At 62.3% G+C, this 55758-nt stretch carries 55 protein-coding genes, 1 pseudogene and 1 riboswitch (1 of these 57 only partly in view); of the genes and pseudogenes, 21 read left to right on the forward strand and 35 right to left on the reverse strand.

Features of this window, described 5'->3' with window-relative positions; genetic code table 11:
- Positions 1–17: 17 nt before the first annotated feature.
- On the reverse strand, positions 18–2855 hold the full coding sequence (locus ACHIRB_RS29345; RefSeq protein ID WP_395125387.1) for a reverse transcriptase domain-containing protein: 2838 nt from the start codon (positions 2853–2855) through the stop codon (positions 18–20).
- 856 nt (positions 2856–3711) lie between these two features.
- Between ACHIRB_RS29345 and ACHIRB_RS29350 the strand changes: the two genes are divergently transcribed.
- Genes ACHIRB_RS29350 through ACHIRB_RS29360 form a run of 3 tightly spaced genes read left to right on the forward strand, consistent with a single transcriptional unit; the run spans position 3712 to position 7212 of the window.
- Positions 3712–6144, forward strand: a complete 2433-nt coding sequence (locus tag ACHIRB_RS29350) for an SEC-C metal-binding domain-containing protein (RefSeq protein ID WP_395125386.1) — start codon at positions 3712–3714, stop codon at positions 6142–6144.
- Between the two features lie 22 nt (positions 6145–6166).
- The gene (locus tag ACHIRB_RS29355) at positions 6167–6385 is read left to right on the forward strand and encodes an FmdB family zinc ribbon protein (RefSeq protein WP_395125385.1); all 219 of its coding nucleotides are present in this window, start codon (positions 6167–6169) and stop codon (positions 6383–6385) included.
- Between the two features lie 35 nt (positions 6386–6420).
- Entirely contained in the window at positions 6421–7212 is a 792-nt protein-coding gene (locus tag ACHIRB_RS29360) for a DUF1206 domain-containing protein (protein ID WP_395125384.1), read from the forward strand.
- Position 7213: 1 nt separating this feature from the next.
- Here ACHIRB_RS29360 and ACHIRB_RS29365 read toward each other — a convergent pair whose 3' ends face one another.
- The 3 genes from ACHIRB_RS29365 to ACHIRB_RS29375 all read right to left on the reverse strand — a co-directional run bounded on the left by ACHIRB_RS29365 (position 7214) and on the right by ACHIRB_RS29375 (position 9793).
- Positions 7214–8590, reverse strand: coding sequence for a family 43 glycosylhydrolase (locus ACHIRB_RS29365; protein ID WP_395125383.1), 1377 nt, complete (start codon positions 8588–8590; stop codon positions 7214–7216).
- A gap of 80 nt (positions 8591–8670) precedes the next feature.
- Positions 8671–8907 (reverse strand): hypothetical protein, encoded by a 237-nt coding sequence (locus ACHIRB_RS29370; RefSeq protein WP_395125382.1) that lies wholly within the window; start codon positions 8905–8907, stop codon positions 8671–8673.
- Positions 8908–8950: 43 nt separating this feature from the next.
- Entirely contained in the window at positions 8951–9793 is an 843-nt protein-coding gene (locus ACHIRB_RS29375) for a helix-turn-helix transcriptional regulator (RefSeq protein WP_395125381.1), read from the reverse strand.
- A 103-nt stretch (positions 9794–9896) separates the two neighbouring features.
- Here ACHIRB_RS29375 and ACHIRB_RS29380 point away from each other — a divergent pair, with 103 nt between their 5' ends.
- On the forward strand, positions 9897–10430 hold the full coding sequence (locus ACHIRB_RS29380) for a YceI family protein (RefSeq protein WP_395125380.1): 534 nt from the start codon (positions 9897–9899) through the stop codon (positions 10428–10430).
- A 58-nt stretch (positions 10431–10488) separates the two neighbouring features.
- Here the strand turns inward: ACHIRB_RS29380 and ACHIRB_RS29385 are convergent, their stop codons facing one another.
- The 5 genes from ACHIRB_RS29385 to ACHIRB_RS29405 form a co-directional block, all read right to left on the reverse strand.
- Positions 10489–11388 carry an ABC transporter substrate-binding protein gene (locus ACHIRB_RS29385; RefSeq protein ID WP_395125379.1) on the reverse strand — a complete coding sequence of 300 codons (900 nt, stop codon included), beginning with the start codon at positions 11386–11388 and terminating at the stop codon, positions 10489–10491.
- Between the two features lie 44 nt (positions 11389–11432).
- Positions 11433–11993, reverse strand: a complete 561-nt coding sequence (locus ACHIRB_RS29390; RefSeq protein WP_395125378.1) for a hypothetical protein — start codon at positions 11991–11993, stop codon at positions 11433–11435.
- Between the two features lie 234 nt (positions 11994–12227).
- Positions 12228–12923, reverse strand: coding sequence for a GTP pyrophosphokinase (locus tag ACHIRB_RS29395; RefSeq protein ID WP_395116371.1), 696 nt, complete (start codon positions 12921–12923; stop codon positions 12228–12230).
- Between the two features lie 117 nt (positions 12924–13040).
- Positions 13041–13424 (reverse strand): hypothetical protein, encoded by a 384-nt coding sequence (locus ACHIRB_RS29400; RefSeq protein WP_395125377.1) that lies wholly within the window; start codon positions 13422–13424, stop codon positions 13041–13043.
- A 27-nt stretch (positions 13425–13451) separates the two neighbouring features.
- A complete protein-coding gene (locus ACHIRB_RS29405) occupies positions 13452–13961 on the reverse strand; it encodes a DUF3558 domain-containing protein (RefSeq protein ID WP_395125376.1) in 510 nt (169 codons plus the stop codon).
- A gap of 90 nt (positions 13962–14051) precedes the next feature.
- Here ACHIRB_RS29405 and ACHIRB_RS29410 point away from each other — a divergent pair, with 90 nt between their 5' ends.
- A complete protein-coding gene (locus ACHIRB_RS29410; RefSeq protein WP_395125375.1) occupies positions 14052–16418 on the forward strand; it encodes a helicase-associated domain-containing protein in 2367 nt (788 codons plus the stop codon).
- A 4-nt stretch (positions 16419–16422) separates the two neighbouring features.
- On the opposite strand, the gene ACHIRB_RS29415 is transcribed toward ACHIRB_RS29410, so the two are convergent.
- Entirely contained in the window at positions 16423–16857 is a 435-nt protein-coding gene (locus ACHIRB_RS29415) for a cold-shock protein (RefSeq protein ID WP_395125374.1), read from the reverse strand.
- A gap of 77 nt (positions 16858–16934) precedes the next feature.
- Positions 16935–18239 (reverse strand): T3SS (YopN, CesT) and YbjN peptide-binding chaperone 1, encoded by a 1305-nt coding sequence (locus tag ACHIRB_RS29420; RefSeq protein WP_395125373.1) that lies wholly within the window; start codon positions 18237–18239, stop codon positions 16935–16937.
- Positions 18240–18395: 156 nt separating this feature from the next.
- Between ACHIRB_RS29420 and ACHIRB_RS29425 the strand changes: the two genes are divergently transcribed.
- From ACHIRB_RS29425 to ACHIRB_RS29435, 3 genes are all read left to right on the forward strand, one after another.
- The gene (locus ACHIRB_RS29425; protein ID WP_395125372.1) at positions 18396–18839 is read left to right on the forward strand and encodes a nitroreductase family deazaflavin-dependent oxidoreductase; all 444 of its coding nucleotides are present in this window, start codon (positions 18396–18398) and stop codon (positions 18837–18839) included.
- A gap of 28 nt (positions 18840–18867) precedes the next feature.
- Positions 18868–20004 carry a protein kinase domain-containing protein gene (locus tag ACHIRB_RS29430; RefSeq protein WP_395125371.1) on the forward strand — a complete coding sequence of 379 codons (1137 nt, stop codon included), beginning with the start codon at positions 18868–18870 and terminating at the stop codon, positions 20002–20004.
- Between the two features lie 82 nt (positions 20005–20086).
- Positions 20087–21301, forward strand: a complete 1215-nt coding sequence (locus ACHIRB_RS29435; RefSeq protein WP_395125370.1) for a Fic family protein — start codon at positions 20087–20089, stop codon at positions 21299–21301.
- A 13-nt stretch (positions 21302–21314) separates the two neighbouring features.
- On the opposite strand, the gene ACHIRB_RS29440 is transcribed toward ACHIRB_RS29435, so the two are convergent.
- Complete coding sequence (locus ACHIRB_RS29440) at positions 21315–21674, reverse strand: hypothetical protein (protein WP_395125369.1); 360 nt, start codon at positions 21672–21674, stop codon at positions 21315–21317.
- Positions 21675–21896: 222 nt separating this feature from the next.
- On the opposite strand from ACHIRB_RS29440, the gene ACHIRB_RS29445 reads away from it, so the two are divergent.
- From ACHIRB_RS29445 to ACHIRB_RS29455, 3 genes are read left to right on the forward strand one after another with little or no spacing between them, the layout of a single operon-like run.
- On the forward strand, positions 21897–23297 hold the full coding sequence (locus ACHIRB_RS29445) for a hypothetical protein (RefSeq protein WP_395125368.1): 1401 nt from the start codon (positions 21897–21899) through the stop codon (positions 23295–23297).
- Positions 23298–23302: 5 nt separating this feature from the next.
- Positions 23303–24682 (forward strand): outer membrane protein assembly factor BamB family protein, encoded by a 1380-nt coding sequence (locus ACHIRB_RS29450; RefSeq protein WP_395125367.1) that lies wholly within the window; start codon positions 23303–23305, stop codon positions 24680–24682.
- 39 nt (positions 24683–24721) lie between these two features.
- Positions 24722–25006 (forward strand): putative quinol monooxygenase, encoded by a 285-nt coding sequence (locus tag ACHIRB_RS29455; RefSeq protein WP_395125366.1) that lies wholly within the window; start codon positions 24722–24724, stop codon positions 25004–25006.
- Between the two features lie 12 nt (positions 25007–25018).
- On the opposite strand, the gene biuH is transcribed toward ACHIRB_RS29455, so the two are convergent.
- From biuH to ACHIRB_RS29500, 9 genes and pseudogenes are all read right to left on the reverse strand, one after another.
- On the reverse strand, positions 25019–25705 hold the full coding sequence (gene biuH / locus ACHIRB_RS29460; RefSeq protein WP_199705937.1) for a biuret amidohydrolase: 687 nt from the start codon (positions 25703–25705) through the stop codon (positions 25019–25021).
- Complete coding sequence (locus ACHIRB_RS29465) at positions 25702–27024, reverse strand: cytosine permease (RefSeq protein WP_395125365.1); 1323 nt, start codon at positions 27022–27024, stop codon at positions 25702–25704. The genes biuH and ACHIRB_RS29465 overlap by 4 nt, the downstream gene beginning before the upstream one ends.
- A 24-nt stretch (positions 27025–27048) precedes the next feature.
- A complete protein-coding gene (locus ACHIRB_RS29470) occupies positions 27049–27753 on the reverse strand; it encodes a GntR family transcriptional regulator (RefSeq protein ID WP_395125364.1) in 705 nt (234 codons plus the stop codon).
- Positions 27754–27842: 89 nt separating this feature from the next.
- A pseudogene (locus ACHIRB_RS29475) lies at positions 27843–29015 on the reverse strand (sulfite reductase subunit alpha); the annotation flags it as partial.
- A gap of 132 nt (positions 29016–29147) precedes the next feature.
- Positions 29148–30149, reverse strand: coding sequence for an ABC transporter substrate-binding protein (locus ACHIRB_RS29480; RefSeq protein ID WP_395125363.1), 1002 nt, complete (start codon positions 30147–30149; stop codon positions 29148–29150).
- Between the two features lie 29 nt (positions 30150–30178).
- A complete protein-coding gene (locus ACHIRB_RS29485) occupies positions 30179–30520 on the reverse strand; it encodes a 4Fe-4S dicluster domain-containing protein (protein WP_395125362.1) in 342 nt (113 codons plus the stop codon).
- Positions 30517–32127, reverse strand: coding sequence for an FAD-binding protein (locus ACHIRB_RS29490; protein WP_395125361.1), 1611 nt, complete (start codon positions 32125–32127; stop codon positions 30517–30519). The genes ACHIRB_RS29485 and ACHIRB_RS29490 overlap by 4 nt, the downstream gene beginning before the upstream one ends.
- Positions 32124–32855 (reverse strand): ABC transporter ATP-binding protein, encoded by a 732-nt coding sequence (locus tag ACHIRB_RS29495; protein WP_395125360.1) that lies wholly within the window; start codon positions 32853–32855, stop codon positions 32124–32126. The genes ACHIRB_RS29490 and ACHIRB_RS29495 overlap by 4 nt, the downstream gene beginning before the upstream one ends.
- The gene (locus ACHIRB_RS29500) at positions 32855–33706 is read right to left on the reverse strand and encodes an ABC transporter permease (RefSeq protein WP_395125359.1); all 852 of its coding nucleotides are present in this window, start codon (positions 33704–33706) and stop codon (positions 32855–32857) included. Before ACHIRB_RS29500 ends, ACHIRB_RS29495 begins: the two co-directional genes overlap by 1 nt.
- 173 nt (positions 33707–33879) lie before the next feature.
- Between ACHIRB_RS29500 and ACHIRB_RS29505 the strand changes: the two genes are divergently transcribed.
- From ACHIRB_RS29505 to ACHIRB_RS29520, 4 genes are all read left to right on the forward strand, one after another.
- Positions 33880–34677, forward strand: coding sequence for an SDR family NAD(P)-dependent oxidoreductase (locus tag ACHIRB_RS29505; protein ID WP_395125390.1), 798 nt, complete (start codon positions 33880–33882; stop codon positions 34675–34677).
- Positions 34678–34699: 22 nt separating this feature from the next.
- Entirely contained in the window at positions 34700–35083 is a 384-nt protein-coding gene (locus ACHIRB_RS29510) for a YchJ family protein (protein WP_395125358.1), read from the forward strand.
- A gap of 99 nt (positions 35084–35182) precedes the next feature.
- On the forward strand, positions 35183–38653 hold the full coding sequence (locus ACHIRB_RS29515; protein ID WP_395125357.1) for a protein kinase domain-containing protein: 3471 nt from the start codon (positions 35183–35185) through the stop codon (positions 38651–38653).
- A gap of 102 nt (positions 38654–38755) precedes the next feature.
- Positions 38756–39388 carry a cysteine hydrolase family protein gene (locus ACHIRB_RS29520; RefSeq protein ID WP_395125356.1) on the forward strand — a complete coding sequence of 211 codons (633 nt, stop codon included), beginning with the start codon at positions 38756–38758 and terminating at the stop codon, positions 39386–39388.
- A gap of 7 nt (positions 39389–39395) precedes the next feature.
- On the opposite strand, the gene ACHIRB_RS29525 is transcribed toward ACHIRB_RS29520, so the two are convergent.
- The 4 genes from ACHIRB_RS29525 to ACHIRB_RS29540 all read right to left on the reverse strand — a co-directional run bounded on the left by ACHIRB_RS29525 (position 39396) and on the right by ACHIRB_RS29540 (position 43233).
- Positions 39396–40787: a hypothetical protein gene (locus ACHIRB_RS29525; protein WP_395125355.1), complete on the reverse strand. Its 1392-nt coding sequence runs from the start codon at positions 40785–40787 to the stop codon at positions 39396–39398.
- A gap of 69 nt (positions 40788–40856) precedes the next feature.
- Complete coding sequence (locus ACHIRB_RS29530) at positions 40857–41516, reverse strand: class I SAM-dependent methyltransferase (RefSeq protein WP_395125354.1); 660 nt, start codon at positions 41514–41516, stop codon at positions 40857–40859.
- Between the two features lie 171 nt (positions 41517–41687).
- Complete coding sequence (locus ACHIRB_RS29535; RefSeq protein WP_199705946.1) at positions 41688–41891, reverse strand: cold-shock protein; 204 nt, start codon at positions 41889–41891, stop codon at positions 41688–41690.
- A gap of 199 nt (positions 41892–42090) precedes the next feature.
- Positions 42091–43233 (reverse strand): alkaline phosphatase family protein, encoded by a 1143-nt coding sequence (locus ACHIRB_RS29540; protein WP_395125353.1) that lies wholly within the window; start codon positions 43231–43233, stop codon positions 42091–42093.
- Positions 43234–43377: 144 nt separating this feature from the next.
- On the opposite strand from ACHIRB_RS29540, the gene ACHIRB_RS29545 reads away from it, so the two are divergent.
- A complete protein-coding gene (locus tag ACHIRB_RS29545) occupies positions 43378–44103 on the forward strand; it encodes a hypothetical protein (protein ID WP_395125352.1) in 726 nt (241 codons plus the stop codon).
- 70 nt (positions 44104–44173) lie between these two features.
- On the opposite strand, the gene ACHIRB_RS29550 is transcribed toward ACHIRB_RS29545, so the two are convergent.
- On the reverse strand, positions 44174–44536 hold the full coding sequence (locus ACHIRB_RS29550; RefSeq protein WP_199705949.1) for a YciI family protein: 363 nt from the start codon (positions 44534–44536) through the stop codon (positions 44174–44176).
- Positions 44537–44698: 162 nt separating this feature from the next.
- Between ACHIRB_RS29550 and ACHIRB_RS29555 the strand changes: the two genes are divergently transcribed.
- The 3 genes from ACHIRB_RS29555 to ACHIRB_RS29565 are packed head-to-tail and all read left to right on the forward strand — an operon-like array spanning position 44699 to position 46697.
- Positions 44699–45085: a VOC family protein gene (locus tag ACHIRB_RS29555; protein WP_395125351.1), complete on the forward strand. Its 387-nt coding sequence runs from the start codon at positions 44699–44701 to the stop codon at positions 45083–45085.
- Positions 45086–45111: 26 nt separating this feature from the next.
- Positions 45112–46371 (forward strand): RNA polymerase sigma factor, encoded by a 1260-nt coding sequence (locus tag ACHIRB_RS29560; protein WP_395125350.1) that lies wholly within the window; start codon positions 45112–45114, stop codon positions 46369–46371.
- A gap of 20 nt (positions 46372–46391) precedes the next feature.
- On the forward strand, positions 46392–46697 hold the full coding sequence (locus ACHIRB_RS29565) for an Rdx family protein (protein ID WP_395125349.1): 306 nt from the start codon (positions 46392–46394) through the stop codon (positions 46695–46697).
- 7 nt (positions 46698–46704) lie between these two features.
- Here the strand turns inward: ACHIRB_RS29565 and ACHIRB_RS29570 are convergent, their stop codons facing one another.
- The 4 genes from ACHIRB_RS29570 to ACHIRB_RS29585 all read right to left on the reverse strand — a co-directional run bounded on the left by ACHIRB_RS29570 (position 46705) and on the right by ACHIRB_RS29585 (position 49975).
- The gene (locus tag ACHIRB_RS29570; protein WP_395125348.1) at positions 46705–47502 is read right to left on the reverse strand and encodes an ABC transporter ATP-binding protein; all 798 of its coding nucleotides are present in this window, start codon (positions 47500–47502) and stop codon (positions 46705–46707) included.
- Positions 47499–48269: an ABC transporter permease gene (locus tag ACHIRB_RS29575; protein WP_395125346.1), complete on the reverse strand. Its 771-nt coding sequence runs from the start codon at positions 48267–48269 to the stop codon at positions 47499–47501. The genes ACHIRB_RS29570 and ACHIRB_RS29575 overlap by 4 nt, the downstream gene beginning before the upstream one ends.
- Positions 48247–49278, reverse strand: a complete 1032-nt coding sequence (locus ACHIRB_RS29580) for an ABC transporter substrate-binding protein (protein ID WP_395125345.1) — start codon at positions 49276–49278, stop codon at positions 48247–48249. The genes ACHIRB_RS29575 and ACHIRB_RS29580 overlap by 23 nt, the downstream gene beginning before the upstream one ends.
- 16 nt (positions 49279–49294) lie before the next feature.
- On the reverse strand, positions 49295–49975 hold the full coding sequence (locus tag ACHIRB_RS29585) for a TenA family protein (protein WP_395125344.1): 681 nt from the start codon (positions 49973–49975) through the stop codon (positions 49295–49297).
- A riboswitch (TPP riboswitch) is annotated at positions 49963–50056 on the reverse strand. Its footprint overlaps the gene before it by 13 nt.
- Positions 50057–50091: 35 nt before the next feature.
- Here ACHIRB_RS29585 and ACHIRB_RS29590 point away from each other — a divergent pair.
- The gene (locus ACHIRB_RS29590; protein WP_395113488.1) at positions 50092–51693 is read left to right on the forward strand and encodes a carboxylesterase/lipase family protein; all 1602 of its coding nucleotides are present in this window, start codon (positions 50092–50094) and stop codon (positions 51691–51693) included.
- Between the two features lies 1 nt (position 51694).
- Here the strand turns inward: ACHIRB_RS29590 and ACHIRB_RS29595 are convergent, their stop codons facing one another.
- Positions 51695–53281, reverse strand: a complete 1587-nt coding sequence (locus ACHIRB_RS29595) for an alkaline phosphatase D family protein (RefSeq protein ID WP_395125343.1) — start codon at positions 53279–53281, stop codon at positions 51695–51697.
- 123 nt (positions 53282–53404) lie between these two features.
- Here ACHIRB_RS29595 and ACHIRB_RS29600 point away from each other — a divergent pair, with 123 nt between their 5' ends.
- Complete coding sequence (locus tag ACHIRB_RS29600; RefSeq protein ID WP_395125342.1) at positions 53405–53929, forward strand: serine hydrolase domain-containing protein; 525 nt, start codon at positions 53405–53407, stop codon at positions 53927–53929.
- On the opposite strand, the gene ACHIRB_RS29605 is transcribed toward ACHIRB_RS29600, so the two are convergent.
- The 4 genes from ACHIRB_RS29605 to ACHIRB_RS29620 all read right to left on the reverse strand — a co-directional run.
- Positions 53868–54614 (reverse strand): nucleotidyl transferase AbiEii/AbiGii toxin family protein, encoded by a 747-nt coding sequence (locus tag ACHIRB_RS29605; protein WP_395113485.1) that lies wholly within the window; start codon positions 54612–54614, stop codon positions 53868–53870. The genes ACHIRB_RS29600 and ACHIRB_RS29605 overlap by 62 nt on opposite strands.
- Before the next feature lie 2 nt (positions 54615–54616).
- Positions 54617–55246 (reverse strand): type IV toxin-antitoxin system AbiEi family antitoxin domain-containing protein, encoded by a 630-nt coding sequence (locus ACHIRB_RS29610; protein WP_395113484.1) that lies wholly within the window; start codon positions 55244–55246, stop codon positions 54617–54619.
- A 103-nt stretch (positions 55247–55349) separates the two neighbouring features.
- A complete protein-coding gene (locus ACHIRB_RS29615) occupies positions 55350–55628 on the reverse strand; it encodes a GNAT family N-acetyltransferase (RefSeq protein ID WP_395113483.1) in 279 nt (92 codons plus the stop codon).
- 5 nt (positions 55629–55633) lie between these two features.
- A protein-coding gene (locus tag ACHIRB_RS29620; RefSeq protein WP_395125389.1) for an FAD-binding oxidoreductase crosses the window boundary here: on the reverse strand, positions 55634–55758 show its final stretch. Its footprint extends 1228 nt past the window's final position; the window shows 125 of its 1353 coding nt (coding positions 1229–1353); the start codon falls outside the window, past its right edge; it ends in the stop codon at positions 55634–55636.

Consider the following 55758-nt stretch of genomic DNA (forward strand, 5'->3'; position numbering starts at 1 on the left):
ACCCAATCCGAAACAGATCAAGCCGGCACGTCAGCCCGGAGAAAGATCTGGGCTAGTGCCGCAGATTCGACGAGCGCTTGGAATGTGTGCAGGTCCTTGTTCCACTCCGGAACAACAAGCGCATCGACACGGCCACGGAGCGCAGCTCGGTACTCGATGTTTGTTAATTCGCTACAAATAAGCATCGCAAACCGAAAGTCGCCGTGGGCGATGACCGGAGGTACGGGGTGCCGCCACCTTACTTTGGGTACGAGCCGCAAACGCCCAAGGTTATAGAGCCATTGCTCTTCGGCAGGAGCGGGCCTTTGCTTATCCTGGGGATAGACTACATATCCGACCCCATGACGACCAGCTGACCGGAGCGCGGCCCAAACTTCGTTGTGGACAGTCCGTCGGCCCGCGGTGAGATACTCGATCCCAGCAATCAAACTTACACCGTCGCGCTGCAGCTTGATCGCGAACGGAACGAACCATTTCGACGGCAAAGCCAGCTCCGGAAGGACGAGATAATCAGCGCGACGTGGACGCGCCACTGCTTCGTTGAAGATCCGCTTGAATGACTCATATCTCGATCGGTTCAAGTCCGGGGTTCCAAGTGCGGCACCAGTCAAAGAGGACATCGACGTTTCAACCATTGCAAGTGCAAATCGAACTTTTCCGCCGTGCGCCGCACCAACGACGGAGATCGTCGGATGTCCATTTTCAGAGAGGGTTACATGTGGCAACTCCTGTCTCGAAGAATAGCCGCGTACAGCAGCGAGTATTCTATGAACAATTTGAGCTGATGCGAAGCCGAACTCCTGGCCACCCGGGCTTCTGAGCGCTAGGAAGAGCTCCCAAACATTTGGTGGGCGCGTCGCGAAAACAAGACCTGCAACCTCACTGCCAGCCAGGTCGGTGCCTAGCCCCACAACCGTATCCACTTGGGCGACGCGCAGCGAATCCGCCAACTGGTTCAGGCCATCGCGAACCTCGTTGTCGAGCGGCAGATCCCAGGGGACCCGAGCCTCACGTACGCGCGAGTTGGGAAGGCCTCGTTGGGGCGCGATCTCACGATTCAACAATGCGAACCGGTACGGTACGTATGCCATGTCCCGTGCAAACAGACGAGCGTGCAGCCTGTGAATCTCGCGTACTCCTGGCAGGGAAACGCTTGCTGCCTTCGCGACTGACATTAGCGGGTCCATTGCGCCGGCTAATTCTCTGGCATTCACGCGCGTGAGTGCGCTTGCAATGCTTTCGACCGATTGTCGAACAAGCTGCGCGGCCCACCGTGCGGCCACGTCGTCCTCGGCTGCACCATCTTCCGCGTATGCCTTGACCGTCAACTCGCAGTCTAAGAGCACGTCGTCGTAAACGCGAGCTAAAGAACTTAGGAGTTTAGTCAGTGCAACAAAGTCGCCGCATGCCGCGGCAAGCCCGAGGACGCGGGGTAGATAGGATGCTAGTTCGAAGAACTTCGGTAGAACGAGCACGTTGGCGCAGATAGCGTTGAAGAATGCTGTGCGCTGATCTATCCACGATTCTAGGTCGAGGTCACGTTCGTAAGCTTCGAAATCGCGCAATCTGATCGCGAATGCAGACCTGCGTGTCGAAACTTGGTCGGCGTCACGCAAGGTGGCTGCATCCTCGCCATCGGAACGGGTGGCTACGGCGAGATCAGTGCCAACATCCGCAGGATCGGCACGAACGGGTGTGAACGAACGCCATTCACTTGCGCGTTCGTCGATCGTTTTCTGGATTGACCCGACTAGTGCTAGACCTGACGCCCCCGACAAGTGAAATGTCTTATTTTTGTTGTTTGCAAATATTACCTCAGACGAATCTAAGTAGCTCGGTGCAAAGCGAATCGATACATCGCTGGAATTAATACCATTAGGGACGATCTCGGATATAAGCCCGCGAGAGCGCTGAATTAGCCACTTCCATACTTCTCGTTGGCTTGAAAACGATGATCCCGCTCGAAGGACGATTATCACGTCATCGACATAGCGGCCGTAGTAGATTGGTTTGAACTCCTCCATAGCCAATCGGTCCAACTCGACGAGTGCCAGATTAGCCACGACTGCCGATGCGGGCAGGCCGACGGGAAGGCCGCGCGCGGGCCAGCCGCCTTCGTTTGCGGCGAACGTCATCCACGCGTCGAGAGCGTTTACAAAGAGGCGATTTATTTTGCGCTCTTGCCGAGTGAGATTTACTCCCAGCACATCTCGCAAGAAGGCAACATTTAGAAGAAATTCCGGGTTCAGTTTATGGTAGAAGGATGATATATCCGCAGTCAGCGCGACGACGGAGATCCCACTGTTCAACGTCTCCGTCATTGCCTTCAGTCCACGGTCTCGCCAACGAGCGTACGGGCTGTAATACTGCTGAAAGCTGCCGGGAGAGTGAGTGTTAAGGCGTCCCGAGGGCGTGCGTCGCAGCCTGCTTCCCATAGCTTCGTGTCCGAGTGCCGCTTCCATTTTTCCACCACTAGTCTGCATCCAAAGCGTGGAAAGAACATGCATGTCGATGCCGCACAAGGACATGACCCTGAACTCAGCCTGCGGTCGCTGCTCCGCCATCGCCGCTGCCTGCCAGGCACTGCCGGAGTCTGACCAGAAAAAGGCATCACTTGAAGCGGATGGCTGCAAAGTTACAGTTTTTGGCGCGAAGGTATAGGTGCCGACGAAGTCAGCATCGAAGACCCACGCCTCGTCTTTGCCGTTGATCCGTTCCAAGAGGTTTTCAAGGCGACTGACGAGGTCCTCTTCGTACTCTACAATGTCCACCAGCCGAGACTCAGACGCGTAGTAGAGGTCCACCTTTGCGCTTCGATAAGCAGCTACCATGTCGGCCAGACTGATTTCTGGCATTGTAAGCCCCCGCCTTGAATTTCGAAGTCCGAGGCGAAGCTGTTTGAACCTGTGCGTCGCCTTTAAGTACGCATACTACGGGCACGCAATTTGCTCGTGAAGCCGAAACTAACCCACTTGATTGTCAGTGGGCGTTAGGTCTGTGGCAGAAGCGTCTGTGGCCGTCTTGCTTGCCAATTGGCGGTGTTTATAGGTCAAATCGACAGGGTCCGGTCGGAGGTCTCAAGGCTCGGGAACTAAGGCGATGCAGATGTCGAGCCAGGCTTCACCGCGCATCGACAGTGCGGAGTAGGGTGCCAGACAAATTATCAAGGATTGCGACTCCGTCCGCATGGCAATCGATTGGTCAAGGTGCCGCCCGATCCCGTAGATGCTTCAACGTCGCCGCCAACTAGTCAGAGAGAGGTGCTTTGACGAACAAGGTCGAGGAACGTCGCCAAACCGCTTCTTTGTCTGCGTCTTCTTCAGCGCCTCCAGTACCCTGACGTCGGTTCCGTTCCCCTCTGACCAGATTCGAACCGGTCGCAGATGAAGTGACTCGCCACCTGCTGCTGCTCGTGGGTTGGCCAGAAGTGCGAGAATCGGCGCTTGTCGAGAGCAGTGGGCAAACGACCGGCTCGGCGTCATTGGGTTGCCTACCCAACGTCACGGCGCTGGCAGGTATCTCGCTAATAAGACGATCTGAGCCAAGCCAAGCGAATCGGCGCCGGTCAACAGCTCATCGAATGCGTAAGCCTCATTCAATGGGAAGCCAGAGTTGCGTTGCAAGCGTAGGCAATCGTGCGCGGGTATCGCATGGACTGATACTCAAAAGCGGCAGGGGACCCATCGGCCTCCGCCACTACAATCAACACCCGTGACCGATGCAGGAGATCCCACAGCCGAAGCCGCGATGCTGATCCTGCGTGAGCATGGTCCGCTGACGTCAGAAGAGTGGGCGAAGCTTATGGTCGCTCAGCGTCTGGGCTCGGCTGAAGACATGCTCGAACTTGCCGAAAACATCGACCATCCGATACTTGGGCTGCTTGCCGACGGTCGCAACATCGCCGTCGATTCCTTCCTCGAGGGCAAGGTCTTCACACACCGTCTGAGCGGCGCGGAGATCGCTGCCGGAATCATCTTCGTCGATGGCGATTTGAATCCGCTCATCTACCTTGCGGATGGCGAGGAGCTACCGTCGCTAGTGATTCCGGCCTACGACGATGAGATTCTCGACGAGCGAGGCCTTGCCGAATCCGATCGACAGTTTGACCTCGGTCTCCTGATCAATCCGACCGATATCGGCCGTTTCGTCGACGGTGATGTTGTCGCCGTCATCGCCCGCGGCGGCGACTTGTATTTCGAGCGTGTCGGCACGAAGAAGCTGCCGATCCCTGATTTGCGTCCCGCACTCGTCGCATTGCTGGGAGACGATCGATCGAAGCAGATCGAACATGTCATCTGGCAGTTGATGTCGGACGACGTGACGCTGTTCGACGAGCCAACGGCACCGCTCAGCGAGTTGATCGCCGCCGCCGGCTACACGATCGAAAACGAAAAGATCGCCGTAGCCGGGTTCGACTTCAAGGCCGCGAGAGTCCAACATTTCAACGAGTTCATCGAATCGACCTACGAGCTGGAACCGTCCGAAGCGAGCGCAGTGGCAGCGTTCAGCAGCCTCGTGAACGCCTTTGGCGCTGACGAAATGCCGTCGGACGACGACCTCGCGATTGATCCAGTTGTGTTTGCGCCCCTTCATGATCCGTATGTCGCCGAGGTTGCACGACGGCTGAGTGAAGCCAAAATGGGTCACCTTCGCGGGGACTTCTCGGCGGGGGCGGAGGCGCTGATCCGTCGCGGTGGGAAGAAGTTAGCCGCATCGGCCAGATGGCTGGCGGGAAGAGCCGCTGACCTCGATGGCCGAATCGCCGATGCAGAGCGATACTACGAAGATGCATTGTCGTGGAATAGGCGATACGAGCCCGCGTTGCAGGATCTGGCAAATCTCGCATCCGTTCGCGGCGACGCGCCTCGTGCGATCTCTTTCCTGAACCGTCTAGGCGACGGATCCGCCTCGTCCCAATACTCGATGCTGCAGAACTTCCTGCCGGTTGCGCGTTCCGGATTGAGTCGAAATGCGCCGTGCTGGTGCGGATCTGGCCGCAAATACAAACAGTGCCACCTCAACAAAGTCGAGACCTCGCTCGACGATCGCGCGAAATGGCTCTACAACAAAGCTGGATCGTTCGTGGATGACTCGGACACGTGGGGAGCGGTCATCCAAGATCTGGCCGACGAACGTGCCGAGTATTGGCCGGACCATCCAGATCCGATCGGGCGGGCGTTGGCAGACGGGTTGGTCGTCGACGTAGTCCTCTTCGAGGAAGGCGGATTCGCCGACTTCATCGAACGGCGCGGTGAACTCCTACCGGCAGACGAACTACTCCTGGCCCAGCAGTGGCAACTCGTCGAACGGTCGCTGCACGAGGTCGAGTCGGTCCGGCCGGGGGAGGGCTTCACCCTCCGCGACGTCAGAACCGGCGACCGAAACGATGTCACTGAGCGCGTAGCAAGCAAGCAACTGAAAGTCGGCGAATTCATCTGCGCCCGAGTGGTTCCCGCCGGATCGGTGAACCAAATATTCGGCGGAATCGAGCCCATCGCGCTCAGTCAACGCGAGGCGCTGCTGGAACTGCTCGATTCCGACTTCCTCGACGCCGAAGACCTCGTCCATTTCCTCACCGCACGCTATGCGCCGCCAAGCCTCGTGACGTCGGACGGCGAGACGATGATCGCATGCGAAGCGTCCTTCGCCATCGACGACGCTGCGACCTTGCGACGTTCACTCGACAACCGCTACGGACCCTCGACCGACGACCACTGGCGTTGGCTCGTCGGCGAATCCGTGCATGGAACCATTCGAATCGTCGAGGGCGAACTCGTTCTGGACGCGATGAACGAGCGTCGATTCGACGAATTGCTGAAGACCGTCGGCACATTCAAAGGGTGCGGCGACCTGATCGAGCAGCAACGAATATCGGCTGCCGACAGGCTTGCCGAACTATTGGAGTCGCCCGTGCCGTCCGAGCCCATGGATCCCGAGCTGACTCCGATCCTGGACGACTTCGTCCGTGACTACGAAGTGAAATGGCTCGACACCTCGATTCCGGCCCTCGACGGGGCAACCCCACGCGAAGCGGCCGCCGACCCCACGCGTCGCGGCGACCTGATCCGACTGGTGAATTCGTTCCCGAAGGGCGGGCAGGGCACCATGAGCGTCGAGCGCCTGCGGGCAATGCTGGATATCTAGCCGTCGGGACTATCCTGACCCAATGCCTCGCTATGACTATCGGTGCCGGACCTGCGGAGACACGTTCGAAGTGAGTCGATCGATGGCGGACTCCTCGGCAGACACACCCTGTCCCGTCGGCCACAACGACACCGTCAAGCTGCTGACGACCTTCGGCGTCGGTGGTTCGGCATCGGCCCAACGGGGTACACAATCGGCTCCGCCGTCAGGTGGTTGCTGCGGCGGAGGCTGCTGCAGTTGAGCGCATAACGCGCCGCGATTTTCGGAGGACCCGCCATGCCGACCATGAACGCCCAAGCATCCGACATCGTTCAGAACCCATGGTTCGAACGCCTCGCCAGATGTGGCCACATCGTCAGCGGCGTCCTCCATCTGCTCATCGGCTACATCGCCATCCGCATCGCGTTGGGCAAGGGCGGTAGCGCGGATCAGTCGGGCGCATTCCGAGAACTCACATCGAAGACCGGCGGCACCCTCGTCATGTGGGTTGTGATGGTCGCGTTCCTCGCTTTGGCAGTCTGGCGACTCGTCGAAGGCGCGGTGGGGAAGCGCTCCGAATCCAAAGAAGTCAGCGTGATGGACCGCGTCAAGGCGTTCTCGCTCGCAGTCCTCTACTTCGCGTTCGCGTGGTCGGCATTCACCTTCGCGAAGGGTGCCGGAAAATCCAGTTCGGAGCAGAACGCCGGACTGACGGCTCGCGCGATGGAATCGGGCATCGGCAAGTTGGCGATCGTCGTTGTTGCGGGTGTGTTCATCGGCGTCGGCGGATACCACTGCTACAAAGGCATTTCGAAGAAGTTCATGAAGGACCTGAAATCGCCAGGCACAGTCGAAGAGACGCTCGGAACGATCGGCTACACCGCAAAAGGGTTGGCACTGATCGGAATTGGTGTCCTGTTCATCGCGGCGCTGTTCACCGAAGATCCGGGCAAGGCGACCGGAATGGACGGTGCTTTGAAGACGTTGCGCGAGCAAGCATTCGGCACGATCCTGCTTGTTGTCGCAGGCTTCGGCATCGCGGTCTACGGGTTGTACTCGTTCGTGATGGCCAAGTCCGCGAAGATGTGAACTAGTCCGTCTCCTCGCCGCCCGGCTTAACCCGGACGTGCGCAGCATATTCGACGATCTCGTCGGTCGTCGGACCTGCGCAGGCGAACAGGCGGTAGATGCCTTGCGACGAGTTGCCGGGCACCTTGTAGGTGAAGGTCTCCTCGATAACTTCGCCGGGCTCCAAGTCGACGGCGATGGGGTCGGTGAGGGGATCGGTCATCGAGTAGTCGGGCATCGACGCCTGCAGCCACACATTGCCGCTGTACGCCTTGTCGGCGGGTGCTTCGATACGGACGACGACGTCGAATTCGTCACCGCCGGAAGCAATGTCACCCTTGACGCCTTTCTCGGCGTAGGAGACGTGGACCGGCAGGTCGAAGAGTGGAACTTCGGGGGCGGTGGAAGTCGGTGATCCGTCGCCGACCTCGGGCCAGCCGTCGACCCAGGTGATCTTGTCGATCATGCCCTTGCGGTTGGGTGCGCCGCTGGGCAGTGTGATCGAGCTGCGCGGGATGGCGTGGTAGACCATCCAGTCGTCGCCGGCGTCGTCGGGCACGACTGTGTTGTGGCCCGGCCCGCCCCACTGTTCGCTGCCTGCGAGGACGAGTGTGCCGCCACCTTCGTTGAGGTCCTGGCCTTTTCGATCGAGGAACGGACCCGTCAACGAGTCGGACCTGCCAGCCAAGATGCGATATGCGCTGCGTTGACCGTTGCAGCAATTGCCCGCGGAGACGAAGAGGTAGTAGTAGCCGTCGCGTTCGTAGATGTAGGGCGCTTCGAAGCGGTCGTCTGCGACCTGCACGGGGTTGCCCTCGGGAGCTGTTCCGTCGGAGTTCAATTCGATCGCGTAGATGCCGCGGAAGTTGCCGACGTACATCGTCTTGGTGGTGCCGTCGTCCCACACGGCCGGGTCGATGGTCCCGCCGATGCCAACGTCTTTGGCGCAGAACACAGCTCGGCCGAGGTCGGTCCACGGTCCGATCAATTCGGGTGCACTTGCTTTGCCGATGCACGGATTGACGTCGTCGCCGAGGGAGTAGTACATCGCGTAGCCGTTGTCTTCTGCGACGACGTCCGGTGCCCAGGTGCCTTTGTCGCCGTGCCAACCGGGTCGGCTGTCGAAAGCGTCGCCGGCGAACATCCAGTCGACGAGGTCGAAGGAGGTGAACATCGCGACGTTGTGCATGCCCTTCCCATCGCCCCAATCGTCGGAGGTCACGAATGCGTAGAACAGTCCGTCGTCGCCGCGGATCACGGACGGGTCGGCGCCGGCGGGGATGACGACGGGGATCGCCTGAGCCGCTGGCAGCGCGAACAGGGGGAACAGCGAGGCGGACAAGGCAGCAAGCAACCCGTTGCGAAGCAACCGTCGCGACGTGCTTCTACTGGGGTGCATGTGGTCAAGATAAAGTAATGGGACTGGTGTGACAATGGAAAGCTGGGGGTTGAGGTCTATTCGAGACCGGGGGCGGTCCGTCAGTTGGTGCGGCGCATGTATTCGAAGTGTTCGAGCAGTCCGGAATACGTCAGAGCTTTGACCACGTCGATTGTCGGTCGACCCATGTCGTAAGTCGGAGTCGAGGGGTTGACCTTGCCGAGCGCCAATCTGACCGTCCCGTTCACAACTTCGTCGAACGTCAGGTGGCTGTGGCGCATCGAGGATTCGATCAACTCGACGACATCCGGGTCGAAAAAGATGGTCTTTTTACGCATACACAAATTTATTGCGACGGCCCGGCCCGAGTCACCTGATTAATCAGTCGCTACTCGCCCGACCTTCGATCAGTCGCAACCTCGGCGCCCGAACTGCCCCGCGTTCGGTCAGCCACACGACCAAGCTCTGACCCGTCATCTCCAGCGTCTCGTAGGCGATGTCGATGCTTCCTCGATGTGGGTGTGTGACGCGCAACGTTCCCGCCGGCTTCGCGTCGACGACGTGCGCGTCCCAGCGCTTCATGAATTCGGGGAACTGTTTGAGCCTGCCGATGGTGTGCGCTACGTCGTCGTCATCGGGCCAACGTGTCATCGCCGAACGCAGGCGCGACGTATAGACGTCGGCCTCGTTGTCCCAGTCTCGCCAGGCTTTTCGAGCGGCAGGCACGGCGAACGTGAACACGGCGATATTGTTGTGGGCCTCGGGGTCGAAGAGTCCCAACGGTTCTGCGAATTCTTCCCACGCTGGATTCCAGCCGAGCAGGTTCAGTTGCCGACCGAGGACGAAGGCCGGGACCGGATTCATCGAGTCGAGCACTGCTGCGATCGGTGCCGACAGTTGTTCTTGCGCAGGGGGACTGGCCGAGCACTCGCTTTTCGGATCGGCTTTGAGTGCGAGCCAACCGAAGTGGTTGCGGTCGGCCTCGTCGAGTTGCAAAGCCTTGCCCAACGCCATGAGGATGGCGGCCGACGGATTGGTGTCGCGACCCTGTTCCAGTCGCGCGAGATAGTCGACGCTCACACCGGCGATCGCCGCGACTTCCTCGCGGCGGAGGCCGGGAGTGCGGCGTCGACCCGAATCTGGCAACCCGACATCGGCCGGCGACAGACGCGCGCGCCGCGATATAAGGAACTGCCCGAACTCCGACTTTGCCACGTCATCCATGGTGCCTCGAGCAGGCGCAACCCGGGCACCCTTATCCTCGCCCTATCAGTGCCAGGATCACCACGGTCTGGTTGACCTGGCCAAACGCTTGCAGGCTTGGAGCATGACAACCTCCACAAGCACCGTACTGGCCACCGGATCCTGGGCGCTCGATGCAGCCCACTCCTCGATCGGCTTCACCGTCCGTCACCTCGGCATCGCAAAGGTGCGCGGCAGCTTCACCAACTTCGAGACGACGTTCGTCGTCGGCGAGGACGGAAGAGCTGACATCGAAGCCGTCGTCCACCTCGACTCGTTCAACACCGGCAACGCCGACCGCGACGCTCACGTCCGTCAAGCGGACTTCCTCGACGTTGCCAACCGTCCGACCATGACGTTCCGCGCGACCGAACCTGTACTCGTCGGTGAGACGTTCAGCGTCGTCGGTGACGTCACCATTGGTTCGGTCACCAAGCCACTCACTCTCGACGTCGAATGGGGTGGGGTTCAGGAATTTATGGAGGGCTCCCGACACGCGGGCTTCTCCGCGGCGGGCAAGTTCAAGCGCAGTGACTTCGGCGTCGGACCGCAGATCCCCGGAATGCTCAGCGACATAGTGCAAGTCGAGCTCGAGATCCAGCTCGTGGAACCCAAGTAGCACACAGTGAACCACCCCCGGAGGGCAGTCCGGGGGTGGCTCGGGCAGGTAAAGCAGATCAACTTGCGAGTGCATGCTCCTTTCTGTCGATTCGGATCGCGGTATGTGGCCGCGAGTACGGCGGCAGTAGCTTGATGCCAGGGAATCCTGTGAGTGGCTGCACATCCGGTCGGACGGGCAGATAGTGCTGTTCGGCCGCGATCTGCTGGCCTTCTTGGCTGAGCAAGAAGTTCACGAACAATTTGGCGGCATCAGCGACCTGGGTGGTCCCGACGATGGCGACCGGTTGCGTGACGAAGGGCGAACCTTCCGACGGGTAGCTGATGCCGATCGAAGCACCCCGTGCGACGAGTTCCCGAGCGACGTGATCGGTCACGATGCCGACCTCGCACAATCCTGCTGCAACCAATTCGCCGACCCACGAGTTGCTGTAGGCCACACGTGGCTGGTTGGCCGAAAGTGCCTCCAGCCATTGCCGTCCGAGTCTTGGCGTCTCGTACCAGACCGTCGTGTTGTGTGCCGACGCTGCCGAGATGCGCGGACTGGCGATGGCGATCCGGTTGAAGAATCTGGCCTCTGCCAATGCTTTCCACGACCGCGGCGCCAGGACTCCTGCATTTGTGTTGTAGCAGATGACCGTTGGGATGATCCGCGTCGCCACGTAGAAGCCATCCGGATCGACGAGGTCGCGGTGCAGCAACCGGGCGTCCGCGGGACGGTACTTCAGTAGCCGGCCCTGTTGCTTGTAACGCTCGAAGGTGGGGGCGTCCGCGGCGAGGAGTACGTCGGCTTTGATCTTGCCGGCGAGTGCCTCCGCTTCGATCTTGGATTTGAGTTCGCCTGTCGGAGCGCGGAATACCTCGACCTCGATCTCCGGGTTGAGCTTGGTGAAGGCGGCGGTGATGCGGTCCATCTTGTGCGGCGGTTCGGACGTGTAGAGGGTGATCGTGGTGGTCATGGCCAGGTCCTAGTTGGTTGAGTTGAGTTACGTTGGGGGAGTGGTCAGTTCATGACGATGCTGTAGCCGGCATTCATGGTCGGGAATCCGGTGTCGACGGTGGAGTGGACGCTGTAGAAGTGACCGTCGCGGCCGGTCATCCGGGTTCCGCTGGTGTTCGTGTCGTTGCTGTAGTTGTTGGCGGCGAAGACGGCCTGTGCGTCGCCGGGGAGTGAGTAGGTGACGTCGACGCCGATGCCGCGGGGATCGTTGTTGGTAGCGGTGACGATTTCGGAGGCGCCGGGTGCGAGGACTGCGTTGGGTCCGTGGATCCACTCGCCGTACGGGTTGTCGGAGCCCTGCAGGATCATGTCCTGGCCGGTGGTGTTGTGGATCGTCATGGCGATGGTCGGGCCAGTGCTCGGCATCGTGCCAGCGCTGGCGATTCCGGTTGCGCCGAAGGCGATTCCGAGGGCTGCGAGACCGGCGAGCGGGACCGCGGCGAAGCGGGTGAAGCGGCGGCGAGTCGTGGTGGTGGTCTGCGTGTCGGTCGTGGTGGTGGTCTGCGTGTCGGTCGTGGTGGTGGTCTCGGTGCCGGTGGTCTGGGTTTCCGTGGTGTTCGTCATGGCGTAAGTTCCTGTCTCGGTTGCATTTTGGGCTTTCGCCTCCGGTGTTTTCCGGTGTGCAATAACTATCTCTCGCAACGAGATGGATGTATGTCCGCCTACTAGGCCTACCGAGGGTTGAACTTCGTGTCCCCCGATCGGGGGACAAACGTCAGCGTGCGCCGATTCGGGTCGGTGTGCGGCTTGCTAGATGCACTCTGACCCAAATGGGCGCACGCTGATCTACGGGTTTGGCTAGGACGTCTCGCGGTAGCGCTGAGCAAGGGATTCGAGCAGCTCGATGGGCAGCGGCAGCAGCGGTTGCTCGTCGAACTGCGACTCGACCTTTGCCTGCGTGATCTCCTCGTGCAGGCGCTCCATTTTGACGTCGAGACGGTTGGCGACCTCGGCCGCTTCGGTGAGCTCGTCCGTCAGACCGGCCGGGACTTCGCCGCCGTACTTGTAATAGATCTTGTGCTCGAGGCTGGCCCAGAAGTCCATCGCGATCGTGCGGATCTGCAGCTCGATCGGCACCTGCTCGACGCGGTCACTCATGAAGACCGGCAGCTCGAGCAGAATGTGCAGGCTCTTGTAGCCGTTCGGCTTCGGGTTCGCGATGTAGTCGCGGATCTCGGTGACCGTCACATCGGACTGGTTGGTCAGCATGTCAGCGATCCGATAGGTGTCCTTGATGAAGCTGCAGGTGATGCGGACGCCGGCGATGTCGACGATGTTCTTGCGAATGTCGTCGAGCGTGATCGGGCTGTCCTTGCGCTGCGCCTTCTGGAGCAAACTCTGCGGTGACTTCAGCCTCGACGTGACGTGCTCGATCGGGCTGTAGTGGTGAATGTGGGTGAACTCGTCTTTGAGGATATTGATCTTGGTCATCAGCTCGGCGATCCCGAACTGGTACGACATCATGAAGCGAGTGAACTCGGCCCGAAACCGCATCACATCCTCGGCAGTCACGCCTTCGAATGGTTCGCTCACATCGTTGTTCCCCCTCAGTTGTCCGCTTTGACGGCTTCCATTCTGCCAGCGGGACCTGAGACGGAACTGAGGGAAGCCTTAGCGGGTGGGGTCCACCGACGACAGGTGGCTGGTGAGGAGGTCTTCCTCGACCTGGATCTTCGCCGCCGCCGTCGTGACGGTTTGTTGGATCATGGTGACGATGGTGATGTGTTCTTCAAGTCGGTCGATGAGGGCATCATGTCCACCGACTGCCTTCCTGCTTAGCTTGGCAGCGAGCTGCAGGCCTGACTCGATATCGCCAAGTCCACGAATCAACTGAAGGTTGCCGGCGTCGTAAATGAGTCGGCGGTATCCGGCAATGAGGTCCTGGCACGCGCTCGAGACTTCATTCGCAACCCCCTCCTCGAGCCGCAGGCGTCCGTCGGCAGCCTCCCTCGCCAAACGTTGCCAGAGGTGCATGGTGTCGTCTGTTTCCGGCACGGACTCTCCTATTCGATCGGATTCGAATTAACGGGGAAGCTGCGTATCGAGATCTTCTACGCGTTTCACCACGGTTTCGCACGGCTCTTCTGGCTTGGAGATCAAATACTTCGTCGCCATGTTCACGACGACAGTTCCGCCCTCGACCGCGAAGCCGAAATTGCATGTCGAGTCATCTCGCCCGACGTTGACGGCAGTGAAGCCTTCGCGGGAACCGGCAGCGACGTCGCGGAAGTTCGCAAGTTCGCTGTTCCGTCGGAGGTCATCGAAAGTGTTGTGCGAGGTCAGGACCCCGAGGAAATACCACTCCGCCTCCCAACTGCAAATCTCCCACCCCTCGAACCCCGTGCCGGCGATGCCGACCTTCTCCGTCCCCGGATCCACCCCGGCTGCCCGCAATGCGTCGTCAGGAATATCGCACGGATTGAACAACGCCGACGGCTCGGTCGAACTGACCGTTGGCGACCCCTCCATCGTGGTGGAACACCCCACAACCAGGAGTGCAGCGCCGCACAAAGTCAACGCGCGCAATCGCATGAGGCTCCAATCAGCAGATGGGTGTCTTTATCTTGGACGCTAGTCGGCTGCGATCGGTTCCATCCAATCTGTTCTGCGTAGGGTCGACCCATGCCCGCGGCCACGGTCGAGTCGATGCTCGCCTATTTGACGACGCTCGATGCGGACCAGCTGCAGACAATCCTCGAGAACCGCCGCGACGCCTTGCGTATGCCGTGGCCCTCGCACATGTCCGCGCTCGCCGACCGACTTTTCAACCATGGGTCCGTCATCGACGCCTACAACCGCATCGCGCTGCCGCACGTCGAGGTACTTGGCGCAATCACTCTGGCCGATCGGCTCCAACGCAAGGTGACCGTCGAAAACGTCGCCGCTCTGCTGGACGGCGAACCAGAGGCAGTCCAACGCTCGATAGACCATCTCCACGAGCACCTGCTCGTCTGGCCGACGTCCGACGGCGAACTTGTAACGCCACGCACCTTCCCCGTAGTTGGAACTCGACTCGGCGTACCTGTCCGCACGATGTTGGGGCAGGCAACGCTGGCAACCTTGCGCAGCGTCGCCACGAAACTGCATCTCCGCGGCGACGGACCGCTCCCCGAGGTGATGGCTCGCATCGGCGGATTCCTACGCGACCCGGAAGCTGTTCGCCGACTTGTCGATACGGCACCCGAGGACGACCGACTGCTGATCCTCGACTGCGCCACCAACGGCACTCCCGTCGTCTACTCGCGGACCCTCACCGGCTCGTATGGAACCACCGACAACCCGAAGCCCGGCGAATGGGCCGTCGCACGCGGACTGCTATGGGCCGACTACGACGGCTTCGCCACCATGCCCGTCGAGGTCGCATTGGCTTTGCGCGGTGAGCAGCGACTGCCGTTCCATCCAGATCCGCCGACCTTCGCGCCCTACCCGGTCGAAACTTCGCATCTCGACGCAGAAGCCGCGAGCAACCTGCTTCGTCTCCTCGAACTGATCCAGATCGTGCTGAATTCGGCTACGGCGGAGAAGATTCCGCTGATCAAGTCGGGTGCGATCGGAGTTCGGACGATCCGCGCGCTCGCCAAAGATAGCGACGCGCACATCGATCAGGTGACGCTCGCCTTGGAACTCGCTGTTGCACTGGGCGTTCTGGTCGCCACCGAGCCTCCGCCGCCGCCGAAGCGGAGGACCAAGAAGTCGCAGCTGCTGCAGGACGATCAGGGTTTGGTACCCGGCCCCGGCGCTGCCGTGTGGTTGGAGTCGACGGCCCAGGAACGAGCCGCAGCGGTCTTGGATAAGTGGTTTGATTCGCAGTTCGCAATGCTGTCGGACCCCAAGATCGGCGACGACATCGGTCAGGGTGCCATCTATATTCAGTTGCGCGACAATCTTTTCAGCGCGCTAGAGGACGTCGAGCCCGGCCATGGCGCAGGATCGATCAACGATGTCTTTCCGCTGCTGTTCTGGCTATCTCCGACCCTGCCCAATGATGGCGTCGAGTACGTACTCACTGCGATTGCCCGCGAAGCCGAGCTACTCGGTGTCATCGCGCTCGGTGCGCTGACATCGCTTGGTCGAGCGTTGCTGAAGGGCGACGTCGGCCCGACGGTCGAGGCGCTGTTCTCGGGCGCGCACTCCTCTGCTGTGATCGGCGCCGACCTCACGGCTGTCGTATTCGGGCCACCGGCAAGTGACCTCTCACGTTTCCTGGACAGTGTCGCGAACCGCGAATCCCAAGGCGGAGCGACGATGTGGCGGTTCACGCCCGACAGCATCCGGTCCGCGTTCGACGCAGGTGCGACGAGCCTTGAACTGCTGGACGGCCTGCGCGCCATAGCTGAGTCAACCCTGCCGCAGGCGCTCGAATACATGATCACCGACGTCGCGCGGACTCACGGAAGTATGCGCGTCGTCGAACTTGGATCCGCTGTGATCGCCGACGACCCCACGCTGTTGCTGGAACTTGTTGGCAACCGCAAGCTTTCGAAGCTGGAGCTCTCCCAGCTAGCGCCGACCGTCGTAGCGTCACGCGCTGATGCAGCGACGACGTTGGCGCAACTACGCGCCGCCGGCTATTCCCCGATCATGGACGAAAACGCCCGAACCGTGCAGCTATCGAGCACCACCGAAGTTGACGCGACGATCGACCCACCGCCGACCGACCTTCTGGTCATCCCGAACGCCGACCCCGCCCGCCACGCCGCTCACCTCGTCGCGACAACCGCGGAATCTCTTGGTACGGAGGGACATCGGTTCGAGTACTACAACTCTCTCCGCGGGCGCGGAACCAACAATGCGATCACGAGCCTCGCCACCGGACACGTCGCGTGTATCGAGGTCGGTGATCGAGTGCATGTCGTTCACAGTGCTCGCTTGCACGATGGCGTCGTCACCGCGTGGAGCGTGACAACGGACCGCTACGAGGACTTTCCGATCTCGAAGATCACGGTGTCCGAAGTAGATCCGGACGAGGACGAGTTCGACTTCGAATAACGAACTAGGAGTCGATCCAACCGTGCGCCTTGGCCTTTCGCGCCAACGCCTGCCGAATCTGCACGATGTCAGCGCCGGTGACGGATGGCGCTGATTCCAGGATTGCTTCGGTGCATTCGGTGAGGAACTCGCCGATCGTCAGGACCTCGGATGTGTCGAGGTAATCCTGGTCGTCGAAGGTGCGATTGGATTGTGCCGGCGGTTCCTTCACGACCTCGGCGGACCCGGACGCCAGGCGGACTCCGGCCGCCTTCAGTCCGCGGTCGCCCTCTTCGATCGTAAATATGACTCTCGCGCCGGCACCGACAAGGCGTTTGTCCACTTGCAGGTCGTTCACGTGCAGAAAGACGTCGTCACCGCCTGCGTCCGGGGCGATGAATCCATACCCCCGAACCTCGTCGAACTTCACGACACGACCTGATACTGCGCTGTCCACCATTGTTCCCACCTCTGCCTGTTGCCACCGTCGCTCCCACGTGGAGCGTCAAACCATCGTCAACGGATAGTAGAGGACGCCTACTTGGGTTCGTCGAACAATGTCTGTTCGGCCGGGTTGGGGAAGAGCTCCAACTGGCGCGGCGTGCGAATCCGTCCGATCCGTTCGTGCGTGATCGGCTGCGTGAGCAATCGCATTGCCGCGGCGAGAGATTCCGACGTTCGACTCCACGCGTTGGCCTCGTGATCGCACGACCGCGCCTCGTCGAGATCTGCGTGACGGCGCGCAACCAATGCCGATTCGCGCCAGCTACCGACCTGCTCGGTACAGATCTGCAGATAGGCCGACGCGGTGTCCTTGTCGTCGCCGCAGGCCATCGCCACGATCGCGGGGTCGAGCCCGAATCCTTCCGGATCGAGTTCGAGTATCGCCAACAGCGGCGCGGGTAGCGGATCCGTCGACGAGACCTCGGGGCTGACGAAATCCTCGTCCATCGAACACAATTCGCCACCCAACTCGCGCGCGAGCTCGGCGTCGACCGAGCGTAGGAACCGGCAGAAATGGTCGACCATCTCGTGAAAGAACTGCGGCACAAAGGGATAGCCGGAGATATCGATGGTGGCGTGGACACGGTCTTTGGTGAACGTGAAGCGGATGTACTGCCAACGACGATTCAGGTCGAGGATCGCAACCGCAGCGCGGGCCTTGCTCCCGACCTTGTGCACGATCGGTGCCCACAGTTCGACCTCGGGCGTGTCCGGATGAACATACGTGAACAGCACCATGTTGTTGACGTAGACGAACGCATCGCCGTCGTCGTCACGTTCGGCCGGCACATTGTGGATTGCCAACGTCTGGTCGACCAGCGATCGGAGATGCTTCTGATCCCACGCAGGGATGGCGGCGAGGGGCGGCAAACCAGCCGGTTCGGTGACTGCTGCGGGGACGCCCAACGCCGACGTGACGTCGTCGCTGCCTACAACGACTCGGATGAACGCCGGATGCGACACATTCCAAATCTCGCGTAGGGCGCGAACGGCCATGATGGCCATCCTGTCGGCGGCTGAGGCGTCGAAGTCCGCGAAAAATGCCGGTGAGCCCTGTGGACCCGACGCGGGCAGCTGCCAACCGAGCTGCACGAGCAGAGCCTCGTCACCGTCGTTCAGCTGACGACTTTCAGGCAGGAACGCGTTCGACGGCACTTCGCAGCGCACGAGGCCACCACCCCAGCCGAGGAACTGAACGCACGGTCCGCCCTGCTCGAAGGCTGTCTCGACCACAAGTAGGTCGTCATCGACCATCGAGGCAACGCGGTCGGCGAGCTGCCGCCTAAACAGCGTCCAGGCATGGGCAACTTCGTGGTCGAAACTCGCAACGTCGGCCATGGTGCCCCCATCTAGAGACGAAGCCTGCGGAGTCGGGCTTCGGTGTTGCTGTCGACGGTAGTGCGGGGTACCGACAGAATCAGTCGAATTTCCAATAACACGGTACTCTCGGTACCGCATACGCCTTGTATCGAAAATCCGACGAAAGGCCCCTCGATGGCGCTCCAAGAAAAAGTGATGGATCTCAGCGTGAAGGGTATGAATCTCGGACACCGATTAATTCGCGGCATCACCGGCGGCCGAGTGCTGTCGAGCGTGAGCGGCATGCCAGTGGTCGAGCTGCGCACGATCGGCCGCAAGTCGGGTCAGCAGCGGTCGTGCCTGCTGACGGCACCGATCCACGACGAGAACCGGACCATCGTCATCGCGTCGAAAGGTGGCGACGACCGGCATCCGGACTGGTACCGCAACCTCGTCGCCGAACCCAACGTCGAAGTTGTCATCGAGGGCACCACGCGGCAGATGCGTGCGCGCACCGCATCCGCAGCAGAGAAGACCGAATTGCGGCCACAGGTCGTCGCGGCCTACAAGTCCTACGCCTCGTACCAGCGCCGTACGGACCGCGACATCCCGGTTGTCATCCTCGAACCAAGGTCCTGAAGCCCGGTCTCGGTCGTAGTATTGGCGGATGGTGAAGGTCCGTCCGCTGCGGTCCGGGCAGCTCGTCTACAACGACATCGGCGACGCCTATCAAGTCGAATCCGCCATTGCCGAAGGCGGTTTCGGCCAGGCGTATTCGGCGTATCGGATGTCGCGTGACGGGAAGCGGCGCGGAAATCGGGTGTGCCTCAAGGTCTGCCAAAGCGCGGTCGATTGGCACGGCGAGGCATTCTTCGGAAAGATCGTGCGCGGCAACCATCGTGCGGTCCAGCTGCTCGATTCGTTCGTCAGCTCGACCGGTCGCGGCAGCGCACAGTCCCGCCGTCATGTGCTGATCTTCGAGTTCATGGACGAAGGAACGATCGCAGACGCGGTCGACAACAACCAGCTGCCGTGGAACGAAATTCGCGTCCGCAAGGAGCTAGCGGGCGTCCTCGAATTACTGGGCCGTATGCACAACGTCGGCATCACCCACCGTGACCTGACGCCCGCGAATGTCTACCTGCGCGCCGGCCAGCTGGTGCTCGGCGATTTCGGCATCACCCGTATGACGCTGGATCCGAAACATGCTCAAGTGACAGCCTTTACACCCGCATACACACCCAAGAGTGTGTGGTCGAGCCACCGGTGGGGACCCGCCGAAGACGTCTTTCAACTCGGTCTGCTCGCCTGCACACTGTTGACCGGCGAGGTGTTCAACGCAAGCAAGATCAATGGGATTCGACAACTCGAAGTCGCAGACGACCTCAAATGCTGGATCTGGCACGCCACAGCCGCAAGCGCGAAGAAGTATCTCGATGCTTCCGATGCCAGTGCGGCGTTGTCGTCGCTACGGGACGTTAGCCTGAGCGCTGGACGAGCGCCGAGAACCATTGCGGGACAAAAGGTTGTGTTCACCGGCAAACTCGACAGGCTCACTCGCGCCGAAGCCACGACGCTCGTCACAAATGCCGGCGCACAGGTGCAGAGCGCGGTGGGGGACACGACGACGTTGATCGTTCGCGGACCGGTCCGTGGAGCGCTCAGCGAATTCGAGGGGCGCAAATTGTTTGCGGTCCGTGAGCGGCTGCGGTTGGGTCAGCGGATCCGCATCATCAGCGGCGGCCAATTGGAACGATTGCTGCGCGCCGACCGCATAGGTGTTCAGGTCGAATCGGTCGTGTGAGCCTGTAAAGCAATGCACTCGATGGTTTGGTAACGCATCGCTTACCAAACCTTAGGGGCATAAAGTTTGGTAAGATGTCGTGATGGCAAATGTTGTGACCCCATGGCCGCCGGTCACCTTCGAGGAGCGGCCCTGGACGAGTGCCGCGGGATACGTTTCTCGGACTCAGCAACGGCGTCATGCCGGGCCATATCTCGCTGCCGTGTTGCCGGAGATTGCGGGCGCGGCCGTTTCCCTGCCACCCGCGTTGACCGCCGAGGCCGAAGAGGCCGCTCAGGAACTGGTCCGATTCGATACGAGTATCTCGAACACGCTGGGTGCGGCAGCTCAATTGGGCCCGATGAGCGCGGTCCTGTTGCGAACCGAAAGCGCTGCATCGTCGCAAATCGAGAACCTCACCGTTGGCGCTCGTCAGTTGGCGTTAGCCGAGCTCGGTGAGCATTCGAATCGCAACGCGCGCATAGTCACCGGCAACGTGCGTTCGATGGAAGCCGCCCTCGCGTTGAGTGAGGTCGTCGATGAAGAAACAGTGCTCGCGATGCACCGCGCACTGATGGAAGACTCCGATCCTGAAAACGCCGGGCGTTGGCGAACCGAGCAGGTCTGGATCGGGGGCAGCAATATCGGTCCGCATCGCGCGGCATTCGTGCCGCCGCATCACGAACATGTCAGTCGCGCAATGAAAGACCTGATCGCGTTCGCCGACAGGGACGATGTGCCATCAATCGCGCACACAGCGATTGTGCACGCACAGTTCGAGACGATTCATCCGTTTACGGATGGGAACGGACGAACTGGGCGCGCTCTCGTTCATGCCATGTTGAGCAATCGGCGACTGACCGAACGCGTCACCGTGCCGATATCGGCTGGGCTGCTGACGAATACGGCCGACTACTTTGGCGCGCTGGACCACTTTCGTCAGGGCGATGTCGAACCGATTGTTCGGCAATTCGTCGACGCGGTGTTCTTCGCAATCGGCAGCGGCCGAAGGCTGGTCGACGACCTTCGAGCAGTAAGAGACTCCTTCAACGATCGACTGACGGCACGCCGAGATTCGGTCGCATGGCGGATCGCCGATTCTGTGATCGGCCAACCCGTAATCAACAACTCGTATGTGACATCCCAGTTCGGGGTCACTGACGTTGCAGCGCAACGAGCTATCGACAGGTTGGTCGAATGTGGAGTGCTGCGGTCAGGAGCGCAGCGAGCGCGCAATCGGGTGTGGCAGGCAGATGACGTGCTTCGCGCATTGGACGACTTCGCCGCTCGGATCAGGCGCGTTCCGCCCAGCGCTTGACCTCGCTACGTGCTCACGGAACGAAGAACGTCCCGAATCCTGGGTACAACCCACCCTCGATGGTCGCAATCACCTGACCGACGCCGGGTTTGATCGTGACCGGAGGAGTCGGTGCACCTGCGAGGGTCGGGAAAAATGCCACGCCGGAGATGCCGGTTCCGAGGCTGATCCAGCGCACCGAGACGGCGGCTGTCACGGGTCGATCCGGTAACTGGTTGAGTATCGACAGCGTCGCCGTACCCGGTTCGAATCCCGATGACGCGCCGATGATCGGCGTAGGAAGATCAGCGAAAACGAAGGTCTGCAACTGAAATGGGGTAGCGGCCGGTGCAGCGGACGCCGCTGGAACGGACGCCAACATCAGGCCCGACACTGCAAAGATGGTCGCGAATCCTATGGCCAGCCGTCTGAATAGATCTCGTGACTTTCGCATAGCTAACGACCGTACGCGTCTGAATGTCCGAATCTAACCCCGCGAACCAAGATCGATACCACCTCGAGACACCGTCGAGAGCGGAGTAACGATCGCCTGCGTGCCCACGACAGGCGTAGCGGGACGCACGCTCCAATCACGGAGCGGGCAGGGGGAGGCGACGTGGACCGTGAGGCAGCCGAAGTCAGGACGCGGCGATGGACATACGCATTGGCGGGGGTGTCGGTGGTTGCTGTCGCAATAACGGTCGTCGCACTTGCGAACCTGCCAGCTGACGATCAACCCGCGACGGTCTCGCTTCCGAGGATCACGCCGCTCACGACAACGGAGACATTCGAACCGCCGCCGACGATCGTCACATCGCCTCCGGCGTATCCGACCGACATCCCGGGATGTGACACCGTCGAGCCGCCGGACACCGGGGAACTGTTCGGGTTCGCGACCTTCGGCGGAATGGACACCTACGACAATCCGAAATTCCCCTGGTTTTCAGCGAAGAAAGCAGTGGCCATGTCGGACGCGCTGAAGTCGGCAATCAAGACGCCGGTCGAATTGCGCTTTGCAAGTCCGACTCAGTCGCTGCTGTTCGGTCCCATCTGGGCGCCTGACCCGTCGCAGATACCGCCGGAGTACTCGGACACGGAGTTCGGTGGATCGACATCGGCGTACGGCGACCTTCGTCGCGGCACTGTCGAAGGAAGTCTGTCGGTTCAGGTACAGCAAAGCCAGCAGAGTCCGCCGCCGTGTGTTGCGGGTGAAATAACCAGCCGCACAGCATTTCCGGACGGAGCAATCGTCGACATCCATGACACGTGGACCGAAAGCGACGGTCGTCGGGCGTTGTCTCGCAACGCAAACGCTTATCTGCCGGACGGAACGTCGGTCTATGCCAACGTGACCGACGCACGGCCACTGGCCGAACCGCGTGCCGAACAGCAGTACAGCGGTGAACTACCGCTGACTGTCGACGAGCTGACGTCTCTCGTTCTCACACCCGGCATCCGGGTCACTGCGCCCATACCGCCGGAGACGGGACCGTTGCCCGTAAGTTGTTCCAACGGCGGGGAATCGAGGGCGTTGAATCTGACTCGGCAAGACTTGGAGCGGCTGAACTCCGCGCTGAACGAGTACTGGCAGCGTGCACCGATCGAGGGAGTGGTGTTCGATCGCCCGATCGGATCGCTGCAATTGGGCAATCACGACGACAACGCTGCGTGTTTCAGCTTGGCGATCACGCCGCCCGGGCTCGAAGGTGATATTGATATGAGCATCACCGGTGGGAACGAGTTACCCACGGCACCTGATGAATACGACCCCAGCTTCGATAGCGCGCCGGACGCCACGAAGTTCCTGTCCAACGGCTCGGCGATCACTTACGACGATAGCGAATCGACATCTGTCTCCATGGGATCGGACGGTGCGGCCGAGACTCGACGCCATCGATCGATCGCCGTCACATACCCCAACGGAGTGGAGATCAGACTCAGTACAAGCGGCTCCGGGACCTTGCTGACGTTCGAACAACTCGAGACCATAGCCACCGCACCGGGATTCCAACTGTGATCACCATGCCGGACCGAACCAAGCTGGCGTTGTTGGCAGCGGCGACGGCCGCAGCCCTCACGATCGCAGCGGCTGTTGTCAGTGTCTCGTACGCGCTTGCCGTCGACGGTCGACCCGCCACAACTCACATACCTGGAACGAGCGACGCCGCGCCGGGTATCGCGTGGACGCTCGACGCACCGACGTTACTCGATCACAAGTACGCGGCGTTCAGAAACCCGACCGTCCCAACCCAGTTCGATTCTGGGGAAGCAGGTTTCGCCGACTTCGGCGATGTCCTGGTGGCCATGGCCGGCTTACCGAATCAACGCACCGGGGAGTTCGACCGCGCCACGATGATCGGCGTTGACGCGGACGATGGTTCGGTCCGGTGGCAGGCCGACGCTGGCAAGATCGGCGGTTGCAGCGAGCGCCCGGCGGCCGGCAAGTTCGTGTGCTACTCGAGTAGCTTCGAAGACGATCAGACGTTTGTGACGTTCGATCTGTCGGATGGCACCGTCACTCGAACCCCCACGGAATGGGACATTTTCGGGCTCGACACCCTCGACGACCACGTCTACACGATCGAGGGCAACGTCGAAGACAACGACGTCCGAGTGCATGCTGGAACGCTGGACGACCCGGATGCCTATTGGTCGAATGCATTCGACAGCGGGGCGGGCTGGGAGGAAATCGCATTCGGGAAGACGATCACAACGAAGAACGGTGCTGGGCTTATCGATCTCGGCCGTGCGGCAGCGGGATTCGAGCTCGAATCGGGTACGCAGACCTGGACCGCTGGATATCCCGACTGCTCCGAGGACGTGACTTTCGCAGGCGACCTGCTGCAGCGGGTCAAGTTCGACTGCGACGACTACAGCGTGAAAGGCGTCGACCTTCTAGATTCCTCCGGCGAGGTTGTGATCAGCACGCAGCAGCGCTTTACACAGAGCCTCGAAGAGGCCGAGCCGACGGACGACTCGGTGCCGATCATCGTCGGCGACAGCGGCTTCGATCGGCGTAGTGGCGAAAAGTTATGGACCAGTTCGTTGCTGGTTTCCGACCCCGATGGCGACAGGCCGAACGGCACGGCCATCGGACTGTTCGGCGACGTCGTTCTGGTTCGCGGACAACAAAACCAAACCGTCTCGGGTGTCGACGCTCGTACAGGTAACCGGCTGTGGACGCACGAGACGCGCAGTTCGGAAGGATATGCGTTCGATGGACGAAACGTCGTCGCAGTCGACGACGTTCTGCGTGCGACGGACATCCGCACGGGCGAACAGGCCTGGGAGATTCCGGTGGATGCGATGGTCGAGTCCGATCGAGACTCGCCCAGAATTTTACGCGAAACCGATCAGAGTCTCATCTACGCGACCAATGCATCGTTGACCGCTTTGCGGTAGGGATGGAACCAGACATTCCCAACAGGACGGACCACCCGCATGATCATCGTTGCCGGACATCTTCGTGTCGATCCCGCAGGTCGGGAGGCCTATCTCGATACCTGCCGCGAAGTGGTTGCACTCGCTCGTGTTGCCCCGGGGTGTCTGGACTTCTCCCTGACGGCCGATCTGCTCGACGCCGACCGCATCAATATCTTCGAACGGTGGGCGACCGTCGCAGAACTCGCGGACTTCCGAGGATCGGGCACCGACGGCGACCAGGGTGCCGCGATACTCGATGCCGATGTCCGCGAGTTCTACTACGACCGTGAAGTGAAGCTGTAACTAGCCGAACAACTAACCGAAAGCAGCCAACAACTCTGCCGACGATGCGACCGCTCCGAACACACCGCCCTGCATGGTGACCATGTGCAACGCTGCCGCGTGGTTCGCGGGATCGGTTGCGCCGGTGCAGTCGGATAAGATCAGGCACTCGAAGCCACGATCGTTCGCCTCACGCATCGTGGTGTGAACGCACACGTCCGTCGTGATGCCGGTCAGGATGATGTTGCGAATTCCGTTGGTACGTAACACCAGGTCGAGATCGGTGGCGTAGAACGCGCCCTTACCCGGCTTGTCGATGATCGGTTCACCAGGTAGCGGAGCGACTTCGGGAACGATCTCCCAACCTGGTTCGCCCTGAACGAGTATCCGACCCTGCGGGCCGGAACTGCCGATCTCCGCGCCGATCTGGGCTGATCGCCACCGCTTGTTCGGCGGCAGGTCGGACAGGTCGGGACGGTGCCCCTCCCTCGTGTGAATGATCAGCAGTCCCGCTGCGCGCGCAGCTTTCAGCACGTGTGCGGTCGGCTCCAAACCTGCTCGGGTCAGCGACAAGTCGTAACCCATCGCGTCGACGTAGCCACCGACGCCGCAGAAGTCGACCTGCCAATCTATGTTGATCACCGCGGTCGCGGCTGGATCGATGGGTCCGTCGTAGGGCCACTTGTAGGGCTTCGCATCTACAGAACCGAGGGAACTCATTTTACGACCTCCACCGTGCGAGTCCGGAGCACGTAGCTGAAGCCGACGAAAGCTAGTGCACCGACGATCATTCCGACGAGAGCGTCCGACAGCCACGGCGCATATTCATGACTCGTCAACGCTGCAGCCGAGCCGACTGCCCACGCCGCGAACGGTGGCCAGCGAAGCGACGCCTCCGCGCGTGCCGAACCCCAGAAGCGTGGCAACACAAGCTGATCGAGAATGATGACGATGCCGATCGGCGGAACAATGACACCGAGCAGGTTCAGCCACTGCTCGAAGTGCGACCAGATGCCCGCGACTGCGAGCGCAACGCCGACCGCGCCGAGTATCAGGGTTAGCGGTCGCATCTTGTTGCCGCTGAGCTGACCCCAGCCGACTGCACCGTTGTACAGGCAGTGCGCGCACACCGAACCGAGGTTGACGAAGACGAAGACCACGGCGAGCGGGACCAGCAGCCCGCCCTGGTCGATCAACGTGCCGAGGAAGTTGCCTCCGTTGGTACCGGGATTGGTCGCTGCGCCGAGCGCGACGATCAGGCCGCCGACGAACAATGCGATTCCGTTGGCGATCGGGAACGCCGAGAATGCGGCCAGGAAGCCCTGTTTGCCGTTGCGCGACCATCTGGTGAAGTCCGACGTCATGGTGCCCGAGTCGATGAAGCACGCGATCACCAAGGTCACCGCTGCACCCATGCTCATCGCTGTCAATCCGGCTCCGCCGCTGTAGCTGACAGCTTCGGAAAGACTCGAATCTTGCAGCGCAAGAACGATTGCCGTCGCGCCGAGCACAATGAAGAGCGGCGCGGCGATGACGCCGATGACCGAGAGTGCTCTGATTCCGAGCAGCGTGATCGCGACATAACCAATGCCGGCGGCGAAGGTGGTCCACCGTTCACTCCACTGCATCGTGTCCGCGAGTATCGCCCCGGTCAGCCCGGTCTGGAAGGCGAACCAGCCGATGACGATCGTCGCCAGAAAGCCGGACGGAATGACGTAGCCCTTCTTACCGAACGTCTCCATTGCTGTGAGCGCGAAGTTCTTTCCGGTTTTTCCGGCGACGTAGCTCAGCGACCCGACATAGGCCATCAGGACGGCATTGCCGAGCGCGATGGCCAGCATGCCTTTCCAGAAGCCGAGCGAGTAGACGACCAAACCGCCGAATACGGCGCAGGTCAGGATCATCGGGAAACCGATCCACACCGCTGAGACTGACGCGAGGCTGCGGCGTGCCGACTGGGGGACAGGAACGTTTTCGTATTCTTCGGTGAGCGCCGCTGGGGCGGCCTCGGTATCGGTGACTTCTGCGACAGCAGTCATGGCAAGACCTTTCAGAACAAGCGATTAGTTGAGTACAGGACGACCGAGCGCATGCGCTGTGACCGCATGGGCTGCTCGTTCTTCGACGACGTCGTATGACGATCCGACGTGCTGATGCAACGCCGAGCGCGCACCCGGGAGATCTTCGGTGAGAAGCAGGTCGACGATCTCGAGGTGTTCGGAGATCGTGGTCGACACGCGTTCTTCGGTCGCGTAGTCGTACATGCGAACGAGCCGGATCTGGCCGTTCACAGCCTGAAGTGCCCGGGTGAGGGCGGGATTGCCTGCAGCTGAGGACAAACGAATGTGGTAGTCCTCGTCGAGCAGGACGATGTCGGGGCCTGGTTCGGGCGGCGCTGCCCGGAGGTCGAGCCAGTCGTCGCGAAGCCGCTCGAGAATCTCGACGTCGTAGCGCAGATGAGGATTATCGATCAGTCGAGTTATTCCCTGTAGTTCCAGGGTGATTCGAAGCTCGTACAGATCGCGGACACCAGCAAGGTCGGGAATGACGGGGTAGTAGCCGTCGGCCTCCCTGGTGAGCATGCCGTCGGCATGCAGCCGAACGAGAGCCTCGCGCACGGGTGTTCGCGAAGCACCGATGAGTTCGGCTACCCGGGTCTCGACCAGACGGGTGCGCGCAGTGAGTTCGCCGGCCATAAGACGGCGTCGCAACTCCCGATAGGCCTGCTCGCGGAGACTGCCAGGCTCGGTGTCCAGTTCGGTATCCATAGCTGTATACCGTCGTGCGAGCGTGTTTCAGCGCCTCGCTCGAAACGTAAACAGTGGGTCACCAAGAGCGCACAGAAGGCGCAGCCGGCCTAATACACGTCGCGGACGTAGCGCTTCTCTCGTCGTAACGCGTCCAGGTAGTCTTCGGCCTGGTCCGGGGTGATGCCGCCGTGTTCGGCGACGATGTCGTGCAGCGCTTCGTCGACGTCCTTGGCCATCCGGGTTGCGTCGCCGCAAACGTAGAGATGCGCGCCCTTCTGCAGCCAGTCGTAGAGGTCCCTGCCGTTTTCGCGCATCCGGTGCTGCACATAGTCCTTCTCGGACTGATCCCGCGAGAACGCGAGGTCGAGGCGGTCGAGCACGCCGTCACGTCGCAGTTCGTCGAGTTCCTCTTCGTAGAGAAAGTCCTGCGCGCGACGTTGATCGCCGAAGAACAGCCAATTGGATCCCGTCGCACCCGTCGCGCGACGCTCGTGGAGGAAGGCGCGAAACGGTGCGACGCCTGTTCCGGGACCGATCATGACGATCGGAACGGAGTCGTCGGTCGGCAACCTGAACGAGTTGTTCTTGGAGACGAATATCCCTGCGGTACTGCCTTTTCCGGCCCGGTCGGCGAGGTAGGTCGAGCACACGCCGCTGCGATTGCGCTCGGCATGGCGGTACCTGACGCTGGCAACGGTCGCGTGCACGGTCCCGCTGTGCGCGAGGGGACTGGACGAGATCGAATAGACCCGATGTTGCAGAGGCCGAAGCAGCGCAACGAATTCGGCGGGATCGATCGTAAGAGTCTCGTCGATCTGGAGTAGGTCGAGCACGTCCCTGCCCCACAGCCAGGCGTCGAGCGCGGTGTGATCTTCGGTGGAAAGCACATGCACGAGTTCGGCATCACCCGTCCGCTGCGCGATCTCGTCGATCAGGTCGGGTGAGGGTGTGGAGATTTCGTAGGACTCGGTGAGGGCATCGAACAGTGTGCGGGTTCCGGCCTTGTCGGTCACCGACGTCCCCGCGGGGACGCCGAGGCGATCGATCAGGGCAGTGACCAGGCTTGGGCAGTTCATCGGGCGAACGCCGATCCCGTCGCCGGCCTCGTAGGTCAGTCCGCTGTCGCCGAGGTCGAACTCGTAGTGGCGTACCTCTTTGTGCGACTGGGGTCCCGAGAGCCGATGGTTAGCGAGAACGTTCGCCGCGTAGGGGTTCTTGCGATTCCACTGCGACCGCGGAGTTCGCGGTCGAGGGGTCCTTGGCGCACTCACGTCCGTGTCTCCTATCCGGCCTTCGGCCTCGTGAGTCTTTTCGGAGGTCGGGCCCTCCGGAAGTGCTCACGAGCGGTAGCTTACTAAGCTAAGGCTTACCTCCATAAATTGGTGACGTGCGTCATATCGCCCTGTGTCGCGCTACGAGCCCTGAGCTGCTTCGGGTCGATACAGCCACTCGTCGAGGGAGAAATCGCTGCGGATCTTGCCGCCGTCGACGAGGAACTGCTTGGTGCCGGTCAGCAGCGCGATTCCCGCTGCGGGGAACGGCTCGGTCGGAACCGTCTCCGGGCGCGCGGCCGCTCGCACGACGTCGGCGGGAAATTTCGACGACCCGATTTCGTAGTTGACGTAGTCGTCCCAGTGGTCCTTCGCGTACTTCTCGGCGTCGACGAGTACCTGCTGCCAGGTTGCGCCGAAGTCGGGATGCGACGATAGAAAGTCGTCACTGCTCACGGACGCGCTTGTGCCTGCCAGGTTCGGGTGGTTGTCGTAGACGGAGTCGACTTGGTGAAAGCCTTTGGCGAGGAACGCATGTAGTGATGCCGATGGGTTGACGTCAGGCAACGCCGCCGCGTCGATCTCGCCGGAGTTCAACGGCGCTTCCTGATCGGCAGGGAACAGGTGAATCAATTCCGCTTGAATGCCCTGCTCCTGCAACGCACCTTGCAGGTAGCGGTCGATGTACGACCCGGATGGTACACCGATCTTCTTGCCGGCCAGGTCCTTCAACGTCTGGATCGCTGGATCCTTCGCGACGACACCGGCGTTGTTGTTGAACGCGCTCAAGGCGAGCAGACGCGTCTTCAAGCCGCTGCCACGGGCGACGAGTGCAGGGGTATCGCCGTAGTTGGCGACGTCCAGTTCACCTGCGACCAGAGCCTGGTTGAGGTCGGGTCCGTTGGGGAAGCTGAAGATTTCGACGTTCTCGACGCCCTGGTCTTGCAAGGCAGATACCAGCGCCCCGCGGGAATGGGCGAAGCCGAGCGGGCCGGTGAGGACGTTGCCCGACCCGATCGTGCCGATGCGGAGCGTGTCGATGTTCGTACGGGTTGCCGAACCGGAATGGTCGGAGCTGCAGCCCGATACGACGAGTGCTGCCGCGGACAGGACCGCGGCAGCGGCAATCGTGAATGTGCGCATGGAAAATGAATCGCTTTCGGTAGTAAACGTCAGGACTCGACGAGTCGAGGGGGTGGTGTTCCGTGTGGGATCGGCGGTCCGACCGCGACGAGAGTTCCGGCGGCGCGGCCTTTGCCCCACCCGAGCTTCTCCCGGTAGCGGCCGATGTGGCTCGGGTCGATCACGCGATCGTCGGGGAGGGGACTCGATTCGGGATGGACATAGAGCGCGTCCGTCGGGCAGTAGGCCTCGCACATGAAGCAGGTCTGGCAGTCGGATTGCCGTGCAATCGTGGGGATCCCGGATTCGGTCCGGTCGAAGACGTTGGTGGGACACGCGTCGACGCACTTGTCGCACCCGATGCAGGCGTCGGCGAGCACGATCTCGATCATGACGCCGCGCCGAGCACTCGGCCGGTGCGGGCAATTCCACTCACCGGGGACGTCGATGCAGTCCAGACGGAGTCGAGCCCGCCGGTGTAAACGTGATGGCGTTGGCCGGGATCGATCTCCGGGTAGTCTTCGCGTTTGCTCATCCCGCGGCTTTCTGTGCGTGCCAACGTCGATTCGTACATCCACCGCCCGACCGCCGTGATGGCAGCGGCCTGCCGCGCGCGGACCTTCTCATCACCTGTGCTGCCGCCGAGTTCGCTGGTGACCCTGTCCCACAACGAGTTCAGCTCACCAAGAGCGGCGGTGACGCGACTGCCGTGTCGCAGGTAGTTCTTCTCGAACGGGATCAGTTCGTGCTGCGCGGCGGCAATGACATCTGTGGCGGTCAGTCCACCGCGCGCGGGTTCGAGTGCGGTACGCCCCGCGCCGTGCAAAGTTGCCACCGTCGAACTGCCGGACGACCGCGCGAATCGCGCCGCGCCTCGGCCTGCCCACGAACCGGACGACATCGCCCATGCCGAGTTATGGCTGCCGCCACCGGTGAAGCCACCGCAGATACGTTCGCGCGTCGCTGCATCACCAGCGACGTACAGACCGGGGACACTCGTCGCGCAATCCTCGTCGACGATGTCGATTCCGCCCGTGCCGCGGACTGTTCCTTCGGCGAGCAGGTCGACCTCGAACCTGTCGGTGAATGGGTCGATGCCACGACGGTCGAACTGCAGGAAGAAGTTCGGCTGACCGAGCCGCATCTTTCGCTGCACTTCCGCGTCGGCACGATCGAGCTGCGCAAACACCGGTTCCGACAACAACGTTCGGGCGATTACCGAACGCCCCTTCATGGAACCGGCGCCCTCGACGATGCGACCGTCGGCGTGGAAGAACGTCGCGTAGCCGTAGTAGGCGGTCTTGGTGACGGTCGACCCCGCCGGAACGATGGCGTAGGCGTTCGAGAACTCCATACCCGAGAAGTGCGCACCGACCTCAGCAGCCATCAATGCCCCGTCGCCGGTATTGACGTTGGTACCCAGTGCCCGAGAGAGGAATGCACAACCGCCGCTTGCCAATACGACCGCACCGGCGGTGATTCGATAGTTTCGATCCAGTTGACGCTGGTATCCCGCCGCGCCGCGAACCACACCGTCGTCGTCCGCCAGCAGTTCCAGAGCGGGGGAGTGATCGACGATCTGGACGCCGAGGCGTTTCACCCAGGCGCGCATCCGTCGCATGTATTCCGGACCCTGCAGGCCGGTGCGAATCTGAGCACCCGTGTCCGGGTCGACGGGGAACGGGTATTTGCCCTCGATCGCAAGGCGATTCATGTTCGCGTAGGTCTGGTCGAGAACGCGATCCATCCAGTCGTGATCGGCGAGGTGGCCGCCGAGCGTTTCTCTGCTCGCCTTCGCGTCGGCGCGCTTGGCGGGATCCGGTGCGACATACCAGACACCGGTGCCGGACGGGGCGGTCGCGCCGCTGGTCCCGCAGTACCCCTTGTCGACGATCTTGACCTCGGCGCCCGACTGTCGTGCGTGCACGGCAGCCCACGTCGCGGCCGGTCCGCCGCCGATGATCAGAACGTCGGTGGTGGCTTCCCACGTGTGCGTCACAGCTCTGCTCCTGTTGGTGCGTCGGGGTTTACGCCGAGTGCGATGAGCAAACGACGTCGAAGGGCGGAAAAGTCGGCGTCGACGACGGACCTCGGTCGGGGCACTGTCACCACGAACTCTTCTGCGATGCGCCCGTCCCGCAACACCAAAGCGCGATCGGCAAGCAGGAGTGCTTCTTCGACGTCGTGTGTCACCAACAGCACCGCCGGTTTGTGCTGCTCCCACAGCCTGCTGACCAAGGCCTGCGCCTTGATCCGGGTCAGTGCGTCGAGTGCGCCGAACGGTTCGTCGAGTAGCAGAACCTCTGGGTTGCGCACGAGGGCGCGCGCCAACGCAACTCGCTGTGCCTCGCCGCCGGACAACGTTGCGGGCCAGACGTTCGCTTTGTCCTCCAGACCGACTTCGGCAAGTGCCGCGTGGGCACGAGCCTTCGAGTCTTTACCCTCGTTGCCGAGAACGACGTTGCGCCACACATTGATCCAGGGAATCAGCCGATGTTCCTGAAACACGATCGCCTTCGACTTCGGAACGTCCAGGGTTCCGGTGAAGCCATTGTCGAGGCCGCCGATCGCACGAAGGAGGGTGCTCTTGCCGGAACCGCTCGCTCCGAGCAGAGCGACGAATTCGCCCGGTGCAATGTCGAGATCGACCGACCGGAGAACCGGCTTACCGTCGAACGATCTGCCTGCGCCGCGGACCCGAACACCGACTGCTGTAGCTGTTGTCATCACTGCCCCTCGAATCCGGTACGCCAGGAAAGGAATCTGCTTTCGAGAACGCGGACGAAAACGTCGGTGAGCAATCCGAGCACGGCGTAGATCACCAGAACGAGGAAGATCTGATCGGTGCGCAGAAACTCCTTGGCGTCGTTCATCAGGAAGCCGAGCCCGACGGGTGTGGTCTGCATCTCGGCGACAACCAAAGCGAGCCAACCGATTCCGAGCGCTTGCCGAAGTCCGACGAAGATCTGTGGCAGCGCGCCAGGCAGGATGATCTTGCGCACCAGAGCGACTCGCGACAGCCAGAGTGACTGTGCCGCCTCGACGAGTCTGCGGTCGACGCCGCGGATGCCGGCAAGGACATTCAGATAGATCGGAAAGATCGGCGCAACGATGATGAGTGCGATCTTGAAGTTGTCGCCGATCCCGAACCAGATGATGAATACTGGGACGAGCGCGAGCGCAGGCATCATGCGCAGGGCCTGAATGGGCGCGTTGACAAGGTCTTCGGCTATCCGGAACAGGCCGGCCGCCGCTCCGAGCACGAGCCCGATCGCGATGCCGATCGACAGTCCAACGGCGACGCGCCGCGTCGAGGCCTCGAGGTGACGCCAGAGTTCGCCGGTGCGGATCAGCTCCCAGCCGGCGTCGAGTACTTCGGTCGGGGCGGGTGTGGTGATCCCTAACCATGAGCGCGCGCCGAGCTGCCACAGGATCACGACGAGAACGAGGCCTGACGACTGGCGTGCGAGCTTGACCAGGCGCCCGGCTCGCGCGGACCGCTGTGGGGGCGGCGCGGTGTCGAGCTCGGTCGGCTCGGTGGGCGCGGCGGTATCGGCGCGTGTGAGTTGCAGCGTCACAGGCGAATCGATTCAGTGCTGACGGACATGGTGGCCAACGCTAGAAGTGGCATCGGCGCCGGGACAGAGTTGTAATCAGCTCGATCCGTATCTCGATCCGTATGCAGCACAACGCTCGCATCACGCTGCGTCGAACCGTGGCGGCGCGCGCAGTTGTCGGTAGTTTCGTCGATATGGATCTTGGTCTAGAGGGTAAGCGTGCAATCGTCACCGGCGGCAGTCGTGGCATCGGCAAGGCAATCGCAATCGGGTTGGCGCGTGAAGGTGTCGATGTCGTCATCGCTGCGCGTGATGCGTCGGTGCTCGAAGCGACGGCTCGCGACATCGCACAGGAAACCGGCAGGCGGGTTCTCGGCGTCGCGACCGACACCGGTGACGATGCCGCTGTGCAAGCGCTGGTGCAGCACACCGTCGATGAACTCGGTGGCGTCGACATTCTTGTCAATTCCGCTGCGACGCCGTGGAGTGCCGGTGCGCCAACCGATTTCGCGTCGACAACCGACGACGTCGTACGCCGGGAGGTCGAAATCAAGGTGCTCGGCTACCTCCGCACCGCGCGTGCGGTCGCTCCGCACTTCATCGAGCAAGGCTGGGGCCGGATCATCAACATCAGCGGACTCGGTGCACGACAGGCAAATTCGATCGCACAGACGATCCGCAACGTCAGCGTCTCGGCACTGACGAAGAACCTCGCAGACGAACTCGGTCCGAAGGGAATCAACGTCACGGTCGTCCACCCTGGTCTGACACGAACCGAGCGGCTCACCGACCGGCTCACCGCGCAGGCGGCCTCAGGCGACTCCACGGTCGCGGAACTCGAAGCTGCACTTGTGAAGAACTCCATTCGCCGGGTTGTCGACGCGAGCGAAGTCGCTGATGTCGTGACGTTCTTGGCATCGCCACGCAGCATCGGCATCACCGGCGACGCGATTGCGGTCGGCGGTGGCGTGCCGGGTCCGGTGTACTACTAATCGACTGCCGGATAATGACCGCGTGAGCGATACCAACTGTCCGTGCCGGAGTGGCGAAACCTACGACGCCTGCTGCGGCCCGATCCTGGCTGGCGACAAACCCGCTGCGACGGCAACGCGGTTGATGCGGTCGCGCTACACCGCGTTTGCCGTCGGCGATCGGGACTACCTCGTGCGGTCGTGGCACCCGCAGATGCGACCCAAGAAGCTGACCCTCGATCCGGACGAGGAGTGGTTTCTTCTCGAGGTGCTTGCCGCCAGCAAGGGCAGCATGTTCGACACGGACGGAACGGTGGAGTTCAGGGCGCACTACCGCCTCGATGGTCGACGCGACGTGGTGCACGAGAACAGTCGTTTCGTCAGGTACGAGGGTCGATGGGTCTACTGGGGACCCTCGGCCTCGTGAGTCTTTTCGGAGGTCGGGCCCGCCGGAAAGACGCACAAGGCCGAAGGCGCTGGGACTATGCTGGTGACCTAAGCCCGCAGCCCCGAACCGAGACCAAAGATGGTCCATACCGATCCGTTCTCGACGCAGCCCGACCTCGCGTCGACGTTCGTCGCTGAGCTTGCAGCGGCGGGATTCGAAGCTGCCCGCGAAATCGGTCGAGGCGGATTCGGCGTTGTATATCGCTGTGAACAGCGCAGTCTCGACCGCACCGTAGCCATCAAAGTTCTCACCGCCGACCTCGACGAGGAGAACCTGCAGCGATTCCTGCGCGAGCAGCGCGCGATGGGCAAGCTGTCCGGCCACCCGAACATCGTCACGATCCTCGAGGTCGGGGCAACCGCGGCGGGGCGTCCGTACATCGTGATGCAGTACCACCCGCACGGTTCGTTGGAAGGCAGGGTCCATCGAGACGGACCGATCAGCTGGAAGGAATCGGTGCACGTCGGCATCAAGATGTCGGGAGCACTCGAAACTGCCCACCTCCACGGAACACTGCACCGAGACGTGAAGCCCGGCAATATCCTGCTGACCGAATACGGCGAACCGCAGCTGACCGACTTCGGTATCGCGAGGATCTCCGGCGGCTTCGAGACCTCCAAGGGTGCGGTGACGGGATCGCCCGCGTTCACCGCGCCGGAGGTGTTGCAGGGCCATCCACCCGACCCGACCTCCGACGTCTACAACCTCGCCTCGACGCTGTTCTGTTCGGTGACGGGTCATGCGGTATTCGAGCGGCGTAGCGGCGAGCACATGGTGGCCCAGTTCCTGCGGATCACCAAGCAGCCGACGCCGGATCTGAGCGACTACGGACTGCCCACCGACGTTGCAGCGCTGATCGAGCGCGCGATGTCACGCGAGCGTGGTGCCCGCCCCTCGACTCCCGCTGCGTTTGGTGAACTGCTGCAAGAGATTCAGCGCAGGCACAGTCTGCCGGTCGATGATGTGCCGGTGCCGATCGCGTCGTCGGGGACGGGTAACGGACCTGGCGACGCGTCGATGACGACGGGTTCCGGGCGGCGTGGCTATTCGGCTCGCACGGTCACCCCGCCTGCGCCCGCGACGCGGTTCAGACCACCTGCTGCGACGCGCGCACTGGTGGGTCGCAATCGGTTGATCGAGCAACTGCAGCGCGGGCAGCAGCGCCGGCTGACCGTCATCCACGGACCGACAGGGTTCGGCAAGAGCACGCTCGCCGCCCAGTGGTGCGAGCAACTCACCGCGGACGGTCACGCGATCGCCTGGCTGACAGTCGATCACGACGACAACAACGTCGTGTGGTTCCTCTCGCATCTCATCGAAGCGATCCGCGCTGTACGTCCCGCTCTCGCACACGAACTCGCCGAGGTGCTCGAAGAACACGGCGACGAATCCGAGCGCTACGTCCTGACGTCGCTGATCAACGACATCCATGCGACGGGCGAACGGATGACGGTCGTCGTGGACGACTGGCATCGCATCTCCGATCGTTCGACCATCCTCGCTTTGCGCTTCCTGCTCGACAACTGTTGTCCCGGTTTGCATGTCGTCGTCACGAGTCGCAGCCAGCAGGGACTTCCGATGAGTCGCATGAGGATGCAGAATCAGCTGCTCGAGATCGACTCGGCGGCATTACGTTTCGACAAGGACGAGTCGCACAGCTTCCTTGTCGACCTTGGCGGACTCGATCTGGATCGTGCCGATGTTGCGGATCTCACGGAGTCGGCGGACGGGTGGGTCGCCGCACTGCAATTGGCGTCACTGTCGTTGCGTGGCAGCGACGATCCGTCCGAACTTATCGGTCACCTCACCGGGCGGCACCACGCGATCAGCGAGTTTCTTGCAGAGAACGTGCTCGATACCCTCGAGCCCGACATGCTCGCGTTCCTGCTTGCGACGTCGGTGACCGAACGGATTTGCGGCGACCTCGCATCGGCGCTCGCCGACGTTCCCAACGGCCAGATGATGCTGGAGGAGGTCGCCGAACGCGACCTGTTCCTCCATCGCGTCGACGACCAGTGGTTCCGGTACCACCACCTGTTCGCAGACTTTCTGCGGCAACGGCTCGAACGGCAGACGGGTGACCGAGTACGCGAGTTGCACCGCATCGCGTCGCAGTGGTTCGCCGTCAACCGACACGTCAGCGACGCCGTGGATCACGCACTGGCAGCAGGGGATCAGCTGCGCGCCGTAGAGATCGTCGAGCAGGACGGCATCTACCTGCTGGAGCATTCGCAGATGGCGTCGCTCATCGGTCTTGTCGAGAAGTTGCCCGAGACGGTGGTCGATACGCATGCGCGACTGCAACTTGCGTTGGCGTGGGCGAACATCTTCCTGCATCGTGCGGAGCCTGCTCGGCATGCGTTGCGGTTGGTGGAGTCGACGTTGGACGCGTCCGGACTCAGCGAATCCGAGATCGCCGATCTGCGGGTCGAGGCTGGGGTGGTGCACGGTGTGGTCGCGCTCCGCGCCGACGTCATCGACAGTATCGACGAACTTGTCGCTCCCTGTCTGGCACGGCCGGATACGTTGCGGCCGTTCGTCGTCTCGGTTGCTGCCAACCTGGCCACCTTCGCGGCGGCATACCGCTGCGATCGGACCGAACTGGAACGGTTGCAGGACTGGGCCGTTCCCTATCACCGACGAAACAAGGGGAAGTACAACGAGATTCATGCCTTGTGTTTCGTCGGGCTGGGCGCGAGCCTGATGCTCGACATCGAGGCGGCCGAGCGCAGCTTCAGGAAAGCGCTGAAGGTCGCACGGCACTCCGGTGGCAGCCATTCCTACACAGCACGGCTCGCTGGGTCGCTGCTCGGTGAATTGCTCTACGAGCGTGGCGATGTCACCGAGGCCGAACGGCTGCTGGACGAGGGCTACAAGCTCGGTGCCGAAGGTGGGTCGGTCGATTTCAAGATCGCGCGCTACGTCGTCGGTGCACGGATCAAGGCCCTGCAGGGCGACCGAGCGGCCGCGACGCGTCGATTGAACGAGGGGGCGCGAATCGGTCGATCGATGGCGTTGACACGTCTGAGCGCCGAGGTCGAGAACGAACGCATACGGCTCGGGCTGCCACCACATCCCGAGTTCGGAGCGTTGCCGGTCGTCCAGTACGAGGACCGCAGGCAACCGACCGACCCCATCGAGGAGATCACGGCGCTCTACGAGGAAGCGACTGCGATCAGATTGCTTCTGGCTCAGCGCGATACGCCGGAGAAGGTCGACCTTGCCAGGGTTTGGGCACAGGAATGGGTCGATCGGCTGCGGGCTCGCAACCGACCACGCGCGCTACTGAAGGTCCGTCGTCTGCTCGTCGCCTGCCTCGTCGCGACGGGTCGTATAGACGAAGCCAAGCTGAACCTGGCGACGATTCTGGCGCAGTGTGCCGGCCTCGGATCGGTGCGCTACATCCTCGACGGGGGTCCGTATGTCGTTCAGATGATTGCGGCCTTGCGAGAGGATCAGATCGCGGGTCGGTGGGCCTCTGACTGGCCCGAGGTGCCTGCCGAGTTCCTGATCCAGCTCGTCAATGCCGAAGCGGCTCAGGAGATTTAGGCGGCTCCGCCGCTCGTGAGTCCTTTCGGAGGTGCGGCCCTCCGAAAGGACTCACGAGGCGCGGAGCGCCCTTGCCGATTTTCACCGGGCATGATTGGACACATGGCAGCCCCAGCAACACCTCCAGGCCACAGCATCGATCCCCGCCGCACGGCGGTTCTCGCGCTGCACTGGCAGGTCAATGTCATCGAGCCCGAAGGCTTCTTCGGTCCAATGTTGGCGGCACCGGTGGCCGAGAGTGGGGTCGTCGATCGTGCTGTCCGATTCCACGACGCGATCCGCGCTGCTGGGGTGCCGCTGATCTTCACGCGGTTCACCGTTCCGGAGGATGAGGGTCAGCTGATTCGCAACACCGGGTTCATGACGGCAGTCGGTGCTGCGCAGGAATCCTTTCGGCCGGACTCGTCCGGTGCCGCGTTGATCGACGCGATGGCGCACCAAGCCGAGCCAGGGCTGGTGTTCGACAATCAGCGGCTCTCCGGCCTAGCCGCCAACGGCGTCTCGGCATGGTTGACCGAGCACGGTATCGACACCGTCTTGATCACCGGCGTCGCAACCAACCTCACGGTCGAGCAAACCGCGCGCCACGGAACGGACCTCGGCTTCACCGTCCATCCGATCAGCGACTGCACGGCAGCTCCGACACCTGAGGTGCACGCGGCGTCACTCGCCAACCTCGACCTCACGACAGCGGGCTGCCTGAGCGCCGAGGAGGCGTTGGCTCTCCTCGGCTGAGCCTGGCCTATGCTGCCTGTTCTGTGATGGGGGAGTTGAGCGCGAATTCGAGTTCTGGCAACACTTCCGAGAACGGATCGCAGAACGCGTGGACGTCGTAGGCGTTGAAGGATGCCCGCTCACCCAGCAATGCCGTTGCACAGCAAAGGAATTCGGTTAGATAAAACTCGACGTCCGCGACGAAGCTTGCACGAACTCCTATGAAACTTCCCGCCAGCAGCTCGCTTGCCGGCGGGCAGCCTCGCCGTCCGGTCACAGCTAGCCCGCGTAAGCGTGCGGCGAGCGACGTGGTCCGCAATTCGAGCCAGGCCTCTATGAGGTAGTCCAATTCGTCCCAATCTGCGTCGTCCAGTTGCATCCGGACGGTGTCGAGGATGTGTTCAGGTGCCCACCACGCCTCTTCCGGAGCCATGGACGACGACGTGTGCGCCGAACTCCACGGGCCGAACGCGGCTAGGCGCGTCGAGTCGTCGAGTTGGTCGGCAACGGTCGATGCGACCAGGATTGCCGCTAGTTGGTCGACCAAGATGCCCGAAAGGCCGTTGCACACGTTGCCGACGTCGTCCATACCGCAGGTGTTCTGGATTGCCCGCCACATCGCCTCGTCGGCATTCGGTCCCCGAAACGATTTCACCAGAGTGAGGGCAAGCCTGGAGGCGTTGCGAGCTGCCTCGTCGCGTCCGACAAGCCTGGCGAGTGTGGACGTAGTTCCTAGGATCACCCGCGGTCCGCCTCCGGTGTGTTCGGCGTCCATCGTTCGCCACAACAGATCGGTAAGCATGTCGGGCGTCGCCTGGGAGATCGCATGCGCACGTGCTGCCACGATCGGCGTCAGCGGTCCGAACTCCTGTTCACACGCAAACGAGGCGTCTGCGCGTGGTGCGCGAAAACCGCGCAGACCCCGGCGATTCGGTACGACCGTCGCCAATATTGCTGCCTGTTCCGAGCGCCACAGCGGGATGGTGCCAGCTGGTAGATCGGCAAGCGGGACCACGTCCGGAAGGTGCAATCGACCGCGAATCGGCATGATGTGCGCTCCGGAGTCGGCTCTGTAGGCCTCGACCTGGTCACGCGGGACGGGTTCGCCCGGCGTCCAGATCACCGTTGACGCACCACCGTCGTACGTGCAGGAAACGGGCTCGCCGATCGCCAACGCCCCGTCGACGAGCAGGCTCGCGAAGCGATTGAGTTGATGCGCGCAATCGTCGGAACTGAGTATCCAGGGGGAGTCGGACGGATCTTGCTCGGGAGCAGCCGCCAGGTGGAGCTCCGGCAGGCCACGATCTGCCAAGCCGATCGTGTACGCGAATGCCGCGGTCGGATCTTCGGGATCGAAGACGTACTGAACCTTCCAGAAGATCTCACGGTGTAGCTGCTCGCGGGCAGGCTGCTCGAACATTTGTTCCCCTCTCGTCTGGTGTCGACGAGGTTAGCGAGGGGGTCCGACACAATCAGCTGATAGTGGATCTCATTGATGCAGTGCAGCTTTGACGACCACGTCGTGAATCGTCGATTCCTTGCCGTCGGGCCCGACCACGGTGCGCTGCGATTCGTGAGCAGTCGAGACGTCCCAGCTGGCCGGGTCGAGACGAGCCGTGATCGCACCCGCGGTAGCAGAAGCCGAGGCCGGCGGCAGGTGGTCACCGTGACCGTGTCCATGCGCAGAACCGTCGCCATGCGACCCGCGATGGAGGTGGCCGACGATGAACAGGGTGCCCCCGGGAGCGACCCAGGACGCGATGCGGTCGTAGAACTCCAACTGTGGCATCGCGGGGTGTGCGTAGTGGGTGGTGACCAGGTCGTAGCGTGCGTCCGGTTCCCACGTGGACAGGTCGGCTTCGACCCAGCGCACTCGGTCGGAGACCACGGCCTCGGCTGCCTTCTCGGTCGCTCGGGCAAGAGCATCGGCGCTGATATCCGCCGCGGTGACCTCCCAGCCGTGCGCCGCGAGCCAGATGGCCTCGGTTCCGGCACCGCAGCCCGCGTCGAGGGCTGTTCCGGGCGCGAGGTCGCCGATCTCGCGAATCAAGTGCGGGTTGGGTTGGCCAGCGGCCATGGCCATGGCGCGATCGCCATGCCAAATGTCGTCCCAGTAGGTCTTGTCGAACGAATGAGGTTGCTCAGCCATGTCCTGCCCGTCTTCGAGTCCGTGTGTACCGCATCCGAGTCGTGAGTCCTTTCGGAGGTCGGGCCCGCCGAAAGGACTCACGAGGCGCGAAGCGTCCACCCCTGAAACGCACTGTCCCCCAACACCCGAAGGTGTTGGGGGACAGTGGAGAAGCTCAGTAGAGCTGGGAGATCAGACTGGGCGAACGCCGGTTGCCTGCGGGCCCTTTGCGCCCTGGCCAACCTCGAACTCGACCTTCTGGTTCTCCTCCAGAGTACGGAAACCGTTGCTCTGGATCTCGGAGTAGTGGACGAAGACGTCAGCGGAGCCATCTGCGGGGGCGATGAAGCCGAAGCCCTTTTCCGCGTTGAACCACTTAACAGTGCCCTGTGTCATGCTTTTAATATCCTTTTTTCCTACCAGGTACGACGGACGGTTCTTACTATCCATCGGGCCGGCTGAGGTCGCGACATCTTGAGAAGTATCCCGAGTGACTCGGAGTGCTCCGTTGGGAGTGCCGGACGACCGCAACATGATCCCGAGCACGTCACTACAACGAACACCAGAACTACGACCGGTTGTAACCCTAGCAAATCTAACGAATCACGCAAAGGGGTACGTGCATTTCTTCTGCCGTCAACGATCCGTGGTGCCCGATCAGCATCGACTGCAGAGGCTCTGCTCCGGTCCGAACGACCGCCCGCGATCCGGTTGCGACGCAGATGACGTCGCCTATCCGCTGCACGGCGGCGTGTGTGACAGTCGGCCCGAACCACCCGTTGTCGATCACTTCGGACCGGGAAAAGACGCCGAAATCGGTTCCGAGAATTGCTTGCCAGGTGGCGACGACGTCGTCGATTGCACCGTTTTTCGTATAGATGTGGCGCGCTCGCGGTTCGCCACCGAGCCTTCCGACGCCGGCTCGTAGAGACGATGTCGCGTCGAAGTCGACGGGATCGACGATCTCGACCATGCCGTGATCGGCAGTGACGATCAGTGCGGCGTCGCCAGGCAACCGCTCAGCGATCGAGCGCGCGAGTAGGTCGACCTGAGCGAGTTCGGTTGCCCAGGCGTCGGAGTATGGCCCGCGGACGTGACCGGTGAGGTCGAGTTCCCCGTGGTAGGCGTAGACGAGCGAGCGGGAACCGTTTTGCAGAGATCGGATTGCGCCGTCGGCGAGATCGCCCATCGAGAAGCTCGGTCGAAACTCGCCACCGCGCAATGACGCTCGGCTCAGGCCTGACTCGCCCTGGTACATGGGCGCGACCCGCGAGACGGAGATGCCGGCCTCGGCGGCCCGCTCGAATGCGGTCGGGTTCGGTTGAAACTCTTCGGGCGCGACATCCTTCAACAGGTCGATGTGGTCTCCGGCGCCGTGCAGCCGCCACTTGAGCGGGTTCATCAGCCGCTGGTGACCGGGAACGGCCAACAGATAGCCGACGATGCCGTGCTCACCTGGAGGCAGGCCGGTACCTAGCGAACTCAAACTGGTTGCCGTCGTACTCGGAAATCCTGCGGTGATCACCTTCGAAGTTCGGCTGGAGAGAAACGGTGCCGCAGCGGAATTCGCATCGAGCAAAGCCGCGCCGAGACCGTCGACCAGCAAGATGCAGACGCGCCTTATGCCGTCGAGATCGAGGCCTATTCGATCGACTTCGCCTTCGACGCCGAGCGCAGCAAGGCTCGACGGGACCAGATCTGCGAGGGATGCAGTGCCGTAGCGCGGCGCAACCAGCATGGGACCCAATGTAGCCGGGGGTATCCGGGCACCGGTGGCGTCGGTAGTCTGAGGTAAACATCGAGTTGTGCATGAATGGCCCGTCGCCACACTTCTCTCGGACGCGCACGGGGCGAGATCGACTCGGAACGGATCGTTGCACATATGAAGGAAATTTCGGCGCTGGGAGTTCAGGCATTCGTCAGGGATGTTGTCCGGCGCGGTGGAAAGGCAACGAAAGTTGCCGGATCCGGTCGCGGAGCAGTCAAAGTCTGGGGCAAAGAGGGCGGCGTTTCCATCGTCCAGGTTCGTGCCAAGGCCAGCGGTGACTGGCATGCGAGTCGCCGCGACGAGGAAGTGGGAGCCGGCGCGGCCAACCCCACATTTTGGGCGTTCGTCGACCTCGGTACCGATCCACACGCGACCTACATCATCTCGGCAGAAGAATTTGCCGCCGACGTTCGGTGCGAGGTCGACGCCTGGATGGCCGATCGGCCAGGCCGATCACGCTCAGGCGGGATCCGAATCGCGCAGGATCGGATCGCCCACCGACGGGCGCGCTGGGACCTCCTCGGCGTCTCGGTCGTCGCCGACGCGAATATCGATACCACCCATCTGGACGACCTGACCGTCGAGAAAAAGAAGGCACCAGCCAAGGCCGCGGCCGTCGAGGACGAGTCCGACGGCCGAACCCGCTTGGTCGCCGACTTCGAGGGCTACCGGATCGTCGCGCTTCGCGAGGAATCGACGGGTCGCCTCGAGATCGTTGCCGGACAGATGGTCGGTCGGCATTTTCCGACAGCGTCGGCAGCCGCATCTGCCGTAGCGAGCCTGGTCAGTGGCGAAAAGGTGACGAAAGACGGCGCGGATTTCTGGCGCGCGGAAGGCTAGCCCGCTCCGCGGGTCGTGAGTCTTTTCGGAGGGCCCGCCCGCCGAAAGGACGCACGAGCGGCGTAGCCGCCTAGTCGCTCAGGGCCGGAATTTCGCCGAGCGGCCGAACTTCGCAGAAGTTGTACGCGGCATCGGGGATCTGGGCGCAGATGGCAACGGCCTCGTCCATGTTGGCGCACTCGACGACGTAGAAGCCCGCCAGATGTTCTTTCGACTCGATGTACGGACCGTCGGTTGTCGCGACCACACCATCGCGGATACGCACGGTCTTGGTGTTGATCGGATCGGCGAGACCAGCGCTGGCGACGTGGTGTCCCGACGCGATCAGCGAATCGTTGAGTGCGCCGTGACCCCGACCCAGTCCCATTCGCTGATCGTGAGACAAGCCTGCCCAGCTTTCGGGATTGCTGTAGATCAGCAGCATGTACTTCATGGCGGTCACCCTTCGACGGTTTCGACATCAACAAGGACGTCGGCGCGATCGGCGCGATATCGACATCATTGCCTATGTCGAGGCGGGCGTCGTGACTCCGACGTCCCTGTTGGCAGCAAAAATGCTGCACTGTTCGACAGACCGATAGAAGGAGCTATCCCTATGTTGGAATCAACGAAAGCATTCAGCGGATTCTCGGTGAACGACATCGAAGCGGCGAAGCAGTTCTACGGAACCACGCTCGGCGTCGCGGTGTCCGAGGACGCGATGGGCCATCTGACGCTGACGCTCCCCGGCGGCACAGAAGTTCTCGCATACCCGAAGGACGACCACGTTCCGGCTGCGTTCACGATCCTCAATTTCGAGGTCGACGACATCGACAAGGCGGTCGACGCATTGACCGTGAGTGGCGTCAGCTTCCAGCGGTACGACGCTATGCACCAGGACGACAAGGGCGTCATGCGGGGAATCGCTGCCGGCATGGGCCCGGACATCGCGTGGTTCACCGACCCGGCGGGGAACGTCCTCTCGGTGTTGCAAAACGCGTAGTCGGGCGCCGCGGGCACAATAGGACCGTGAGCGCCGCCCGCGAGTTCGAAGACCGCATCCGCGATCTCGCACCGCATGTTCTCGGTGCACTCGTGCGGCGCTACGGTCATTTCGATGCCGCAGAGGATGCGGTGCAGGAGGCCTTGCTCGCGGCGTCGGTGCAGTGGCCCGAGCAGGGTCTGCCGGACAATCCGCGCGCGTGGTTGATCACTGTCGCGTCGCGACGGCTCACCGATCAGTTTCGCAGTGACGAAGCGCGACGTAATCGGGAGACGAACATCGTCGCCGCGGACCGTCCGGAAGACCTGCACGCGCCAGCGGTCGACGAACAACCGAGCAACGAAGACGACACGCTGACGCTGTTGTTCCTGTGCTGCCACCCCGCATTGACTGCGCCGTCCCAGGTGTCTCTCACCCTGCGTGCGGTCGGCGGGCTGACCACCGACCAGATCTCTCACGCGTTCCTCGTGCCGGAAACGACTATGGCGCAACGGATCAGCAGGGCGAAGCAAACGGTACGTAAGTCGGGCGCGAGGTTCGCGATGCCGACGGCCGACGAGCGTGCCGATCGGCTCGAAGCCGTGCTCCATGTGCTGTATCTGATCTTCAACGAGGGCTACACGGCGACAAGCGGTTCCGATCTGCAGCGCACCGACCTCACAGCAGAAGCAATCAGGCTGAGCCGCATGCTGTTTCGTCTACTACCCGCCGACGGCGAGGTCGGTGGACTGCTGGCCTTGATGCTGCTGACCGATGCACGGCGACCCGCAAGGACCGGCGAGGGCGGCGCGCTTGTTCCACTGGCAGAACAGGATCGGTCGTTGTGGGACGGCGGTGCGATAGTCGAGGGTGTCCGCATCGTGAGCGACGTCCTGTCGAGGGCGCCGGTCGGCCCGTACCAGATCCAAGCTGCGATCGCTGCTGTGCACGACGAAGCGGCTACTGCGGAAGAGACCGACTGGCAACAAATTTCGGAGTTGTACAAGGTGCTCGCGCGAATCTCGCCCGGGCCGATGATCACACTGAATCGAGCCGTGGCCGTGGCGATGGTGGAAGGTCCGCAGGCTGGACTCGAGCTCCTTGCCACCTTGGACGACGATCAGCGAATGGCAACCCATCATCGACTCGGGGCAGTGCGCGCCCATCTCTACGAGATGGCGGGAGACACGGTGGCGGCGATCGAGCACTACCGGACTGCGGCGCGGCGCACGACGAGTACCCCGGAGCAGCGCTACCTGCAGGATCGTGCAGAGCGATTGGCGACAGCTAACCGAAGCGGAACCTAGCAAGGGATACCGTTTGTCCCATGACGTCGATCGAGGACAACGACCCAGCGGGCCACCGTGTTGCGATCCTGTACTGCACTCAATGCAATTGGCTGCTGCGCGCGTCGTGGATGGCGTCGGAACTGTTGTCGACGTTCGGTCAGGAACTTGGCGAGGTCGCCCTGATACCCGGAACCGGCGGGGTCTTTCGAGTAACCGTCGGCGGCGAGCTGATCTGGGACCGCAAGGAGCGGGGCGGATTCCCGGAGATCACGGCGCTGAAACAGCTTGTGCGCGATCGAGTCTCGCCCGATCGGGATCTCGGCCACGTCGACCGGACGAAGTAGCGCACGATCAGGTGGGTCGCTTTGCCTGCTCCAACAACGCCCGGTGTGACTCCTCGTGCAGGATCGAGATGAGTTCTGCTTCGAGGGCGACGAACCGCGGCGAGGTCAGCATCGAGAGGTCGCGTGGGCGGGGGAGATCGACGGTCAGCTCGTGCCGAATTCGCGCAGGCCGTGCGGACAACACGATGATCCGGTCGGCAAGAAAGATCGCCTCGCGAATGTCGTGGGTGATCATAAGAACCAGCCACCGGTACTGCTCCCACACCTGCTGCAACCAGGTCTGCATCTCGGTGCGGGTCAGCGAATCGAGAGCGCCGAACGGTTCGTCGAGGAGCAGCACATCGCGGTCCTGAACGACGGTTCGCAGCATCGCTGCACGCTGGCGCATACCTCCGGACAGCTGCGACGGTCGGGCTGTTTCGAAACCCGCCAGACCGAATACCTCGAAGAGTGCGCGGGCCCGTTCGCGCGCAGCCTTTTTCGACATGCCTTGAACTTCGAGTCCGAGGGTTGTGTTGTCGAGGACGTTGCGCCACGCGAACAGCAGATCCTTCTGTGGCATGTATGCGCACTGCGCGCTGCTCGCCGGTGATTCGCCGCCGATCGAGATTTCGCCCTCGGACGGAGTGTCCAGTCCTGCAAGCAGGTTGAAGATCGTGCTCTTGCCGCAGCCGCTCGGTCCGATCACGGCGACGAATTCGCCGGCAGCGGCGTCGAAGGTGATGTTGTCCAGAACTTTTCGCCTGCCACCTTTGACGTCGAATGTCTTGCTGACGGCAGCGACGCGGACCTTGGGATGGGTCATAGGTTCACTCGTTCCATCCGCACCCACGGCGCGAGAATCCGTTCGACCAGGTAGGTCAGCAGAAACAACACGATGCTGATCGCGGCCGTCACGAACATCGCAGCAAGGACGAGATCCGTGCGGAACATCCCCTTCTGCCGTGCCATGTAGATGCCGAGTCCGCTTTCGGCACCGGCATATTCGGCAAAGATCGCGCCGACGACCGCGTAGGTGATGCCGATGCGCAGAGCGGTGAAGAAGCGCGGCATGGCGTTCGGCAGTCGAACGTACCGAAACTGTTGCCACCGTGAGGCTCCCATACTCCGCAGCAGGGAACCTGCGTCCCGGTCGGTCGACGCGAAACCTTCGATCAGGCCGATGGCGACAGGAAAGAACGTCGCGAGAGTCACGAGGAGGATCTTCGGCATCAGTCCGAAGCCGAACCAGGTGATCATCAACGGGGCGATCACGATGATCGGGATCGTCTGCGACGTAACGAACATCGGCACGAGCGCGCGGCGCAGCAAGCCCGAGAAGTCGATCGCGATTGCAAGCAGCCAGGCGATCGTCAACGACAACGCGAAACCGACGAGGGTGACCTGCAGTGTTGCAACGGCATTGGTGGCAATGACGTCGCGCTGCGCCCACCCCTGGGTCACTACCCGCCACGGCGACGGCAACAGTTGTGGCCGTACATCGTTGACGGAGACGTAGACCTGCCACGCCGCGAACAGGGCGGCGAGGCCGACGAACGCAGGGACGACCCTACGGACCGCTGAGGTACTCATTGGTGAAGTACGTCGACCAATCAGGTTCGGTGGTCAGCGGTTTGCCGGACTCGTCGACGAGCACGCCGTGTTGGAAGAGGAAGCGCGAGTAGCCCGTCCACTGTTCGAGCGTTTGGGTCCCGACCTTCCCTGAGCTGTCCTTCATGAACTTGTCGGACAGCATCTGCTGGCTTTCCTTGATCAGCGGTTCGTCGGTGAACGCACCGGGGTTCGCGTCGATGAGTAACTGCGCGCCCTTCGCCGGGTCGTCGGCTGCGAGTTGATAGCCCTTCTGCAACGCCTGCACGAACTTCTTTGCCTGCTCCGGATGTTCTTTCAGCCAGGTCTGATTGCCGTTGATCACGATGGCGTAGGCATCGGGAAAGCCGAAGTCGGAGTAATGGAAATACTTGAACGGTGTCCCGCGGTGCTCGGCTTCGATGCCCTCCCACGCGAAGTAGGGGACCGTGAAGTCGGCCTCGCCGGAGTACACCGACTCGTACGCGGAGGTTCCGACGGTCACATTCTTGAAGTCGCCGGTGCCGCCGTCGTTGCGGATGACCTGGCGCAGCGTTTCGATCTCGCCCGCATCGCCGAAACCGGCATAGATCTTGCCGTCCAACGTTTTCGGGCTGGACAGGTCGGCACGGTCGGCGCGGACCCCGATCGCAGTCGCCCAGTGCTGCAGTGGCGCGAGCACCGAAACCGTATCGGTACCTGCCGCTTTCGCGAACGTGGCGGAATTCTGGAAGCTGACCCCGAACTCGGCGTTGCCCGAATCGATCAGCGAATCAGGCGATGCCGTGTTGTACGGCAGAATCTCGACGTCGAGGCCGGCATCGCGGAAGTAGCCCTCCTGCAACGCAACATAAAGTCCGGTGTGGTTGGTGTTGGGCGTCCAGTCGAGTGCGAAACGGATCGTGTTCGGGTCTGCGTCACCGTTGTCGGAGCACGCGGTCAGCAGCGACACCGCGGACGCCGTCACGACGGCTCCGGTCAAAATCCGGCGGAGCAAAGAGTGGCGGTTCATGGTCGGAAGTGTCCTTTCAGGCGGGCCACGGCTGCGGGTGCAGCGCCGTGTCCCAGAACAGAAGTTCGTAGCGGGAGGCGGTCACGAAAGCAGTGCTCATCGCGTCGCGCTCGGCGTCGGATGCGGCGTCGGCTGCCGCATCGACAAGTTCGCGGGCTTTGGCGACTTCGTCGTGGAAGTCCTGGTTGTCGTAGGTGGTGACCCACTGGGCATACGGATGGCCGGGATCGGCCGCGAGCACCCCCTGCGCGCTCGCGGCGAGGTCGCGCCCGACCTCGGCGTAGATCCAGAAACACGGCAGCACCGCTGCTGCCGCAACCGCGTATGGCTCGGTCGCCGCCGTCGCGATCAGGTACGAGACGTAGCCGAGACACGCGTTGGACGGCGCAGGCAATTCCCCGGCTGCTCCCAAAGTCCCGCCCGAAAGCAGGCCTTCGTGCAACGACAGTTCGACGGTTGCCGACGTCGCTGCAGCCTGCGCCCAGAACGCGGCGGTGACGGGATCCGGTGCACGCGCCGCAAGCAGCGCCAATGCCTTGGCGTACCCGGCGAGATAGATCGCATCTTGTTCGATGTAGGTGCGGAAGACGTCGAGCGGCAACGTGCCATCGCCGAGTCGGCGGAGAAACTCCAACTCGTCGATTGCAGCGCGTAACTGCTTCGTCTCGTCCCACACACGGTCGGTAAAGCGGGCCATGACATCCCTTCGTCAGCATTACCTGCATCAGGTTCGCGGGTCTTATCTCAGCTCCAACCTGGAGCACCCCGTGTCAGTCAGGCGAGGGTAGCAGGCTGGTCGCTTACCCTGGTTTCATGGATGCCGAACCAGCGGTCGTAGTGACAGACGACGCCCAAGCGGTTGCCGCCGAGGATTCTGCAGCGGCGGCACCGATCGTGCGGATCTCGTCGGGAGAGATTCGTGGTCGGCGGGACGGGGAGACGCTCTCGTGGCGAAGTATTCCGTTCGCCGAGCCGGTGTCGGGTCCGCTGCGGTTTCGGAGTCCACGCCCGCGCACGCCATGGGACGGGGTGCGCGATTGCACGGAGTTCGGTCCGATCGCACCACAGGGTGTCGACAACACGGTCCCGATCGACGCGGGACTTGTACCGGGCGAAGACTGCCTGTGGCTCAACATCTGGACCCCGGCAACCGACAGCGATCCGCGGCCGGTCATGGTGTGGATCCACGGTGGCGCCTACTGTCTCGGCAGCTCGGCGCAGAAGCTGTACAACGGTCGCCAACTCGCTGAACTCGGCAACACCGTCATCGTCACCGTGAACTACCGGCTCGGCGCGCTCGGGTTCCTCGATCTCAGTTCCTTCTCGACGCCGGAAGCGACCTTCGAGTCGAATCTCGGTCTGCGCGACCAGATTGCGGCATTGGAGTGGGTCCGCGAGAACATCGCCGTCTTCGGTGGCGATCCGACGAACGTGACGTTGTTCGGCGAATCGTCGGGTGCCGGGTCTATCACGACGCTGATGACGTCGCCGCGTGCCGAAGGCCTGTTCCATCGCGCGATCGTCCAAAGCCCGCCGGCGACGTCCGTCTACGGACCCGAGCGGGCCGCCCGCGTCGCCGCACGGTTTCTGGAGATTCTCGAGCTACCCGCCGAGCGTGCGCACGAACTCTACGACCTACCGATCGAGGAGATCATCGTCGCGAGCGATGTCCTCGTCGACGAGATTCCTGCCAAAGTCCCTGGCACCCTTGCAACTGCACCGGTTGTGGACGGCGATCTGGTGCCGCGCTATCCCGTCGCCGCGTTCCAGAAGGGGCTCTCGCACCGCATACCGCTGATCATCGGGACCAACCGCGACGAGGCCGCGTTGTTCCGGCTGATCAGGTCAGCGCTGATGCCGGTGACGCCGGACGCGGTGAACGAGATGTTGCGGGTGATCGCCGCCGACCATCCGACGCTGTCGCACGAGCGTCTCGCCGAGATCATCGCCTTCTACCCGGATGCCGGTAAATCCAAAGGTGCACAGGCAATTTCGAGCGACGCAGGGTTTCGGATGCCGAGCATCTGGGTTGCCGAAGCGCACAGCAGGCATTCCCCGACCTGGTTCTATCGCTTCGATCAAGCGACGCCGATGTTGAAAGCTGCCCGCGTCGGCGCGACCCATGCGACCGACTTGCCCTACGTGTTCGGCAGTTTCGGCACGATGAACATAGACCCGACGTTCTGGCTCGGTGGCCGCAAGACCGCGATGGAGGTGTCAGGTCGAATCCAGCGGCGGTGGCTAGCCTTTGCGGCACACGATGTTCCGGCCGCGATCGACGGATCCAAGCATTGGCCGCGCTACGACGAGGACACCCGAGCCACCCTGATCATCGACTCCACCGACGTCGTCGAAGCCGATCCCGACAAGGAGTTGCGGGAAACGTGGGGCGATCAGGTGCTCGGATTCAGCTGAGTCAGGCGGATTCGGGATCCCTGCGTTGTTTCTGGAGTGGGACAACGAAACTCGCACGCGTGCTGATCGGTGCGCCGGGTGATTGCACGTAGGGCAAGACTCGAAAGTCGGTGCGCCACGCCTCTTCGTCGACGTGGACGCGGACATAACCACGCTGACCGTTGACGAACTTGATGTCGGGACTTGCGGCCATCAAAGTCTCGCCGCCGTCCGGCATGTCCGCGCCGTCGCCGCCACTGCAGATCGAGGTACCGACGAATTCATGTGCGACGATCGATGATTCGAGATCACTGAAGTCACGGCGCAGCTCGCTCACATAATTTGTATGCCGATCACCGGTGATGACCACAAGATTGTTCACGCCGAGATCGGCGGCGCGACCGAGCACGGTGTTGCGGTCGGCGACGTAGCCGTCCCAGGCATCCGGGGACACGTCGGTTGCGGGACCGGTGTCGTAGTCGCACTGGCCCATCGGAGCCTGATTGCCGATTATGTTCCAGCGCGCCGACGACGTGGCGAAACCGTCGAGCAGCCAATCACGTTGCGGACGACCGAGCAGGGTTCGATCGGCGCTGAACCTGTCACTACAGCGATCGGATTCGCCGTCGCCGCATGCTTGGTCGTCGCGATACTGACGGGTGTCGAGCATCGTGAACTCGGCGAGATCGCCGTACGCGATGCGTCGGTGCATCCGCATCTCGGACCCGCGTGGCATCTGCGTGCTCCGCAATGGCTGATGTTCGTACAGCGCCTGAAATGCTGCCGCTCGGCGTTGCCGGAATACCGCGGGCATTTGATCGACTTCGATGTCCAACTCGGAAGTATCAGCGGCCCAGTTGTTCTCGACCTCATGGTCGTCCATCGTGACGATCCAGGGGAACTGAGCATGCGCCGCCTGTAGTGGCGCTTCGGATTTGTACAGGCTGTACTGCAGTCGGTAGCGAGCGAGATCGAAGGTCTCGCCGTAGAACTGTGGTTCGACCGCGACGCCTCTAAGGTTCTTGCCCACACCGTCTTCGTAGATGTAATCGCCAAGGTGGACAACAAGATCGAGGTCCTCGGCGGCCATGTGCTCGTAGGCGGTGAAGTAGCCCTCGTGCCAGGCTTGGCACGAGGCGAACGCGAAGTTCAGCTCCCGGGTGCGCATACCGGGCAGGGGAGTGGTCCGAGTTCGACCGACCGGTGAGATATCGGCGCCCATCCGAAAGCGGTAGTAGTACACCCGATCCGGTTCGAGGCCGTGAATCTCCGGATGCACCGAATGCCCGAGTTGCCTTGTGGCTACGACACTTCCGCTGCTGACGATCGTCGTGAAGCGGTCGTCCAGTGCGACTTGATATTCGACCGTCGCAGGCGCTGCGGGCATACCGCCCAGACCGTCCGGGGCGAAGGGGTCCGGCGCGAGTCGCGTCCACAGGACGACTCCGTCCGGCGTCGGGTCACCGGAGGCGACTCCGAGCGAGAACGGATTGCCGAGCCGTCGCGACGTCGTGAACGGTTTTGCGCTCGACGCCGCACCCGTTCCGAGCAGTAGAGCCGCCGCGCCGGTGGTGCCGAAGCCGAGCAACTTTCGCCGGGAAATGCCCACGCTCCGAGCGTGACACGGTGATGTGAAGCGATGCCGTCGCTCGTATGGCGCATCTGTGAACCTCAGGGATAGATCGGGGATTGCCCCGATGTGGTTCGCTGCGCTTCTCCATAGCGTCGTTGTATGCGCAAAACCTTGCTCGCACTGGCCGTCGCTGGAGCAGTTGCCGCGGGTGGCTGCTCGGCCGCAAAGTCGCCTCCCGATCCTCGCGTCGACGCGGTACAAGCCGATCTCGACGCTCTCGTCGAATCGGGCGTCGCCGGTGCCCAGGCGACCATGACGGTCGACGGGCACAACCGCGTACTTCGCAGCGGTGTTGCGAACAAGGACACCGGAGAACCCATTGCGTCGCGTTCACAGTTCCGGATCGGTAGCGTCACAAAGACTTTCACTGCGGCAATGCTGCTCCAGTTGGTCGGTGAGGGTCGGTTGCAGCTGGACGAGCCGATCGAGACATACCTACCGGGCATCATCCGCGGCGAGGGTGTAGACGGCAACGCCATCACGGTGAGGCAGATCTTGCAGCACCGCAGCGGACTGCCCGAGGTCACAGAAGATCCGCGGATCGATTGGGGGCTAGCTGAAGTTAATTGCGCCGGAATGGAATCCAGGCATCACGGATCTGCTGGGCCGCTTCAGAGGCTGTGATGGTGAGGATTGTCTGGCTGGCGAGGGCGTCAGTCCAATCGCTTTCGCTTGGTGCGGTCGCGAACCAGGCAGGATCAGGGGTGCGGCCGGTGGGTCCGAGTTTGCGAAACAGTTCCGCTGCGTTGCTGTCGATGGCGCCGCGAGCATTGAGCGCCCACAGGTCCCAGAGGTCGCGGGGTGCGCGGCGGTCTTGCCAGGCTGCGGTCTTGGCGGCCACGAATGCGGGTGTGGTGAGGACGTCGAGTGCTGCGGGTGGGGCGTCGTCGTAGCGTTGGTCGAGCTGGGTTCTCTGCGTTGGCCAGTCGGGGTGCCCGATTTGGCTGATGAGTTGGATTTTCACACTCAGGCCGTCGTCTCTGCGGAGATAGGCCTCGCCTGCGTCGCCGACGGCGCTGAGTGCAGGGTCCCAGTGGAGGCGGCCGAGTTCACGGCGGAAGGCGTCGGGTAGTTCGCGGTCCAATTGTCGGGCGATGGTGCTGCGTGAGGTGCGGGTAATGAGGTCGATGTCTTCGCTGAGTCGGCCATCGGGGAGGTTCGTGCGCGCGAGTGCGGTGCCACCGATGAATGTGAGTTGATCGGCCCAGCGGTTGCTTATGGCGGCGAGGATGAAGGAGATCATGCGGTCTCGTTCGGCTTGTTCTCCGCTGACTCCGAACGCGGCGGCAACTGCGGCGGTGCTGGCCACGTTCAGGCGTCCTTGCGATCGTCGAGGATCTGTTCGGCTCGGCGTAGCGCCGCGAGTTTGCGTTGGTCAGTGGCGAGCGCGTGCAGCTGGGAGGGGTCGCATTTGCGGTACAGCGTGACGATCGCCTTGGTGATGTCAGTGTCGACGGTGTCGGTTATGTGTGCCAGGTCGAGGACGGTTTGTTCTGGTGTGGTGACCAGCGTGGGTCCGGCTTCGGTCGTGATGCGTTCGGCGTCGAGGGTGTCTGTGGCGCGCTTGACGAAACGGACGATCCCCTTGCGGTCGGTGAGTTCGATGGGTGCGTGTTGTTTGGGGATGGCGACCGTCGTGACGGCGCGGGCGCGAGGCAGGGCACCGTGCATGCGAGCTGCGGTGACGCCCATCAGGATCGCATTGTTGGGCCCAGCGATTGTCGTCGCGATTGCGGCCGCGGCCGTCTCGATGGCGGGCTTCCAGCCGGTGTTGATGTGTTCGGTCGGGACGACGATGTAGTAGCCGTACGCGAGGCGGTGCAGGGTGCCGTTGCTTGCGAGGCGTGCGAGTTCTTTGCGGGGATGGGCGTAGAGGTCCGGGATGTCCTTCGCGCGGACCGTGCGCATCGGCCTGCGGGCGAGTTCGGCGACGGGATTCATCGGCGCCTCCCTGCGCGCTTGGAGTAAGTACAGAAAGTGTATGCTATGAACATACACTTTCGATACTTAGCGCCGGTTTACTGACGCGTTAGGTTGTAGAAACTCAGGCAAGCAGATCCGCGTACTCGCTATTGGCTGCGATGTATTTCTCGACGTACCAGCAGGACGGCACAACCTTGAACCCGTCGGCCCGCGTCGATGTCAGTGCGAACTCGACGACCTGCGCGGCGATGCCCTTGCCACGAAACTCAGGAACCGTCAGGGTGTGGTTGAAGTCGCGCATACCGTTGCGCTCGTCGTAGTCGGCGTAACCGGCCAACACGTCGTCGGAGTAGATCTCGTAGCGGGTTTCACCGAGGTTGTGCTCGAGTCGCGTCGTCATGATCGCTACAACACAGCGCCGGGATTGAGGATTCCCTGCGGATCCAGCGCGTCTTTGATCTTGCGCGTCAACGCCATCACGTCCTCGCCGACGTAGTCGGGAAGCCAGGCCTTCTTGAGACGGCCGACTC

Origin of the sequence: Antrihabitans spumae (genome assembly GCF_043944905.1) — a bacterium.
Taxonomy (GTDB): Bacteria; Actinomycetota; Actinomycetes; order Mycobacteriales; family Mycobacteriaceae; genus Antrihabitans; species Antrihabitans spumae.

Excerpts from the sequence above, each read along its gene's own strand:
- ACHIRB_RS29345 (WP_395125387.1), bottom strand. The coding sequence starts at position 2,855 with ATGCCAGAAATCAGTCTGGCCGACATGGTAGCTGCTTATCGAAGCGCA.
- ACHIRB_RS29355 (WP_395125385.1), top strand. The coding sequence starts at position 6,167 with ATGCCTCGCTATGACTATCGGTGCCGGACCTGCGGAGACACGTTCGAA.
- ACHIRB_RS29360 (WP_395125384.1), top strand. The coding sequence starts at position 6,421 with ATGCCGACCATGAACGCCCAAGCATCCGACATCGTTCAGAACCCATGG.
- ACHIRB_RS29365 (WP_395125383.1), bottom strand. The coding sequence starts at position 8,590 with ATGCACCCCAGTAGAAGCACGTCGCGACGGTTGCTTCGCAACGGGTTG.
- ACHIRB_RS29370 (WP_395125382.1), bottom strand. The coding sequence starts at position 8,907 with ATGCGTAAAAAGACCATCTTTTTCGACCCGGATGTCGTCGAGTTGATC.
- ACHIRB_RS29375 (WP_395125381.1), bottom strand. The coding sequence starts at position 9,793 with ATGGATGACGTGGCAAAGTCGGAGTTCGGGCAGTTCCTTATATCGCGG.
- ACHIRB_RS29380 (WP_395125380.1), top strand. The coding sequence starts at position 9,897 with ATGACAACCTCCACAAGCACCGTACTGGCCACCGGATCCTGGGCGCTC.
- ACHIRB_RS29385 (WP_395125379.1), bottom strand. The coding sequence starts at position 11,388 with ATGACCACCACGATCACCCTCTACACGTCCGAACCGCCGCACAAGATG.
- ACHIRB_RS29390 (WP_395125378.1), bottom strand. The coding sequence starts at position 11,993 with ATGACGAACACCACGGAAACCCAGACCACCGGCACCGAGACCACCACC.
- ACHIRB_RS29395 (WP_395116371.1), bottom strand. The coding sequence starts at position 12,923 with ATGCGGTTTCGGGCCGAGTTCACTCGCTTCATGATGTCGTACCAGTTC.
- ACHIRB_RS29405 (WP_395125376.1), bottom strand. The coding sequence starts at position 13,961 with ATGCGATTGCGCGCGTTGACTTTGTGCGGCGCTGCACTCCTGGTTGTG.
- ACHIRB_RS29410 (WP_395125375.1), top strand. The coding sequence starts at position 14,052 with ATGCCCGCGGCCACGGTCGAGTCGATGCTCGCCTATTTGACGACGCTC.
- ACHIRB_RS29415 (WP_395125374.1), bottom strand. The coding sequence starts at position 16,857 with ATGGTGGACAGCGCAGTATCAGGTCGTGTCGTGAAGTTCGACGAGGTT.
- ACHIRB_RS29420 (WP_395125373.1), bottom strand. The coding sequence starts at position 18,239 with ATGGCCGACGTTGCGAGTTTCGACCACGAAGTTGCCCATGCCTGGACG.
- ACHIRB_RS29425 (WP_395125372.1), top strand. The coding sequence starts at position 18,396 with ATGGCGCTCCAAGAAAAAGTGATGGATCTCAGCGTGAAGGGTATGAAT.
- ACHIRB_RS29430 (WP_395125371.1), top strand. The coding sequence starts at position 18,868 with ATGGTGAAGGTCCGTCCGCTGCGGTCCGGGCAGCTCGTCTACAACGAC.
- ACHIRB_RS29435 (WP_395125370.1), top strand. The coding sequence starts at position 20,087 with ATGGCAAATGTTGTGACCCCATGGCCGCCGGTCACCTTCGAGGAGCGG.
- ACHIRB_RS29450 (WP_395125367.1), top strand. The coding sequence starts at position 23,303 with ATGCCGGACCGAACCAAGCTGGCGTTGTTGGCAGCGGCGACGGCCGCA.
- ACHIRB_RS29455 (WP_395125366.1), top strand. The coding sequence starts at position 24,722 with ATGATCATCGTTGCCGGACATCTTCGTGTCGATCCCGCAGGTCGGGAG.
- biuH (WP_199705937.1), bottom strand. The coding sequence starts at position 25,705 with ATGAGTTCCCTCGGTTCTGTAGATGCGAAGCCCTACAAGTGGCCCTAC.
- ACHIRB_RS29465 (WP_395125365.1), bottom strand. The coding sequence starts at position 27,024 with ATGACTGCTGTCGCAGAAGTCACCGATACCGAGGCCGCCCCAGCGGCG.
- ACHIRB_RS29470 (WP_395125364.1), bottom strand. The coding sequence starts at position 27,753 with ATGGATACCGAACTGGACACCGAGCCTGGCAGTCTCCGCGAGCAGGCC.
- ACHIRB_RS29480 (WP_395125363.1), bottom strand. The coding sequence starts at position 30,149 with ATGCGCACATTCACGATTGCCGCTGCCGCGGTCCTGTCCGCGGCAGCA.
- ACHIRB_RS29485 (WP_395125362.1), bottom strand. The coding sequence starts at position 30,520 with ATGATCGAGATCGTGCTCGCCGACGCCTGCATCGGGTGCGACAAGTGC.
- ACHIRB_RS29495 (WP_395125360.1), bottom strand. The coding sequence starts at position 32,855 with ATGACAACAGCTACAGCAGTCGGTGTTCGGGTCCGCGGCGCAGGCAGA.
- ACHIRB_RS29505 (WP_395125390.1), top strand. The coding sequence starts at position 33,880 with ATGGATCTTGGTCTAGAGGGTAAGCGTGCAATCGTCACCGGCGGCAGT.
- ACHIRB_RS29515 (WP_395125357.1), top strand. The coding sequence starts at position 35,183 with ATGGTCCATACCGATCCGTTCTCGACGCAGCCCGACCTCGCGTCGACG.
- ACHIRB_RS29520 (WP_395125356.1), top strand. The coding sequence starts at position 38,756 with ATGGCAGCCCCAGCAACACCTCCAGGCCACAGCATCGATCCCCGCCGC.
- ACHIRB_RS29525 (WP_395125355.1), bottom strand. The coding sequence starts at position 40,787 with ATGTTCGAGCAGCCTGCCCGCGAGCAGCTACACCGTGAGATCTTCTGG.
- ACHIRB_RS29530 (WP_395125354.1), bottom strand. The coding sequence starts at position 41,516 with ATGGCTGAGCAACCTCATTCGTTCGACAAGACCTACTGGGACGACATT.
- ACHIRB_RS29535 (WP_199705946.1), bottom strand. The coding sequence starts at position 41,891 with ATGACACAGGGCACTGTTAAGTGGTTCAACGCGGAAAAGGGCTTCGGC.
- ACHIRB_RS29540 (WP_395125353.1), bottom strand. The coding sequence starts at position 43,233 with ATGCTGGTTGCGCCGCGCTACGGCACTGCATCCCTCGCAGATCTGGTC.
- ACHIRB_RS29545 (WP_395125352.1), top strand. The coding sequence starts at position 43,378 with ATGAAGGAAATTTCGGCGCTGGGAGTTCAGGCATTCGTCAGGGATGTT.
- ACHIRB_RS29550 (WP_199705949.1), bottom strand. The coding sequence starts at position 44,536 with ATGAAGTACATGCTGCTGATCTACAGCAATCCCGAAAGCTGGGCAGGC.
- ACHIRB_RS29555 (WP_395125351.1), top strand. The coding sequence starts at position 44,699 with ATGTTGGAATCAACGAAAGCATTCAGCGGATTCTCGGTGAACGACATC.
- ACHIRB_RS29565 (WP_395125349.1), top strand. The coding sequence starts at position 46,392 with ATGACGTCGATCGAGGACAACGACCCAGCGGGCCACCGTGTTGCGATC.
- ACHIRB_RS29570 (WP_395125348.1), bottom strand. The coding sequence starts at position 47,502 with ATGACCCATCCCAAGGTCCGCGTCGCTGCCGTCAGCAAGACATTCGAC.
- ACHIRB_RS29575 (WP_395125346.1), bottom strand. The coding sequence starts at position 48,269 with ATGAGTACCTCAGCGGTCCGTAGGGTCGTCCCTGCGTTCGTCGGCCTC.
- ACHIRB_RS29580 (WP_395125345.1), bottom strand. The coding sequence starts at position 49,278 with ATGAACCGCCACTCTTTGCTCCGCCGGATTTTGACCGGAGCCGTCGTG.
- ACHIRB_RS29585 (WP_395125344.1), bottom strand. The coding sequence starts at position 49,975 with ATGGCCCGCTTTACCGACCGTGTGTGGGACGAGACGAAGCAGTTACGC.
- ACHIRB_RS29590 (WP_395113488.1), top strand. The coding sequence starts at position 50,092 with ATGGATGCCGAACCAGCGGTCGTAGTGACAGACGACGCCCAAGCGGTT.
- ACHIRB_RS29600 (WP_395125342.1), top strand. The coding sequence starts at position 53,405 with ATGCGCAAAACCTTGCTCGCACTGGCCGTCGCTGGAGCAGTTGCCGCG.
- ACHIRB_RS29610 (WP_395113484.1), bottom strand. The coding sequence starts at position 55,246 with ATGAATCCCGTCGCCGAACTCGCCCGCAGGCCGATGCGCACGGTCCGC.
- ACHIRB_RS29615 (WP_395113483.1), bottom strand. The coding sequence starts at position 55,628 with ATGACGACGCGACTCGAGCACAACCTCGGTGAAACCCGCTACGAGATC.